Annotated in this window: 52 protein-coding genes and 2 pseudogenes (1 of these 54 running past the window's edge); 9 read left to right on the top strand and 45 right to left on the bottom strand. The window is 31.1% G+C overall.

Annotation, left to right across the window (positions count from 1 at the left end; translation table 11 throughout):
• Both TICRE_RS13800 and TICRE_RS12905 read right to left on the bottom strand, forming a co-directional pair.
• The coding region (locus TICRE_RS13800) for a flagellin N-terminal helical domain-containing protein (protein WP_269844009.1) at nucleotides 1-1,124 on the bottom strand (1,124 nt) is incomplete at its 3' end.
• A 268-nt stretch (nucleotides 1,125-1,392) separates the two neighbouring features.
• Nucleotides 1,393-2,097: a nucleotidyl transferase AbiEii/AbiGii toxin family protein gene (locus tag TICRE_RS12905; RefSeq protein WP_075728747.1), complete on the bottom strand. Its 705-nt coding sequence runs from the start codon at nucleotides 2,095-2,097 to the stop codon at nucleotides 1,393-1,395.
• Nucleotides 2,098-2,099: 2 nt separating this feature from the next.
• Between TICRE_RS12905 and TICRE_RS13005 the strand changes: the two are divergent.
• Nucleotides 2,100-2,605: pseudogene (locus tag TICRE_RS13005) on the top strand (IS66 family transposase).
• A gap of 105 nt (nucleotides 2,606-2,710) precedes the next feature.
• Here the strand turns inward: TICRE_RS13005 and TICRE_RS13545 are convergent.
• From TICRE_RS13545 to hepT, 4 genes are all read right to left on the bottom strand, one after another.
• Nucleotides 2,711-2,857 (bottom strand): hypothetical protein, encoded by a 147-nt coding sequence (locus tag TICRE_RS13545; protein WP_198927583.1) that lies wholly within the window; start codon nucleotides 2,855-2,857, stop codon nucleotides 2,711-2,713.
• 69 nt (nucleotides 2,858-2,926) lie between these two features.
• Nucleotides 2,927-3,166, bottom strand: coding sequence for a DUF4351 domain-containing protein (locus TICRE_RS12885; RefSeq protein WP_075728745.1), 240 nt, complete (start codon nucleotides 3,164-3,166; stop codon nucleotides 2,927-2,929).
• A 263-nt stretch (nucleotides 3,167-3,429) separates the two neighbouring features.
• Nucleotides 3,430-3,861 (bottom strand): type VII toxin-antitoxin system MntA family adenylyltransferase antitoxin, encoded by a 432-nt coding sequence (gene mntA, locus TICRE_RS12880; RefSeq protein ID WP_075728743.1) that lies wholly within the window; start codon nucleotides 3,859-3,861, stop codon nucleotides 3,430-3,432.
• Nucleotides 3,862-3,878: 17 nt separating this feature from the next.
• Nucleotides 3,879-4,313 carry a type VII toxin-antitoxin system HepT family RNase toxin gene (gene hepT, locus TICRE_RS12875; RefSeq protein ID WP_075728741.1) on the bottom strand — a complete coding sequence of 145 codons (435 nt, stop codon included), beginning with the start codon at nucleotides 4,311-4,313 and terminating at the stop codon, nucleotides 3,879-3,881.
• Between the two features lie 257 nt (nucleotides 4,314-4,570).
• On the opposite strand from hepT, the gene TICRE_RS12870 reads away from it, so the two are divergent.
• Nucleotides 4,571-5,326: a glucose 1-dehydrogenase gene (locus TICRE_RS12870; protein ID WP_075728739.1), complete on the top strand. Its 756-nt coding sequence runs from the start codon at nucleotides 4,571-4,573 to the stop codon at nucleotides 5,324-5,326.
• A 172-nt stretch (nucleotides 5,327-5,498) separates the two neighbouring features.
• Here TICRE_RS12870 and TICRE_RS12865 read toward each other — a convergent pair whose 3' ends face one another.
• On the bottom strand, nucleotides 5,499-6,512 hold the full coding sequence (locus tag TICRE_RS12865; protein WP_075728737.1) for an Rpn family recombination-promoting nuclease/putative transposase: 1,014 nt from the start codon (nucleotides 6,510-6,512) through the stop codon (nucleotides 5,499-5,501).
• Nucleotides 6,513-6,843: 331 nt separating this feature from the next.
• Between TICRE_RS12865 and TICRE_RS12860 the strand changes: the two genes are divergently transcribed.
• The 4 genes from TICRE_RS12860 to TICRE_RS12845 all read left to right on the top strand — a co-directional run bounded on the left by TICRE_RS12860 (nucleotide 6,844) and on the right by TICRE_RS12845 (nucleotide 10,315).
• On the top strand, nucleotides 6,844-7,620 hold the full coding sequence (locus tag TICRE_RS12860) for an ABC transporter permease (protein WP_233120212.1): 777 nt from the start codon (nucleotides 6,844-6,846) through the stop codon (nucleotides 7,618-7,620).
• Between the two features lie 74 nt (nucleotides 7,621-7,694).
• Nucleotides 7,695-8,672, top strand: coding sequence for an ABC transporter substrate-binding protein (locus tag TICRE_RS12855; protein ID WP_158016550.1), 978 nt, complete (start codon nucleotides 7,695-7,697; stop codon nucleotides 8,670-8,672).
• 45 nt (nucleotides 8,673-8,717) lie between these two features.
• Nucleotides 8,718-9,731 (top strand): ABC transporter ATP-binding protein, encoded by a 1,014-nt coding sequence (locus tag TICRE_RS12850; protein ID WP_075728766.1) that lies wholly within the window; start codon nucleotides 8,718-8,720, stop codon nucleotides 9,729-9,731.
• Nucleotides 9,716-10,315: a CD3072 family TudS-related putative desulfidase gene (locus tag TICRE_RS12845; RefSeq protein ID WP_233120214.1), complete on the top strand. Its 600-nt coding sequence runs from the start codon at nucleotides 9,716-9,718 to the stop codon at nucleotides 10,313-10,315. The genes TICRE_RS12850 and TICRE_RS12845 overlap by 16 nt, the downstream gene beginning before the upstream one ends.
• 199 nt (nucleotides 10,316-10,514) lie before the next feature.
• Here TICRE_RS12845 and TICRE_RS12840 read toward each other — a convergent pair whose 3' ends face one another.
• The 23 genes from TICRE_RS12840 to TICRE_RS12730 form a co-directional block, all read right to left on the bottom strand.
• Nucleotides 10,515-10,742: a DUF4351 domain-containing protein gene (locus TICRE_RS12840; protein WP_075728731.1), complete on the bottom strand. Its 228-nt coding sequence runs from the start codon at nucleotides 10,740-10,742 to the stop codon at nucleotides 10,515-10,517.
• Between the two features lie 119 nt (nucleotides 10,743-10,861).
• Nucleotides 10,862-11,200: a hypothetical protein gene (locus TICRE_RS12835; protein ID WP_084191976.1), complete on the bottom strand. Its 339-nt coding sequence runs from the start codon at nucleotides 11,198-11,200 to the stop codon at nucleotides 10,862-10,864.
• Between the two features lie 150 nt (nucleotides 11,201-11,350).
• Nucleotides 11,351-11,569, bottom strand: coding sequence for a carbon storage regulator CsrA (gene csrA, locus TICRE_RS12830; RefSeq protein ID WP_075728729.1), 219 nt, complete (start codon nucleotides 11,567-11,569; stop codon nucleotides 11,351-11,353).
• Nucleotide 11,570: 1 nt separating this feature from the next.
• Complete coding sequence (gene fliW, locus TICRE_RS12825) at nucleotides 11,571-12,008, bottom strand: flagellar assembly protein FliW (protein ID WP_075728727.1); 438 nt, start codon at nucleotides 12,006-12,008, stop codon at nucleotides 11,571-11,573.
• A gap of 9 nt (nucleotides 12,009-12,017) precedes the next feature.
• Nucleotides 12,018-12,932 (bottom strand): flagellar hook-associated protein FlgL, encoded by a 915-nt coding sequence (gene flgL / locus TICRE_RS12820; protein WP_075728725.1) that lies wholly within the window; start codon nucleotides 12,930-12,932, stop codon nucleotides 12,018-12,020.
• A gap of 3 nt (nucleotides 12,933-12,935) precedes the next feature.
• A complete protein-coding gene (flgK, locus tag TICRE_RS12815) occupies nucleotides 12,936-14,381 on the bottom strand; it encodes a flagellar hook-associated protein FlgK (protein WP_075728723.1) in 1,446 nt (481 codons plus the stop codon).
• Between the two features lie 10 nt (nucleotides 14,382-14,391).
• A complete protein-coding gene (locus TICRE_RS12810) occupies nucleotides 14,392-14,754 on the bottom strand; it encodes a hypothetical protein (protein WP_075728721.1) in 363 nt (120 codons plus the stop codon).
• Nucleotides 14,747-15,046 (bottom strand): flagellar biosynthesis anti-sigma factor FlgM, encoded by a 300-nt coding sequence (locus TICRE_RS12805; protein ID WP_075728719.1) that lies wholly within the window; start codon nucleotides 15,044-15,046, stop codon nucleotides 14,747-14,749. The genes TICRE_RS12810 and TICRE_RS12805 overlap by 8 nt, the downstream gene beginning before the upstream one ends.
• A gap of 59 nt (nucleotides 15,047-15,105) precedes the next feature.
• Entirely contained in the window at nucleotides 15,106-16,227 is a 1,122-nt protein-coding gene (gene fliY / locus TICRE_RS12800; protein WP_075728717.1) for a flagellar motor switch phosphatase FliY, read from the bottom strand.
• Nucleotides 16,220-17,218: a flagellar motor switch protein FliM gene (fliM, locus tag TICRE_RS12795; RefSeq protein WP_075728715.1), complete on the bottom strand. Its 999-nt coding sequence runs from the start codon at nucleotides 17,216-17,218 to the stop codon at nucleotides 16,220-16,222. Before fliM ends, fliY begins: the two co-directional genes overlap by 8 nt.
• A gap of 2 nt (nucleotides 17,219-17,220) precedes the next feature.
• Nucleotides 17,221-17,622 carry a chemotaxis protein CheW gene (locus TICRE_RS12790; RefSeq protein ID WP_075728713.1) on the bottom strand — a complete coding sequence of 134 codons (402 nt, stop codon included), beginning with the start codon at nucleotides 17,620-17,622 and terminating at the stop codon, nucleotides 17,221-17,223.
• An 11-nt stretch (nucleotides 17,623-17,633) separates the two neighbouring features.
• The gene (locus TICRE_RS12785) at nucleotides 17,634-17,996 is read right to left on the bottom strand and encodes a response regulator (RefSeq protein ID WP_075728711.1); all 363 of its coding nucleotides are present in this window, start codon (nucleotides 17,994-17,996) and stop codon (nucleotides 17,634-17,636) included.
• A 13-nt stretch (nucleotides 17,997-18,009) separates the two neighbouring features.
• Nucleotides 18,010-18,609 carry a chemotaxis protein CheC gene (locus TICRE_RS12780; protein ID WP_198927582.1) on the bottom strand — a complete coding sequence of 200 codons (600 nt, stop codon included), beginning with the start codon at nucleotides 18,607-18,609 and terminating at the stop codon, nucleotides 18,010-18,012.
• Between the two features lie 6 nt (nucleotides 18,610-18,615).
• Nucleotides 18,616-20,622 (bottom strand): chemotaxis protein CheA, encoded by a 2,007-nt coding sequence (locus tag TICRE_RS12775; protein WP_075728709.1) that lies wholly within the window; start codon nucleotides 20,620-20,622, stop codon nucleotides 18,616-18,618.
• A gap of 18 nt (nucleotides 20,623-20,640) precedes the next feature.
• Entirely contained in the window at nucleotides 20,641-21,414 is a 774-nt protein-coding gene (locus TICRE_RS12770) for a CheR family methyltransferase (protein ID WP_075728707.1), read from the bottom strand.
• On the bottom strand, nucleotides 21,414-22,418 hold the full coding sequence (locus TICRE_RS12765; RefSeq protein WP_198927581.1) for a protein-glutamate methylesterase/protein-glutamine glutaminase: 1,005 nt from the start codon (nucleotides 22,416-22,418) through the stop codon (nucleotides 21,414-21,416). Before TICRE_RS12765 ends, TICRE_RS12770 begins: the two co-directional genes overlap by 1 nt.
• Nucleotides 22,419-22,431: 13 nt before the next feature.
• Complete coding sequence (locus tag TICRE_RS12760; protein WP_075728703.1) at nucleotides 22,432-22,908, bottom strand: chemotaxis protein CheD; 477 nt, start codon at nucleotides 22,906-22,908, stop codon at nucleotides 22,432-22,434.
• Nucleotides 22,909-22,924: 16 nt separating this feature from the next.
• Nucleotides 22,925-23,380, bottom strand: coding sequence for a chemotaxis protein CheW (locus TICRE_RS12755; RefSeq protein ID WP_075728701.1), 456 nt, complete (start codon nucleotides 23,378-23,380; stop codon nucleotides 22,925-22,927).
• 215 nt (nucleotides 23,381-23,595) lie between these two features.
• Complete coding sequence (locus TICRE_RS12750; RefSeq protein WP_075728699.1) at nucleotides 23,596-24,273, bottom strand: uracil-DNA glycosylase; 678 nt, start codon at nucleotides 24,271-24,273, stop codon at nucleotides 23,596-23,598.
• 11 nt (nucleotides 24,274-24,284) lie between these two features.
• Nucleotides 24,285-25,733 carry a TrkH family potassium uptake protein gene (locus TICRE_RS12745; protein ID WP_075728697.1) on the bottom strand — a complete coding sequence of 483 codons (1,449 nt, stop codon included), beginning with the start codon at nucleotides 25,731-25,733 and terminating at the stop codon, nucleotides 24,285-24,287.
• Nucleotides 25,684-27,090: a Trk system potassium transporter TrkA gene (gene trkA, locus TICRE_RS12740; protein WP_075728695.1), complete on the bottom strand. Its 1,407-nt coding sequence runs from the start codon at nucleotides 27,088-27,090 to the stop codon at nucleotides 25,684-25,686. Before trkA ends, TICRE_RS12745 begins: the two co-directional genes overlap by 50 nt.
• Before the next feature lie 71 nt (nucleotides 27,091-27,161).
• Nucleotides 27,162-28,481 (bottom strand): glutathionylspermidine synthase family protein, encoded by a 1,320-nt coding sequence (locus tag TICRE_RS12735; RefSeq protein WP_075728693.1) that lies wholly within the window; start codon nucleotides 28,479-28,481, stop codon nucleotides 27,162-27,164.
• A complete protein-coding gene (locus tag TICRE_RS12730; RefSeq protein ID WP_075728691.1) occupies nucleotides 28,474-29,781 on the bottom strand; it encodes a glutamate--cysteine ligase in 1,308 nt (435 codons plus the stop codon). Before TICRE_RS12730 ends, TICRE_RS12735 begins: the two co-directional genes overlap by 8 nt.
• 195 nt (nucleotides 29,782-29,976) lie before the next feature.
• On the opposite strand from TICRE_RS12730, the pseudogene TICRE_RS13820 reads away from it, so the two are divergent.
• Nucleotides 29,977-30,168 (top strand): annotated as a pseudogene (locus tag TICRE_RS13820) (SelT/SelW/SelH family protein); the annotation flags it as partial.
• 35 nt (nucleotides 30,169-30,203) lie between these two features.
• Here TICRE_RS13820 and TICRE_RS12720 read toward each other — a convergent pair.
• The 12 genes from TICRE_RS12720 to TICRE_RS12665 form a co-directional block, all read right to left on the bottom strand.
• On the bottom strand, nucleotides 30,204-31,442 hold the full coding sequence (locus TICRE_RS12720; protein ID WP_075728689.1) for an ABC transporter permease: 1,239 nt from the start codon (nucleotides 31,440-31,442) through the stop codon (nucleotides 30,204-30,206).
• A complete protein-coding gene (locus TICRE_RS12715) occupies nucleotides 31,442-32,356 on the bottom strand; it encodes an ABC transporter ATP-binding protein (RefSeq protein ID WP_075728687.1) in 915 nt (304 codons plus the stop codon). Before TICRE_RS12715 ends, TICRE_RS12720 begins: the two co-directional genes overlap by 1 nt.
• Before the next feature lie 53 nt (nucleotides 32,357-32,409).
• A complete protein-coding gene (locus tag TICRE_RS12710) occupies nucleotides 32,410-32,673 on the bottom strand; it encodes a hypothetical protein (protein WP_075728685.1) in 264 nt (87 codons plus the stop codon).
• A 117-nt stretch (nucleotides 32,674-32,790) separates the two neighbouring features.
• Entirely contained in the window at nucleotides 32,791-34,443 is a 1,653-nt protein-coding gene (hcp, locus tag TICRE_RS12705; RefSeq protein WP_075728683.1) for a hydroxylamine reductase, read from the bottom strand.
• Nucleotides 34,444-34,572: 129 nt separating this feature from the next.
• Nucleotides 34,573-34,815, bottom strand: coding sequence for a hypothetical protein (locus tag TICRE_RS13685; protein ID WP_075728681.1), 243 nt, complete (start codon nucleotides 34,813-34,815; stop codon nucleotides 34,573-34,575).
• A gap of 310 nt (nucleotides 34,816-35,125) precedes the next feature.
• Nucleotides 35,126-36,124, bottom strand: a complete 999-nt coding sequence (locus tag TICRE_RS12695; RefSeq protein ID WP_075728679.1) for an ATP-binding cassette domain-containing protein — start codon at nucleotides 36,122-36,124, stop codon at nucleotides 35,126-35,128.
• Nucleotides 36,117-36,818: a GTP-binding protein gene (locus tag TICRE_RS12690; RefSeq protein ID WP_075728677.1), complete on the bottom strand. Its 702-nt coding sequence runs from the start codon at nucleotides 36,816-36,818 to the stop codon at nucleotides 36,117-36,119. The genes TICRE_RS12695 and TICRE_RS12690 overlap by 8 nt, the downstream gene beginning before the upstream one ends.
• 12 nt (nucleotides 36,819-36,830) lie before the next feature.
• Nucleotides 36,831-38,048, bottom strand: a complete 1,218-nt coding sequence (locus TICRE_RS12685; protein WP_075728675.1) for an ABC transporter substrate-binding protein — start codon at nucleotides 38,046-38,048, stop codon at nucleotides 36,831-36,833.
• 196 nt (nucleotides 38,049-38,244) lie between these two features.
• Nucleotides 38,245-39,624, bottom strand: coding sequence for a GntP family permease (locus TICRE_RS12680; RefSeq protein WP_075728673.1), 1,380 nt, complete (start codon nucleotides 39,622-39,624; stop codon nucleotides 38,245-38,247).
• A gap of 21 nt (nucleotides 39,625-39,645) precedes the next feature.
• Nucleotides 39,646-40,641 (bottom strand): 4-hydroxythreonine-4-phosphate dehydrogenase PdxA, encoded by a 996-nt coding sequence (gene pdxA / locus TICRE_RS12675; RefSeq protein ID WP_075728671.1) that lies wholly within the window; start codon nucleotides 40,639-40,641, stop codon nucleotides 39,646-39,648.
• Nucleotides 40,642-40,651: 10 nt separating this feature from the next.
• A complete protein-coding gene (locus TICRE_RS12670) occupies nucleotides 40,652-41,932 on the bottom strand; it encodes a four-carbon acid sugar kinase family protein (RefSeq protein ID WP_075728669.1) in 1,281 nt (426 codons plus the stop codon).
• Nucleotides 41,933-42,120: 188 nt separating this feature from the next.
• The gene (locus TICRE_RS12665; RefSeq protein ID WP_075728667.1) at nucleotides 42,121-43,281 is read right to left on the bottom strand and encodes a baeRF6 domain-containing protein; all 1,161 of its coding nucleotides are present in this window, start codon (nucleotides 43,279-43,281) and stop codon (nucleotides 42,121-42,123) included.
• A gap of 278 nt (nucleotides 43,282-43,559) precedes the next feature.
• Between TICRE_RS12665 and TICRE_RS12660 the strand changes: the two genes are divergently transcribed.
• The gene (locus TICRE_RS12660; protein WP_075728665.1) at nucleotides 43,560-44,933 is read left to right on the top strand and encodes an MATE family efflux transporter; all 1,374 of its coding nucleotides are present in this window, start codon (nucleotides 43,560-43,562) and stop codon (nucleotides 44,931-44,933) included.
• 102 nt (nucleotides 44,934-45,035) lie between these two features.
• Nucleotides 45,036-46,622 (top strand): ABC-F family ATP-binding cassette domain-containing protein, encoded by a 1,587-nt coding sequence (locus TICRE_RS12655; RefSeq protein WP_075728663.1) that lies wholly within the window; start codon nucleotides 45,036-45,038, stop codon nucleotides 46,620-46,622.
• A gap of 42 nt (nucleotides 46,623-46,664) precedes the next feature.
• Here TICRE_RS12655 and lpdA read toward each other — a convergent pair whose 3' ends face one another.
• The 3 genes in view from lpdA to TICRE_RS12640 are tightly spaced (at most 17 nt apart) and all read right to left on the bottom strand, a layout consistent with a single transcriptional unit that may run on beyond the window.
• Nucleotides 46,665-48,044: a dihydrolipoyl dehydrogenase gene (gene lpdA / locus TICRE_RS12650; RefSeq protein ID WP_075728661.1), complete on the bottom strand. Its 1,380-nt coding sequence runs from the start codon at nucleotides 48,042-48,044 to the stop codon at nucleotides 46,665-46,667.
• Between the two features lie 15 nt (nucleotides 48,045-48,059).
• A complete protein-coding gene (locus tag TICRE_RS12645; protein WP_075728659.1) occupies nucleotides 48,060-49,445 on the bottom strand; it encodes a dihydrolipoamide acetyltransferase family protein in 1,386 nt (461 codons plus the stop codon).
• A 17-nt stretch (nucleotides 49,446-49,462) separates the two neighbouring features.
• Nucleotides 49,463-49,519, bottom strand: partial view of an alpha-ketoacid dehydrogenase subunit beta gene (locus TICRE_RS12640; protein WP_075728657.1) — the 3' end only. The gene runs 924 nt beyond the window's last position; the window shows 57 of its 981 coding nt (coding positions 925-981); its start codon lies beyond the right edge, outside the window; the stop codon is at nucleotides 49,463-49,465.

The raw sequence follows: 49,519 nt of genomic DNA, 5'->3' as shown, positions 1-49,519 counted from the left end.
CCTTTGATAGCATTTTCCATTAAGCCAGCTGTTGTAGTATCACCAGATGCAAACGTAAGAGTTAATTCATCACCAGCACTGTTAAATTCTGCTCCTTCTGTTCCAGATGCAACTACTATTTTAATATCTTTTGCATACTCAGCATTCTCCGCACCTAAATCAATAGTTACTGTATGATTGCCTTGTACAAATGAAGCTGTCGTACCATTTTTAATAGCTGCTGCACTTGCTGCTCCAGCTGCTGTAAATACTCCTTCAGTTCCAGTATTAACTGCAACTTTTGTAATATCAAAAAGATCATTTGTTGCTCCTGCTTTATCCAACTTTATTGTAGATGTATCACCTTTAGATCCTGAAGTGATGCTAATTTTATTATCTGATGATACACTTACTCCAACTTTTGCTATATTGGTTTCATTCTTTGCATTATACTTATCGATAGCGTTATTTATATCTTCTTGCATTAGCTTAGCAACTTCTTTTCCATCAGCTGCTGCGCTTTTGTATTCATTTTTTCTGTTATCATCTATTGTAAATTCAATTTTTGCACCATCTACATAGATAGTGTTTGTATTAGATGTTAAGTTATCTAAAGCAGTAGTACCGAAAGTAACTGCTGCTCCTGTTACATTAGCCGCTGTTTCTTTTCCTACTGCACTTCCTATTACCGCAGCATTATCAGTTCCTGCTATTTTTTTTGATCCTAAAGAACCATCTATTAATCCCTTTGTGTTGAACTGTGTAGTGTTACCGATTCTGTCTATTTCTGATTTTAATTGTTCGATTTCTTTTTGAATATTGTTCCTATCTTCTGGTGTATTTGTATCACTTGAAGACTGTACTGCTAGTTCTCTCATTCTATTTAGGATTGAGTGAGTTTCGTTTAGTCCACCTTCTGCAGTTTGGATTAGTGAAATACCGTCTTGTGCATTTCTAGTAGCTTGCTTAAGTCCTCCTATTTGCCCTCTCATTTTTTCAGAGATAGCAAGACCCGCTGCATCGTCTCCTGCCTTATTTATTCTAAGACCTGATGACAGTTTTGCTAATGAACCTGCTTTTTTATTATTAGCATTTGTAAGTCTTGAATAAGTGTTCATTGCTGAAATGTTTTGATTAATTCTCATTGATAATTCCTCCTTGAATTTTTATTGGCTTCCTTGCCAGTTTTGTTTTTGAAGATACTTTATCTTCTTAAGAGTATTATCGGAGGGGGGGAGATAAGTTTAAGGGGAAGTTAAATATTTTTATAAAATATTCTAGATAAGCCAAACATATGTGACACAGACACCCCAAGCAGCTTAACACTATATACTTTTATTCTAATATTGATAAGTATCCATCTAGTTCTTCCTCTATATAATCAGATATCATTAAAATCATTTTACTTGAATCTTACTTCCCTAAAGCATCTTTTAATACATCCATAATATCTGAAAACTCAATGCCCTCTGCATAAGAATATTTTTCTTTATATGAATTCCAAATCTTTAGGATGTCCTTACTTTCATCAATGTCATTCAAATACTTTTCACATTGTTCTAAATAAATCAATGTATTTCTTTCTTCTGCTTTTTTCTTTAAAGCTTCCCTAAGACTATCCATATCTATATCGTACTTTCTCAATGTTAAGAGGATATAAACATCATAAAAATCTCTCGCCCTAGTATTAGAAACATTTCTTGCAATAATTGATTCAATTTTTTCAGCAAGAACTGTATTTAAGTTATATGCCTTGCCCTCTATTTTTCTATCTTCAAACATTAACCTAAACTCATAATCAACTTCTCTTGGGATAATAAGATCTCCTGTAGTTATATCCATTTTAATATTTACCTTAATTGTAAAAAATTGAGCTTCAATTGATACTCTAAAATCATCATAATCACTTACAGCATGGATGTTTTTAATTCCTTTTATCTTAAATATAACATTATGGTTAAGATCTTTTGATAGAATTTCATTAAATATCTTTTCAATAGTATCTTGATTAACCGGAATACCTTTAATAGTTGTATCCATATCCATGGTACTCTTCATATCAATTCCTACCATAGCTGCTATAAGAAAGCCTCCATAGTTCCCGTCTTTATTGTTCATATATATTATGCTTCATACTAACTAAAAAGACAATAGGTTTTATTATTAGAAAAAAACCAGTTCTAGAGGTCTTTTGGTCATGGGTAGAGAGCACAAATAAAAATGTACTTCCTAAATCTAATATTGGGAAGGCTCTTCAATATACTCTAAATCATAGAGAAGAATTGGAAATAATATAGCTGAAAACAGTATAAGGCCATTTACGGTAGGGAGAAAAAATTGGACTTTCTGTGGTAGCCCCGAAGGTGCTAATGCAAGTGCATGTGTATACTCACTAGTTGAAACAGCAAAAGCCAATGGGTTAAATCCCTACAAATATTTAGAATTTATACTATCAAGATTACCAGGATTCAATATTAAAACAAACCCCAAAGTTTTAGATTTAATGATGCCTTGGGATGAGTTAATTCAAAAAATATGTAAAATAGAACAAAATACTTTATGGGGAGATGATACAACATCTCCCCATAACTATCAATCCATCTTTCATTGTACGCTTACTTTATAAAAATAAATTCATATAAAAAACTAAAGAGATGGATTGAATCCATCTCTTTAGCATTATCTAAATAATTTAAGCATTCACACCTTAAATCGTTTAGACTTATTATTGCTACTTCTTATTATTTTGATTTACTTGTTTTTGACATTCTTTACAAATCCCATTGTGATAGTCTGATTTTGTTGAGTTATGAAAGAATTCATCTAGCTTTTTTGTTTGCTTACATTTTTGACAAATCTTTTCCAATGCTTTTGGCAAATTGATTCAACCCCTTACCCCACTTTATTTATAGGTGTGCTATATTTGATGAATACTCTTAATTTTAAACTATATAAATTTTTCAATATCATCTAAACTATTATACTCAAATATTCCATCTATTAAAACATCTAATGTTTCAATATCTAAGTTTTTTATTCTATCCTTAGTTTCACTTGGTAATATACCAAACTTTTTAGTTAATAGTTTTATTGCAATTACAACTTTACCTTCTTTTTTACCTTCTTTTTTACCTTCTTTTTTACCTTTTTCCATACCCTCTTTTATAAGCCTTTCAGCAGTAGTCACAATTAATCCACTCCCTTCTGGATATGCCTTTTCAACATTTTCTATTATGTCTTTTAGATCTTCTTCATCAAAACTCTTCCCTGAATAAAATACATATTTTAAAAATGTTTCAAAGTATTCTATTCCAGTTTGTTTATCTTCTAGTTCTCTAAGATATTTAGCTGCTATATTTATTTTTTGTGCTATTATAATTCCTTATTAGGTCTTCCATTTTAATTGGGACTATATATGACTGCGGTGGCTCAACTTTTGCATCTAATATTCTAACCCTTTTTCATTTGCTTTAGAAAGTTGTCATGACTATATTTATTTTGTGTATTTCTAAAATGTTCTTTATCCATATATTCTTTCATTACACTGGATTCAAATGTTACTTTAGTATATAGATTTTCCATATAAATTATCTTACCATATTTTATAACTTGAAATTTTAATATTTCATTTACATTATTTAAGATAACTAAGTCTATATCATCTCTATTGAGTATACCTACCAAGTCATATAAGATATCTAATTTGATAAGGTAGTTTGTTTCTCCTTCTATATAAACTGCTATATCTAAATCGCTATTTATCCTATTTGAACCTTTTGAGTAAGATCCAAAGATATACATAAGTTTGATATTATAGTCTTTTATTAACTTTCCCATATGCTTTTCTAATATATTTTGGACTTCCAAGATATCTTTTTGCATATTTTAACCCCACTTTATTAATAATTTTCTTTTACCCACTTATTTATATAACTTGTAAACCTTATAAAATCATTTAGTTTATTATTTAATACATCAAGTATAATTTCTTCATCAATATTTATATAATCATGAACAAGTATATTCCTAAATCCGACCATCTTAGCTAAATCTTTTGAAAAATTCTTAGGTATTATATCTAATTCTGATAATATTAATATAGTCTCTCTATAAGTGGAAGGTTTTTCAATTTCAGAGGAAGATATTAAAATATTGGCAATATCTATAACTGATTCTATACATATATGTATTCCACGTTCAATACCCCAATATCTTATTATGTCTTTTTTTAAGTTTTCCCTATTAATTTCAAAAGAAACATTTTTTAAAAATATTAAATTTTGTTCTAATTCTTTAAGTTTTTTATTAATCAAACTAATAATATCTTTTGTCATAAATCCACCTCCCGAAAATAGTGTATATTATAATAATATCATATAGTTACCCTTTTTTGTGTCCTTAAACTATACTTTTATCATCTATAAAGAAAAAGGATCATTTGATTTTAAAAAATCTTTCATATATTTCCTCTATTAATTCCTCTTCATACAAATTAGACAACTATCTAATCTATGTTTCTCATAAAATAATTTGGGTATTAATAAAATGTTAAGAATATTATAATAATATAATATATTTAGGGGGTAATTTTATGAGATTGGATGGAAAAGTTGTTTTACTTACTGGAGCTAGTTCTGGAATGGGAAGGGAAATGGCTCTATTGTTTGCTAAGGAAGGTGCGAAAGTTGTAGCGGTTGCTAGAAGAAAGGATCGATTAGAAGAATTATCTAAAGAAGCAGTGGAGTTAAACGGCGAAGTAACTACATTGGAAGGTGATGTTTCAAAGAATGAAGATATCGATAAGATGGTAGACTTTACTATGGATAAGTATGGAAAGATAGATGTACTTATAAACAATGCAGGTGTACTTGATAACTTTACACCGGTTGGAGAATTGACTGATGAGCTTTGGGATAAAGTGTTAAATATAAATTTAACAGCTCCTATGAAGCTTATGAGAAAAGTATTACCTATCATGGAAGAGCAGAAACAAGGAAATATAATAAATACTTCTTCTCTAGGTGGACTACATGGTGGTAGAGCAGGTGCTGCTTATAGTGCATCTAAATTTGGTCTTACTGGTATTACAAAGAATGTTGCCTATATGTATGCAGAAAAGGGAATTAGATGTAATGCTATTTGTCCTGGAGGGGTAGAAACTGAAATTATGAGCCAGTTCCAACCTAGTGAGTTTGGAATGGAGAGAATAATGAAGGGAACAACTAATAATATAAGATCTGGATCAGGAAAAGAGATAGCAAATATAGCACTATTTTTAGCTTCTGATGAATCAAGCTTTATAAGTGGAGATACAATAGTAGCAGATGCGGGATGGAGTGCATATTAAATTATTTTTATAAAATAAAAGCAGAGAAAGGATTAATACTTTTTCTGCTTTTTGACTTTTTACTGTCTATACCATATTGTAACTGCGTACTACCAACATTATGTCACTTTGGGAAATAACCATTTAATATTAAGAAGAGAGCCAATGCACATCTAGCTCTCTTCATCTTATACTATATAAATTTTTCAATATCACCTAAACTATTATACTCAAATATCCCATCTATTAAAACATCTAATGTTTCAATATCTAAGTTTTTTATTCTATCCTTAGTTTCACTTGGTAATATACCAAACTTTTTAGTTAATAGTTTTATTGCAATTACAACTTTGCCTTCTTTTTCACCTTTTTCCATACCTTTTTCCATGCCTTCTTCGATGCCTTTTTCCATTCCCTCTTTTATAAGCCTTTCAGCAGTAGTCACAATTAATCCACTCCCTTCTGGATATGCCTTTTCAACATTTTCTATTATGTCTTTTAGATCTTCTTCATCAAAACTCTTCCCTGAATAAAATACATATTTTAAAAATGTTTCAAAGTATTCTATTCCAGTTTGTTTATCTTCTAGTTCTCTAAGATATTTAGCTGCTATATTTATTGTTTCTTTTAATCCTTCTTTATCTTTTATAAATATATCTCTAAATATTGTAAGAACTATCCTGAGTTGAGCCATTCCTCTTATATCTTCATCTCTATATCTTGATATATCATATAAGATATACTTATAATTTGGAACAAATTCTTTTACATCCTTTGGTAATAATTCATAGCCTTCTATCATTTCTCCTAAAGTTTTTCTTATATCCCATTTTTCTTTTCCATGATATATAACTAGAGGAATTATTATTGGTAGTTTATTTGTTTGAAGGTTTTTTATTTTTAATTCCCATATCTGAATCATATATTTCAGGAGTTGAAAAGCTATGTTTTTACTAGTGTAACTTTTATGCTCAAATAAAAAGTAGATATATCCTTTATTATTATTTATATTTACCCCAAATAACATATCTGAAAATGTTTCGTTTAAGTTATTATCTATAAAACTATCTTTTTGATGTTCTAATGTTTCTATATCTATAATATCTACAATGCTTTTTGGTAAATAATTATTTATAAAGTCTTTGGTTACTTCTATATTGGAAAATGTTTCTTTAAACATTTTGTCATGAGGATTTTGTATTTTCATAATTATCACCTACCTACTTATATTATACAATATACTATCCTGCTATGCTAATAGATTTTATTATAAAAGTATATTTAAAATCATGATATACTTTTTTAAAAATTCATGATATACTTTAATGTGTGAAAGTGGACTTGTATGGTTGTAAAATAAGCTAGTGATTAAGAAATATAATATTAGACTAAATTTCAAATGTACAAGCCAGAGATATAATTATTTAAAACATCTATAAAGAAAAGTAACATTATAAATTATATCTATTGGTTTATTATAAAATTGGTTTATAGATTGGGGGGATGCTATGGAAAAGAAAAGATATTTCATAATCACTATGAGGTTATTGCTAATTGGAGTGTTCGTTATTTCTTGGGAATGGTCAGCTAGAAAACAAATTTATAATCCACTTTTCACCAGTTACCCAAGTGCAATTGTTAAAGATTTAGTTGAATTTTATACAAGTGGGGATTTAATAAAACATACATCTGTTACATTGCATGAGGCTCTTACCGGGTTATTATACGGCACAATAGTTGGAGTTATAGTTGGCTTAATATTGGGGCAATTTGAGATGCTTGGGAAAATTCTTTTGCCTATTATAACAGCAATCCATGGTATTCCTCAGCTAACATTAGCGCCAGTTTATATTTTATGGTTTGGTCTAGGTCTTACATCAAAAATATTTCTTGCAGGTCTTATGGTCTTTTTCAATGTGTTTTTTTCTACTTATGCTGGTGTCAGAAATGTAGAACCTAAACTTATTGAATCAGCCACTTTACTTGGGGCAACAAAGATACAAACTTTGTTTCACATAGTTCTGCCATCGAGTATGCCTTTTATATTATCAGGGATTCGTGTAGGAGTTGGTTCTAGCTTAGTAGGAGCCATTATAGGGGAATATATAGGTGCTTCAGCAGGCTTTGGATGGATGATAGCTTATGCTAGTTCATTTTTTAATATTGCCCGTGTTATGTCATGTATTTTAATATTACTTATTGTTGGCATCATCTTAAACTTTTCCCTTGATAAAATTGAAAATTATTTACTTCGCTGGAGATCGCCATCAAACTTATCTTTACAAAACAAGAAAAATCTAAAAGAAAGTTATTAAATACACTATTGAGAGGAGATAAATATATGAAAAAATATATGAAGATTATTTTATTAATTGGTTTAATTACCACTATGGTTGTAGGTTGTACAGCACAACCAGTAAATAAAGGTGAAAAAGATAGTAGCGGGAAAACAGAACAAAAGCTTGAAAAAATTACAATTTCGGAGATGCGTGGAGAATCATGGCTCCCTGTTTATGTGGCTGAAATGCTTGGATATTTTAAAGATGAAGGGTTAGAAACTGAATTCGTTGTTTACAAAGATGGACCTATCGCATTTCAAGGTATGCATGCAGGGGATTCTCAATTTTGTATGCTTTCTACTGAACCAGTTTTACGAGCATTTGAAGAAGGTTTAGAATCCACAATTATCCTCCCAACAGTTAAAAATAAACAATATATGTTTGCCACTAATTCAGAAATTACAAATATGGCTGATTTAAAAGGTAAGGCAATCTTTGGAGGTATGCCTGGTTCAGCTCCTTATTCTTTTGTTGCATCTGCTCTAGAAAAATCGGGATTAACTGTAAATGATGTAGAATGGATTAATATGGAATATGGGGCTGCTTTGGCTGCTCTTGAACAAGGTACTATTTCTGCTGCTTACTTTGATGGTATTTATATCAATCAATTAGAAGAAATAAATGCAAATATTTTAATTAATACTATGGATCCAGAACAACATAAAGCTATTTATGGTACAGAGTTTTATGAATCTCAAATGGTTACCGTTACTAAGAAGTTTGCTAAGGAAAACCCTGAAACTGTACAAAAATTTACAAATGCTGTTATGAAAGCTATTCAATGGCAGACAGAACATACGGATGAAGAGATTGCAAAGGTTGTAGCACCGATGTTTGACGGTAAAGATATGGTTGAAATTATAAGTATCCTAAGAAGTTCATTAACAACAGATGGTAATTATAGCAAAGAAGGATACGGAGCAATTGAATCATTTTGTTTAGAACAAGGAATTATAAAAAAACCTATTGGATTCGAAAATATAATCGATACGACATATGTAAACAATGCAAAAGAAAATCTAAATTAAATAAAAACTTCCTAATAATATTGGGAAGTGAATTTGAGGGATAATATGACATATATAGTTTTTCAAGATATAGAAAAATACTACGGTGACAATCATGTTTTAAAAAAGACCAATCTTTCAATTGAAAAAGGAGAATTTGTAACATTACTAGGTTCTTCTGGATGTGGCAAAAGTACATTATTACGATGTCTTGCAGGATTGGAACAAGTTACTAGGGGGAAAATTTTTCTTGATGGAATAGAAGTAACTCATATGAATCCAAGAGATAGAAATGTAGGAATGATTTTTCAACAGTATAGTCTTTTTCCTAATTTAAATGTATATAATAATATAGCCTTTGGCTTAAAAATGAAAAAAATGGACAAGGATAGTATAGACCAAAGTGTAAAGGAAGCAATTAAAATGGTTGATCTTACTAAAAAAGAAAAACAATATCCATCCCAACTTTCCGGAGGAGAACAACAGAGGGTAGCCCTGGCTCGATGTATTGTTACAAGGCCAAAGGTACTTCTTCTAGATGAACCATTAAGTGCAATTGATGCAAAACTTAGAAAATCTCTTCAATCTCAGATTAAAGAGATTCATAAAGAACTTGAGATGACTTCTATCTTTGTCACGCATGATCAGAATGAGGCTATGACGATGTCAGATACCATACATTTAATGAAAGATGGAGTAATAGAACAATCTGCTAACCCTTTTGAACTCTATAGCAAACCCATAAATAATTTTGCCGCTAGTTTTATAGGTAATTATAATATTATACCATGGAAAATCTTTTCCAAGTTAAGTAATCAGGAATATATGGGTGATAAGAATATAGTTATTCGACCAGAAATTATTGAAATTTCTAGGGTTGAATATATAAGAGATAATAACCATTATTATCTTTCTGGAAGTATCAAAGATATTCTTCCCCAAGGAAATATTATACGTTATACTGCTGATGTAAATAAAACCTTATTAGATATAGATGTCCTTAATGCAGAAGCTAAACTTTATGAGGTGGGAGAGTACGTTTATTTTAGAATGAAAAAAGGCTTTTGTATAAATTTATAGATGAAAAATTTTATAAAGGAAGTGGAAAATTGAAAAGAAGTAGAAAAATTATAATGGTATCTCATTGTATATTAAATTCTAATTCTAAGGTAGAAGGATTAAGCCAATATCAAGGAATTTTTAAAGAGCTAATAGATATGATTGATGAAAAGGAAATAGGAATTATTCAGCTTCCTTGTCCTGAGATGATAATATATGGTATTAAAAGATGGGGTCATGTAAAAGAGCAATTTGATACATTGTTTTACAGGAATAATTGTAGAAAAATGCTCGAATTCATAATAGGTCAAGTAAAAAGCTATATAGATACAGGTTATAAGATAGTAGGTGTTATAGGAATTGACGGCAGTCCAAGTTGCGGTGTAAATCTGACTTGTTCAGGAGACTGGGAAGGAGATTCTTCTTCCAAAGATAGTATAGACCATAAAATAAAAAATTTAAAGGAAATAAAGGCTCTTGGAATTTTCATGGAAGAATTAAAAAGATATCTAGAGGAATACAATATTGAAGTTCCATTTGTAGCTATAAATGAAAATGATGTATATAGCTCTTTAAATGATATAAGTGAATTTTTAAATAAATAACATAAAACGATTATAAACCCCATATATAATCACAGAATTATCTTATAATATAGATTTGAATCTGGTTAGAAGTTTAAATTAATATAAAAGAACTGTAATAAATTCCATAAAAATTTATTACAGTTCTTTTATATTTTATTCAACCATTTAATATTAAGAAGAGAGCTCATGAACATCTAGCTCTCTTCTTAATATTAAACTATATGAATTTTTCAATATCATCTAAACTATTATACTCAAATATCCCATCTATTAAAACATCTAAGGTCTCAATATCTAAGTTTTTTATTCTATCCTTAGTTTCACTTGGTAATATACCAAACTTTTTAGTTAATAGTTTTATTGCAATTACAACTTTACCTTCTTTTTCACCTTTTTCCATGCCTTTTTCTATTCCCTCTTTTATAAGCCTTTCAGCAGTAGTCACAATTAATCCACTCCCTTCTGGATATGCCTTTTCAACATTTTATATTATGTCTTTTAAATCTTCTTCAACAAAACTCTTTCCTGAATAAAAAGATTTGAAGTACAATTCTTCAAATCTTTTTATTTAGCCGCTTTAAGTCTAGCAATATCACTCCAGTTATCTGCTGTAGCTATTTCTATTCTTGATATATTTGAATTTATATCTTGTAATTCAGTTAGTACTTGTTGTTTAAATTCAGTTAAGTTAGCAGTTTGCTCAACTACGGCATCTAGCTTTTTATTAATGTTTTCAACTTCTTTTTTTAAAGATAGTTGACCTTCTTCTAAGCTAGTTTGCCTTTCTAATAAACTATTTTGACCTTTTTCTAGGCTAGATTGTCTTTTTTCTAAATTTTGTTGACCTTCTGTTAAATTATCTAATTTTTCAAGCACTAGTCTCTGAAATTCTTGATTATCCAATTGAAAGCCTCCTTTTTGAGTTTACGATTTATTGTTAAATTAATTATATATTATATAGAGCTTATAAGCAATAAAAATACTTCAAAAGTAGATGTTCTAATTCTAGTTAATTAGACAGTCTATTTTGGAAGTATTATATTAGTCTTAAATTTATAATTTTTTCAATATATCTAGTACATCTCCATCTATTTCTAGAGATTTTTTGTTTTCTTCTGTTATATCTATATATATTTCTTTTCTTAAAATATTTATATCCCTTGGTGCATCTATTCCTATCTTTACTCTTCCTTCTTCTATTTCCAAAATAGTTATTTCTATATCTTCTCCTACTATTATAGATTCTCCTATTTTTCTATTTAAGATAAGCATATTATTCACCCTCCTTAAATAGGGGGTGTTTTGTAGTGTAGGGGGAGTTGTTTAGTACAAACTGCTTTCCCTTTTTTTCTTTTAGGTTTATAACTACGGGGGCTAGGAGATTTGCTGTGCTCTTTTTAAACTCTTTGTTTAAAGTAACTATAGCATAGATTTCCATGAGATTTTCACCTTTTGGGTTTATATTTATGTTTTCTAAGCTACTATCTGGAAGTTCTATATCATAGTCTGGGAAAAACTCCCATGGATTTATGGTTAAAAAAGATATATTTGGATTTTCTATATCTTGTAAAAATTTAAAGTGAGGCATATCTTCCATGTTTATTGTTACAAAGTTTTGGCTATCTTTAAGTCCCAATAGTCCATTGGGAAATGATAGGATGCTTTCTTTATCTATATTTACTTTACCAAGGTATTTAGTGTTTATCTCCATATCATTCTCCTATCTTAGATAATCAAGTAAACTAGGCTGAAGTATCTTTGCTCCTACTGAAAGTGATGTTTGATAAGCTGTTGACATCATAGTATATTTCATATATTGTTCAGCTATATCTATATCTTCTTTACTTGATAGTACCGATGTAAGATTTATGTTTTCTGATTTATTTCTTTCTTGGGCAGCTTCTAGTCTGTTGTCTACAGCTCCTATACTGGATCTTACCCTTAGGATATTGTCTATAAATTTATCTGCTTTTGCTAGAAGATCATTAGATAGTTTATCAGTTTCACCTTTATCCATAGCTCCTACTACTTCTTGTAGAAAATCTCCTAGAGTTTGATCCTTATCAGGTGAAGGTTCACCCTTAATAGTTGTTATATCTCCACCGTTTGTTTTTAATTTTATAATAACACCTTGAGAGATTTCTCGTTCTATATCTTCATCACTTCCGACATATTGAAGTTTACCATCTACACCTTCCTCAAAGGGTGCAGTTCCCGTTTTTTGTCCACCAAAGATATATCTTCCATCAAAGTTTGTATTTAAGATCTCTTTTATTTCTCCAACTTTCATCTTTACTTCATCTGTTATGGCATCTCTATCCTTTTGTGCTAATGAACCATTTGCTCCGTAAACTATTAAATCTCTTATTCTATTCATAGTCTTTGTAACATCAGCTAGGGCTGTATCTTGGGTTTGTACCCAGCCTTGGCTTTCACTTATATTTGAATTGTATTGTTCGTTTTGTTTTATATTGTCCTTCATAGAGAGAATCTTTCCTACTAAGAGAGGATCATCTGATGGCTTTGATACTTTCTTTAAAGATGTAAGTTGTTCTTGAGCTTTTTGCATATTTTTTAAGTTTTTATTTAAATTGTTTATAAACGCATTATTCATTGTATTATTTGTTATTCTCAATTTTTACACCCCTGTTCTATTGATAAGGACATCTAACATTTCTGTAAGAGCTGATAGGACTTTAGCATTTGCTTCATATGCTTTTTGAAATTTTATTACATTTGTTATTTCATCGTTTATAGATACTCCAGAAACAGACTCTCTACGATTTTCTAATTGTTGTGTTAAAGCTTCTTGATTTTCTACCATATTATCTGAGTGTTGTTTGGAGATACCTATTTTTATTACTATATCTCTATAGCTTCCACCTATAGTGTTTCCCGATTGGTCTTCCTTTCCATCTTCACCAAGTTTTTTATTTCTAAGCCCTGCAAGTTCTAGTGCAAGGGATCCATCACCCTCGTTGCCATTTTTACCTGATTGTAAAAGGCTGTTGTCTGATACCAATGCTTTATTTATTTCTATATTCATAGCCGCATCCTCAGGGTTTTTTCCCTCTTTCACTGTAAATATAAAACCAGCTTCTACTAAATTACCATTTTGATCTTTAACTTCTAATTGTCCATGAACTCTATTTATAGCTTGAGCCATAGTACTTGCCATCTTATCTAAGTTCTTTTTAGAATTATCTATATCTCTCAAAGCATCCATATTACCTAATAAACTGCCATTTGTTACAGTTATAGTAGCCTCACTATTATCTTTGCTATTAACTAGTTTAACTTCTCTTGTTTTATTTGGATTATCCTTGTCGTATTTATCATATTTAAGCTCATTTTGCTCTCCTTCTTGAGTAAGTATCTTATTTCCACCCATCTCAATACCAACTCTACCATACTTATCAAAATCTATACTTACATCTGCTATAGCAGTTAAGTCTTTAAGCATCAAATCTCTCTGATCCAATAGATCATTTGGTATTTGTCCTTTTATTGATACATTGAATATTTGCTTGTTTAGTGTATTTAATCCGTCTACTTTTGAGTTGAAATCTAAGATGTTTTTATCTATTGATGCGTGGGTTTCACTTTCTAATGATTCTATTTGACCTGCCATATGGTTTAGTGTATCTGTCAATGTTTTAAGTTTTTCTACTACTAAAGTTTTGGAGTTTAAATTTTCTGGGTTTTTGCTCAGTTCTTGGAAAGCATCAAACATTTCGCCTATATTAAAGTTTAGCCCTGTATCAGATGGTTCGTTAAAGATTACTTCTAGCTGATTTATTACTTCAGATTTCTCTGCAAATCTGCTTAGTGTACTATTTTCTGCTCTTATTTGCTTGCTTACATGGTTATCTACCATTCTAACTATAGATTCCATCCTTACACCGGTTCCCAGCTGACCTATACCCCCATAGTTGTAGGCACGGTCTGCTTTCATATCTACTCTTTGTCTTGAAAATCCTTCTGTATTTATATTTGCTATATTGTGTCCTGTTGTATGAAGGGCTGTCTGTTGAGCCATAAGCCCTTTTGTTGCTGTATTCATTGAACTAAATATTCCTGACATATTAACCCTCCTATACTTCTTTTTCTATTATATTTATGTTTGTTTTTTTATCATAACTTCCAATATTGGAATATGTATTTGAATTTTTAGCTATCTTTGAAAGCGATTCTAAAAGATTATCTTGAAAGGAAAGTGCCTGTCTAGTTAAAAGGAGATTTAATTCTTGTAAAGAATCAATCTCCTCTATAAGACCCATTATTTTTTCATCTTCTAAATCTATTCCTCTAAATTTTTCTAAATCATTTATATATAAGGCTTTTTTTTCTATTATTGCTGTTAAAGCATCGCCTTTATTTTCTACTAAAATCTTTTTTTCTTCATTTAAAAGCTCTATTATAGATTCTAGATGCTTTACAAACTCTCTTTTACTCATCTATTCTTTCTCCCTCTTGAATGTAGATATTATCCATTATTTTTTTAGCTATAGTTTTATCATCTATTTCATATTTTCCTTTTAATATAGCTTTTCTAATGTTTTCTACTCTCTCACTTATACCTTTTTCTTTAACTTCCTTCATAGAATCTACTAGTTTTCTTGTAGAGTTTGAGATTTGGACATTTATATTTTTCTCTTTATTTGTTTTTGTTTCTTCTCTAGGGATATCTCTTTGTTGAGATGCTTTTATATATTTATTATAGTTATTATAGTTGTTATTGATTTTCATATAAACTCCTCCTCTTTATCTTATTCTTTATATCGGAAGTTTTTTTATAACTTTAAGTTTTATTTTAAATTTCTTACTCTTTGTTCTTTGCTTAATATGTTTGTAATTCTAACTCCAAAGTTTTCATTTATGATTACAACTTCTCCTTCAGCGATTAGTTTACCATTTACATATATCTCTAAAGGCTCATCTGCAAGTTTGTTTAATTCTATTACTGAACCATTGTTAAAGGATAAAACTTCTTTTATAGTTTTTTTACTCTTTCCAAGAACTACACTAAATTCAAGTGGTACATCCATTATTAGATCTAAGTTTCTAGGGGCTTTTCTCTTTTCTCCTTCTGGACTTAAATCTTGAAATACAGGTTTTTGTACTACAACCTTTTGTTGTGATTCTTCTTTTTTAGGAGTATCTCTTACCTCTTCTGGTTCTATTTCATCTTCTTCTATTTGTTGTTCTATTATCTCTTTAGATGGCTCTTCTTGTTTTATCGTTTCCGTTTCTTGGGTATCTCCCATCATTATAGTTGTTATCTTTTCTACGGTTTCCATAGTGTATATTTGCATTATCTCGCTTTGTATAAGTCCTTCTACTGTTAAATCAAATGCTATCTTACATATATTGCCATCTGAATCTTTTATTGGATGATTTACTGAATCTTCATCTTCCCAAACACTTACATCTGGTGGAAATATATCTATTGTTCTATTTAACATAGTTGCCATAGAAGTTGAAGCTGAACCTATCATCTGATTCATAGCTTCTGCTACTGCACTTATTTCAAGTTCAGTGAGTTCTTGATTTGCATTTGTTCCGTCTCCACCCATCATAAGGTCTGCTATTATAGCTGCATCACCTATGTCGACCATTAGGAAGTTATCTCCCTTTAGCCCTTCTTTAAATTCTATGTTTGCCACAACTTTTGGTATAGTACATTCTTGGATTACCTGTTTAAATGGCACTATGGATACTCTAGGAGTAGTTATAAGGACTCTATGATTTAGTATAGAAGAAAGGGTCGTTGCTGCTGTTGACATGGAAATATTTCCTACTTCTCCTATGATGTCTATTTGTATATTGTCTAGTTGATCTGTGGGTTCTGGTTCTGGTTCTGGTTCGCTACTATTGTTTTTATTTAATAGTGCATCTATTTCTTCTTGGGATAAAAAGTTATCACTCATCGATTTCACCTTCTTCTATGAATTGAAGTATCTCTACTCCTAGTTTTTCTTCAATTTTCCCTGGTTTTACAAGAAAATGAAGTTTATCTTCTATAAAAAGTTTTAGTGGGTCTTTTGATTTTACATCTAGCTGTATGATATCTCCAAGTTCTAGCTCTAAAAAGTCTTCAACTGTGATGTTTGAACTTCCAAGTACTACTTCAAGATCTACTGGAGCTGACATAAGACTGTTTGAGATTATATCTCTACTTTTATCGTTTACTTCTTTTTCAAAGTCAAACCAGTTTCTAAAGCTAAGTTTATCTAATATATTTTCAAATGAGATATATGGTATACATATGTTTATAAAGCTCTTTAATTTAAATATCTCAACTGTAAAGCTTGCAAGAATTACTGGTTCATTTGGAGACATACTTTGACCTAGCTGTGGGTTTGTCTCTAAGGAAAGAATTTTAGTCTTTGTCTCTATTATTTCGCTCCATGCTCTTTCAAATGATTTGAGTATGTTTTTTACTACTTCGTCAAGCATTCCTAGTTCTATATCAGTAAATCTATCCTTTTTTTCCCAGTTTTCCATGTTTATTGCAGCTCCTCCACCACATAAAAGGTCTATGGCTTGTATACAAAACTGAGGGTTTATTTCTAGCATCTGGGTTCCACTTAAGTTTGTAGCACTAAATAAGGTCAAGAGTGTAAACTTGGGAATAGAACGAATGAACTCATCATAGCTCATCTGTTCTACTGCTCCAACCGTTATATTTACACCATGCCTTAGTTGTGTTGTTAAAAAGTTAGATGCAACTTTAGAAAAGTTTTCAAATATCATATGAAGAGTATTTGTATACTCTTTTGATAGTTTTATAGGTCTTCTAAAGTCATAGGCTCTAACTTTTATCTCTTCTTCTTCTTTTAATTTTTCTGGATCTATTTCTCCAGTATTGAGTGCATTTAAAAGACTATCGATTTCTTGTTGTGATAGAACTTGGCTCACATTTATCCCTCATTTTTATACAATAATGAATGTATATCTACAATATTTATAATCCTATTATCTATTCTGTATATTCCAACTATCCCTGTGTTTTGAGTGTTGAAACTTTCCATTTTCTCTTCTTCTATATTTACTACTTCCATTACTTCTTTTACTAAGATTCCAATCTTTTCTTCTTCTATATTTACTATTATAATATTATTATAACATGAATCTTCATTTTGTAATAATAGTTTGCTCATATTTACAAGTGTTATAACATTTCCCCTTAAATTTATAAGTCCTTCTGTCCAGTCCTCGGAATTTGGTACTTGTGTAAGGGATATTGTCTTAGTAATTTCTTCTACAATCTCTGTATTTATTGCATAATATTTATCATTTAAGGTAAATATAATTATTTGCATACAAGCCCCTCCTATCTCATTACTCTTTCTAATGATTGAAGTACTCTATCTGTGTCAAATGGTTTTACTATAAAGTCAAGTGCTCCGGATTGAATTGCTTCCATTACCATTGACTGTTGACCCATAGCACTGCACATTATTATTTTTGCATCTTTATCTTGAGATTTTATCTCTTTTAAAGCTGCAACTCCATCCATTTCAGGCATTGTTATATCCATAGTTACAAGGTCTGGTTTTTCTTGTTTGAATTTTTCTACCGCTTCAACTCCATTTTGGGCTTCTGCTACTACCTGATAACCATTTTTTTCCAATATATCTCTTAACTTCATTCTCATAAAAACTGCATCATCTACTATTAAAACTCTTTTTGACATAATTTTCTTCCTCCTAGACTCCTAATGTTTTAAATAATTTTTCTAATACTCCTGGCCTTGGTACAAAGTAAAGCGAGGTTTCAATTCTATTTCCATTATATGAAAATTCATTTTTAATGATCATTATATTTTCATCAAAGTATTCTGTTTCCATATACACGCTACTAAGGACTGCACCAAACATATCTGTTATTTTAAAGGGAATAGATGTGATTAAATTTGCATCTATCATCTTGCTTATGGCATTTAGAAAAGATGATACTGTTATATTTACAAGTTCTACCAGTGCAGAGTTTTTTATTTCATCTGATACTTCTTCATCACTTTGCATCATCATCTTGGCTAAACTCTCTGTAGCATCCATTGAAGCTATAAATACAAATATACCTTCACCATCTCCCATCATATTCATTATAACAGAATTTACTACTTTATCTTCTGCCATTATACTTGTATAAACTTCTTCGTAGCTTAAAACCTCTATAATAGGAACTGTCATGTCTATACGCTTGTTTAAAAGCCTTGAAAGACTTGTAGCTGCATTTCCACCACCTATATTTACAACTTCTCTTAAACAATCTATTTGTAGATGTGTATATGTGTCTTCCATCATAACTTTCTATTCTCCTTCTTCTTTACATAAGTTTCCTACATCTAATATAAGAGTGATATCTCCATTTCCAAGTATTGTAGCACCTAGATATTCTTTCATATTTCCAAGGGTACCACTAAGTTTTTTAATAGCTATTTCTTGTTGACCTATTAGATCATCTACTAATAGGGCGTAGTATTTGTGGCCTAGTGTTATAAGAATTAGATGGTTGTTTTCTCTTGTGGATTCTATGCCTAGTTTTTCATTTATCCTTATAACTGGCACCATTTTTTCTCTATATACATAGATTTCTTTGTCGTGGGATAAAACTATTTCTTCTTTTTCTACTTTTACTATCTTTTCTATTATACCAAGTGGAAGTGCAAAAGTCTCTTCTCCAATGTTTACCATTAGGGCTTGTATAATAGATAGTGTAAGAGGAAGTTTTATTGTAAATGTAGAACCTTCATCTATCTTACTCTCTACATCTATAGTTCCTCCAAGGCTTGTTATCTTTTGTTTTACTACGTCCATTCCAACGCCTCTACCAGATACATTTGTAACATGTTCTACTGTAGAAAAACCTGGATGAAATATGAGATTTATCATATCTCTTTCACTTAATCCTTTTGTCTCTATCCCTTTTCTTGCTGCACTTTTTTCTATTATCTCTGGGTTTATTCCTCTTCCGTCATCTTTTACTATTAGGATTACTCTATTTCCCTCTTGATAGGCAGTAAGGTTTATAAGCCCTTTTTCAGCTTTTCCAAGTTCACGTCTTGCTTCTCTTGATTCTATACCGTGGTCTGCAGCGTTTCTTATTAGGTGAACTAAGGGTTCTGCAAGCTCACTTACAACTGTTCTATCGAGTTCTGTTTCTTCTCCTTCTATTAGCAATTCCAGATCTTTATCTAGTTCTTGAGAAAGGTCTCTTATCATCCTTGGGAATCTATTTAAGACTACTTTTACTGGCTGCATCCTGATCTTTAATACGAGGTCTTGAAGTTCAGAGGTGATTCTCTCTACATTTTCTAGGGGTTCGTATATTTCTGTGGCCTTATATTTTGTACTTAGATCTTCAAGTCTTGTTCTATAGATTACAAGTTCTGATACAAGGTTCATAAATCTATCTAGTCTACTTAAATCTACTCTTATAGACTGGTTCATCGCGTGATTACCTGATTTAGAAGAAGAGCTTTCTTTTGTATCGCTTTCTTCTTTTACAGATTCTCCATCTTTTACCTCTTCTGCGATTTCTTCTATCTTTGGAGTGAATTCCTGGGCTTTTGATAAATCTATTTCTTCTACTATTATATCTTCTATTTCTACATTGTCATTGATATTTTCTTTTACTTCATCTAAGCTTAGCTGACTTAAGAATATTATCCTAAATACTCTATCAAAATTTCCTTCTTCTAGTTTTTCCGCTGGAGGATCTAGATGAATTACATCTCCAATTTGTTCTAGTCGATTTATTATTAGATAAGATCTTGCCCCTTTTAGAGTACATTTTTCATCTAGTTTTACTGCTATATTGTATGCATCATATGATCTTTCTTTTCCGTTGTTTATTAGCATCCTTAGTGTATTATCTAAACTGTTTAAAGAAATGATACTAAAGCCATCGTCTGTTTCATTTTTTACATCTTTTTCACCAGAACTTAAGGCTTCTAGGCTTTTTAGTATTTCTGAGATGTCGTATTCTTTTTCAATATCTCCTCTTAAGTCTTCTACTATTTCTGCTAGTTTATCTAGACAAGAAAATATTAGAGTTATAGTTTCTGCTGTTATTTTAAGTGTACCATTTTTAAATAGCTCAAATACATTTTCCATACTGTGGGTAAGTTCAGTCATTGTCTTGTAACCCATAGTTGCCGCCATACCTTTAAGGGTGTGTGCTGATCTAAATATTTCATCTAAGAGTCCTTTTTCTTCTGGGTGTTCTTCTAGTTCTAGTATACATTCGTTTAGAGTTTGCAAATATTCATCGGTCTCTTCAAAGAAGAGATCTCGATATTTTGTAGTGTCATCCATTTTATTCGCTCCTTTTACCTATACTTTTTCATATATAAAAGTAGATAATTTTTTAAATCCTAATTTTTCAGGATTGTATATACTTTCTGTGGCACCAGTAAATAGTATACCGCCTTTTACTAGGGAATCATTAAACTTTTTATATATTTCATCTTTTACTTCATTTTTAAAATATATGGTTACATTTCTACATATTATTATATGAAAACCTGTTTCATATTGTCCAAGTATTAAATCATGTTTTTTAAAGTTTATCATGCTTTTTATTTTTTTGTCTATGGTATATTCTTCATTCTCTAATGTAAAATAATTTTTCAAATCCATACTATCTATATTTTTTATTTCTGATTCTTTATATTTTCCCTCTTTGGCTCTATTTAATATCTGTTCGTCTATATCTGTTGCTAGAATTTTATCTTTTATCCTAAGATTGTTTTTATCCATTATAATCCCTAGTGAATAGGGTTCACTTCCTATTGAACAAGCTGCACTCCATATCTTTAGAGCGCCAAATTTAGGATTTAATTTCTCTTTTACTATTTTTTCAAATCCTTCAAATATATCCTTGTTTCTAAAAAACTCTGTTACATTTATTGTTATATAGTCTAAGAACTTTTGCTTTATCTTTTCATCTTTTTCTATTAGCTTTGCGTACTCTTCTAAAGTCTTTGCCCCTGAACTGTTCATAACTGTTGTTATTCTTCTTTGAAGTTGCTTTTGTTTATATGCCCATAATTCTAAATTAAGTTTTTTCTTTGTGAAGTCATAAAATCCATCAAAGTTTAGTTCCATTATCTCATCCTTAATATATTATTTAAGGTTTTTGATATATCCTCTAAGCCCAAAACCTCATCTACTACACCTTTTGCAATAGCACTTCCTGGCATTCCAAATACTACACTGCTTGATTCATCTTGTGCTATTGTAAGGCCTCCAAAACGCTTTATTGATTCCATACCATTTGTTCCATCTTTTCCCATACCAGTAAGTATTACACCTACTAGTTTTTCTCTATAAATTTCTGATGCTGTTTGAAATAGATAATCTACCGCAGGTCTTACCCCGTGCATCTTATCTTCTTTTGTAAGTTTTATAAGTGAGCCTTCTAGCCTTAGATGAAAATCTCCTGGAGCTAGATAGATTTTTCCACTTTCTATTTTCATATTGTCTTTTGCCTCTACTACCTTTGCTGTGGTAAGTTTATCTAGTCTTTGTGCAAATGATAGTGTAAAGCCCTTTGGCATATGCTGTACTATAAAGATGGGTATATTGATTTTCTTTGGAAGGTTTTCTAATAAATATACTAGTGCTTTAGGTCCTCCAGTAGATGAACCTATAACTATAGCGTTTACACTTCCCACACCTTTATTTGAAGTTTGTGGTTTGTTTTCTTTTTTAATATGATTTTTAGAAAAAATTAGAGAGTTTATCTTTAATTCTAACTCCTGTTTAAATTCTTCTAGATTTTGATTTAAATTTTCAGGCTTTTCTATAAAGTCTATAGCTCCTAGTTCTAAAGCTTCAAATGTAACTTCGGTTTTTCTAATAGAACTTAGCATTATAACTGGCATTTTATATTTCTTTTTTATCGCTTTAAGTGTCTCTATACCGTTAAGTTTTGGCATTTCTATATCCAAAGTTATAACATCTGGCTTAATTATATCTATCTTTTCTAATGCATCTAAGCCATTTCTAGCGATTCCTGCTACTTCTATGCCCTTTATATCTTCTACGGAATCTGCTATTATCTTACGCATAAATGCAGAATCATCTACTATCATTAGCTTTATTGTCATATATACACCACCTTTATAATATGTTTATTTCTTTACTTCCGTTTTTTATGCTTATAGTAAAACTATTTAAATCTACTACCATAGTTCTCCCTATATTTCCTCCTGTATCTCTAGAGAGGATAGGTATTCTATATTCTTTTAAAACCGCCTCTACTGCCTCAACATTTCTTTGGCCTATATTGTTTGCATTGCTTGAAAAGCTAAACATGCTAGCGCCTCCAGCTATCTTTGCTATAAGATTTTTATTAAATCTTCCACTAGTTATTTCTCTTATCATGGTTGGAATAGCAAGATCTGCAAACTTTTCGACTTTTATATCACTTATAAATGAGCTACTATCTGGAAGCATTATATGACTTAATCCTCCTCTTTTGGTTGCCGGGTCGTATATTGCTATACCCACACAAGAACCAAGGCCTAATGTTATAAGTTTATCTGGAGAATTAGATACCTTATAATCTGCTATTCCTATTCTTATTTCTTTTGACATTTCTTTACCACCAATTCTAAATATTATGTGCTAATTCCTCATTTGATAATAACTCTTCATCTTCTTTTATAAATAACTTGTCTACATCCAGTACTATTATAATGTCTTCTGGAAGTTTTATAAAGCCTTCTACATACTCTTTAGATATTTCTAATTCTTTAGTTGGTGCTTCATATTCATTTTCGTAAGATTTTATACCAAGTATATCTTCTACTGCTAGTCCTACATGTTTTTCTTTCCAGTTTACTACTATTATCTTTGTATTTATGTTTTTAACTATTTCCCTGCCATAAAGCCTTTTGTTTAGGTCTATAACTGGTAATACTTTCCCATTATACTCTATAACTCCCATCATATAAGGTAGTGGTTCTGGGATCTTTTTACCTTCTTCAAATTCTATTATTTTTTCAATGCGTTCTATTGGGATTCCAAGGCTTTGAGAATTGGTTTTAAATATAATATATTGCTTCATAGTGAATTCTCCTTTATATTTTAATTTTTTATAATTTTTTATTGATTTTAAAATCTTCTATTACAATAATATGAATTTCATCTATGGATTGTGAACTTCTCTTTTAAAAAACATTTTTCATTATATATATCGGATAAAACCTTAATTTATTAAACAAAAAACCCCTCCTAGTAATAAGAGAGGTTTTTATCGTATTTTATTAAGGAAATTGAAATTTAAATGTTTTCAATTCTCCAGTCTATTTCTTCTTTTCCAATGCTCTTTAAAAAATCATTTGTCTTTGAATATGGTTTTGAGCCAAAAAATCCTCTTGAAGCTGAAAGTGGACTTGGATGTACTGCTTTTATTATATGATGATTCTTATTTGTTATATATTTTTCTTTGGACTTGGCATTGTTTCCCCAAAGAATGAATACTATAGGAGTTTCTCTTTCATTTAAAAGCTCAATTATCCTATCGGTAAAGATTTCCCAACCTATTTTACTGTGAGAATTAGCCTGTGCTTCTCTTACCGTTAGGGATGTATTAAGAAGTAAGACACCTTGTTTTGCCCACTTTTCTAGATACCCATTATTTGGAATAGGAAGGCCCAAATCTGTATTTAATTCTTTAAACATATTTCTAAGGCTTGGTGGAATCATAACTCCTTTTTTTACAGAAAATGCAAGTCCATGAGATTGACCCCTTCCATGATATGGATCTTGACCTAATATTACAACTTTGACATCTTTGTATGGAGTAGTTTTTAGGGCAGTAAAGATATCATTCATTTCTGGAAATATGATTTTTTCTCTATATTCTTCTATTAAAAAGCTTCTAAGTTTTTTATAATATTCCTTTTGAAATTCCCCTTCTAATAAATCATCCCAATCATTTCCTATTATCTTTTTCATATTTTCACCTCTTACATTTCACGTCTCCAATTCTTTGGAGCTAGTAGTGCTATTATGGTAAATAGTTCAAGTCTTCCAAGTAACATCAAAAATGATAGAAGCATCTTGGTTGCTCCACTATATAGTGCAAAGCTTCTAGTAGGACCTACCAAAGCAAGTCCTGGCCCTATATTGCTTAATGTTGCTATAACTGAAGTTGATGCAGTTACAAGGTCTACACCTTCAAGTGTGACTAAAAGTGTACTTAAGGAGAATATTACCATATATAATGCTATAAAACTATAAATACCAGCTATTACTTCATTAGAAAGCACACGACCGTCATTTCTTATAGGTATAATGGCTCTGGGGTGAAATATCTTTAAGATTTCTCTTTTTATAAGTTTAAACATTACAAGTATTCTTATTACCTTTATACCACCTGCTGTTGAACCTGCACTTGCTCCTATAAACATTAAAAGGACTAATATTCCTTTGCTAAAACTAGGCCATAAATCAAAATCTGCTGTCGAATATCCGGTAGTTGTCATAATAGAGGCAACCTGAAAAAAAGAATCCCTTAGAGAAAGAGAGATTTTACCATAGTTTGTCATATATAGATTTATTGCTATAAATAAGGTACTAGAGATTACTATACCTAAATAGAGTCCAAGCTCTTCATTTTTAATCACATCTCTTATCTTTTTTCTATATAAAGAATAGTAAAGAGAAAAACTTACTCCTGAAAGAACCATAAATACAGCTATAACTATATGAATATAACTGCTCTTATAATACCCTACACTCTCTGCCTTTATTCCAAAACCTCCAGTTCCTACAGTACCAAATGTATGAAGAAGGGCATCGAAAAGACTCATTTTACCGAATAAGAGTAATATTACTTGTAAAATAGTTATACTAAAATAAGTTATATAGAGAATCTTTGCGGTATCTTTTATTCTTGGTGCCATCTTTCCAGCAATAGGTCCTGGACTCTCTGCCTTATATATTTGGAACCCCCCTACTCCAAGAGCTGGTAGAAGTGCAATTGTAAATACCAATATACCCATCCCACCTATCCAGTGAGTAAATGATCTCCAAAATAGTATCCCCTTAGGAAGTATTTCAACATTTTCAATAACAGAAGACCCAGTTGTAGTAAAACCTGATACTATTTCAAAAAATGCATCTATGTAGGTTGGAGTAGATTTTGCTAAGAAAAGCGGCATTGCCCCAAGTATTGAAATACTAAGCCAACCAAGAGCTACTATGGCTAGTCCATCTTTAGCACTTATCAAGTTGTCTTTTCCCTTTTTTCTTGATAAAATTATCCCAACTATTAAAGTTATAATTATTGTAATTAAAAATGGATAAAAATCATGTTCTCCCTCATAAAGTGATATTAGCAAGGAAGGTGCCATTAGACTAGATTCAATTATCAGTAGTATTCCCAGTACCCTTAGCACGATTCCATAGTTCACTAATCATACCCCCCTTCCTAGGATTGAAAAACCTCTTAAGTGTCTCTAAATCTTCTCTCAATGAAAATATAACTATCCTATCTTTAGGTTCTAACGTAGCCCCACCTTTGGGTATGATAACTTTTCCACGTCTTACTATAGCCCCTATTATAACTCCTTTTGGAAGTTTTAACTCTTTAAGGCTCTTTTGTATAAATTGACTATCTTTTGATACTATTATCTCTGTAACTTCTGCCTCGCCACCAAGAAGAAGTGAAACTGAAATTACCTTTCCTCCCCTTAAAAACTTCAATATATTACTAGCTGTTATATCTATAGGGTTTAGAGCTGCATCTATATCAAGTCTATCGATTATCTTTGTATAGTTTTGTTTACTTACCTTTGCTATTGTTTTACTTACTCCAGCTTGTTTACACATCAGAGCCATAAGCAGGTTTTGTTCATCCATTCCAGTAGCTCCTACAAATGCATCCATATTACTTAACATTTCTTCTTCAAGCAAGTTTATATCCGTACCATCTCCATGTATTATGAGAGTATCTTCTAATACTCTAGAGAGAGCTTCTGCTTTTAATCTATCTTTTTCTATAATCTTTACTGATATATTTGACTTTGCTAAGTTTTTAGCTAAGTAATATGAAATATTACTTCCTCCAAGTATCATAACCTTTTTTACCGGTTTGTTTTTTATATTAAAGTCAAATCTTGCATTGAGTTTATCTATATCAGTACATTCTCCCATTATATAGATTGTATCATTTTCTAAAATTGAAGTATTCCCATGGGGAATTATGATTTCACCATCTCTAAGTATGGCAGTTATAAGTAGATTTTCAAATCCTTCTAATTCTTTAAGTTTTTTTCCTATAAATTCTTCATGATGAGCTATATGAAAATCTAACATATGTACTTTTCCACTTGCAAATTCATCTGTATGAAATACATAATTTTGAAGAATATACTTTTCTATGCTTCTTGCAATATCAAGATCTGGATTTACTATATGATCTATTCCCATCTCCTTTTTTATAAAGTCAAGCTGCATCATATATTCTGAATTTCTAATTCTAGCGATAGTTCTTTTACAACCTAATTTTTTTGCTAAAAGACAAACTACTGTATTGGTTTCATCACTATCAGTAGATGCTACTAGGAGATCATAAGTGTTTATTTCGATCTCCCTTAAAACATTTATATCAATTCCATTAGCTTCTATGGTCAATACATCTACATGCTCATTTATTCTCTCTAGCATTTTACTGTTATTGTCTATCAGAGTAACGTTTATTCCCTCATCTATCATAAGCTGTGCAAGCTTATAACCAAGCTTTCCAACTCCAACAATCAAAACTTTCATTTCAATTCACCTCTTATCTTACTATACCAAATTTTATAGAGAAATAGTATAGGCAATAAAAAGAAAATTTATTATTCAACAAAAATATTAGGAAGCGTAAAGTATCTTACAACTCCTGAGATTATGCTTTCTTGACCTATTCTACTATAAAAACCCTTTACCTTTTCATTGTAGATATAGAGTCCTATAGTAGTTTTAAAACTCTCTGATTTAAATCCATCCTCAGTTTTAAGCAAAAAATCTTTTTCAAATGGATCAAAGTACTCTTGGTAGATATAGTCTTTGTCAAATGAATCTCTTAGTCTTTTTTCCCATTCTTCATCTGAAAAGTCGCGTCCTACATAAACTCCTTGTGATGCATTTAGATCCATTGGTTTCATTATATATTTTTCCCTACCTTCTACTACTTTTTTAAACACTTCTTCACTACCACCAAATATTCCAGTGTATGGGATATGTCGTTTTACAAAGTCTCTTTCCTCTTGTGTTAGATATTCTAAAGTGTCCTGATCATGAAGGATTTTAAAAAATATCTTATTGTGGACTACTTGGGATCTCATTGAACCTATACATACAAATGCCCTGTCTCTATATGCATCTAAAAATTCTTTTATTTCTTCTTTTTTGTCTATGATTTCATAGCTAACCATTCTTCTATATACAATGTCTATTCTATAGTCCTCATGGTAAAGTGCTCCATCCCTATATTTTAAATCCCTTGGATCTGCTATTATACAGTTATAGCCCTCTTCTTTGTATGACTCTTGAAATTCTAAAAACTCCATATCAGTAGCACTTTCTTTAAAGTCTACTATGGCTACATTTGGTCTTTCTTTTGGATTTTTTGTTTTGTTGTAAATCGTTATACTCTCCCTTACCCACGAGTTAAAAAGTTCAAAAGAGGAGAGCTTCTTATCTTTAGAAAAATCCTCTAATGCCAGTGACTCTAACATTATATTGGAAAAAATATAGTCTTCATTCATAGCAGAAGAACCATCGGTATTTAGTTCACAAAATTTAAAGTTCTCTCCATCTTTAAAAAACAAATCATATCGGGCTATTGGTATATTTATATCGTATCCATTTTCTACTTCTATAAGTTCTTCTATAAACTTTGAAAAATGGAATTTCTTTCTAAACTCTTTATCCTCTATAAATCTATCTGTAAGTTTATTTGAGATATCCATCATAGATTTTCCTATCTTTTCAAGTTCTCTAACATCTTTGCGGGTTAGAAACATTGGATGATAAAGGGTTGGCATTGTCCTGCCTTTATATATCGCCTTAGAACCTTTTACCTTTTCCATAGTCTTCTCATAGTCCTTTATATATCGCTTTTCATCGGATTTTATCATATCTATATATTCTTTATTTATTTGATCGCTATTCATTTTTGTCCTCCAATAAATTATTTAGTATACACCAATTTAAAGATTCTTTTTTCCCTTTGCCTTCTAAACTTTTAGTTATCTCATATGGACTCTTACCACTATCTAACATTTCCTTTAAAGGTTCTAGATATCTTTTTTCTTCACCATCTAATCCTTTGTGGGAGAGTTCTACTAAAAACTTTCCTATTTCTAAGAGTGTTATACCATTAAATTCAGCCTTTAACCCTTCTTCCATCATCCTATGCTTTGCCTCTTCTACATCTTTAAGTGTGATGCATTTTACAAATTCTAAAAGCTTTTCTAAGTTTTCTTCATTATATAGTAGCCCCTTAAATAGAGCTATAGCAGAAAAGTTGAGTGGATATGGTACCGAGTCCATCATTCTTATCTCTATATATTTTTTTGTTCTAACATCTGGAAAAAACATTGTAAGATAGTGTTCTATCTCCTCTTTGGTAAAATCATATGGATCTAAAAGTTCTTTTATATCTTTTCCTTTTGCAGATACTTCCCTACCATCTTTATAAATAAATATTGGGCATCCTTCTAAGATATACTCAGCATATTTTCCATAATTATAATCACTATCTAGTGAACTAGGCATAACACCTGATCTATCTTTATCGCAGTTTTCCCATATAAATGATCTCATATTGTGAAAAGGAGCCTTTTCCCCTTCAAAATAATATGCATTTTCAAACATAGCATAAAAAACTGGAGTTAATGCATTTAGTATTTTAAACTTCTTAATATAATCCTCTTGGGATTCATAATCTATGGCTACTTGGAGTGCTGCTGTTCCTTTCATCATATTGTGTGCATGAGTTCCTTTAGTTTTAAAGTAATCATACATAAAATCATATCTCTTTTTAGGAAGAAGTTTTATTTCATCTATACGAGTTTCTGGATGATAACCTGTTGCTATTATAGCTTGATTCTTCTTATTTAATATAGGTATAATATCTTGTAAAAAATCTAAATATTCTTCTTCAAGTTCTTTTATACTTAAGCTCGCATCAATGCTTAATTCAAGTTGACTGCCTGGTTCTGTTGTTATATGCTTTTTATCCTTTTGAAGTCCTAATATATATTCACCTTCATATAGCGCTTCATACCCTAAGTTTTCTAAATCTTTTAGAGTTTCAGCAACCCCTGATTTACCATAATAAGAAATGGTTTTAAGTGTATCTTTATCTATTACAAAGTGTTCAAACTCTACTCCAAGTTTGAAATCCTCTCTCTTTTTCTCTCCATTTTTAAAATAATCTTTGAAAATATCTATTTGTTCTTTATATTTCAATTCTTCATCCCCTTTACTTTTAAACAATTTAAATAGTCTAATATTGTATACCCATTATATATTATTTTTAATTATTATATATATTATGAAACAATATGGGTATATATATCATGTTTAGAAAAACCTTAGGAGGAGTTAATTATGAAAAATATATTGAGAATTGAATACTGTACTTCTTGAGCCTATTTAGCTAGAGCAGTTGCTCTAAGTAGAACAGTATTAAAAGAACATGAAAATAAGATTTCAGAGCTTACTCTAGTACCTTCTCATGGGGGAGTATATGAAATAACTTTAAATGATGAATTGATCTTTTCTAAAAAAGAAACAAATAGATACCCTGAAAAAGAAGAAGTTGAAGATATTATCCGTGAAAAGTTAAATAGTTGAATTAAAGACTACTGCATTTTGCAGTAGCCTTTGATTTAATCTTCTTTTAAACTCTTTAGAGCATCTTTTAATTTTACAGGATTACCATATCTTAGTGTTCCCATTCTATAGATCTTAGATGCTAAGATTCCTATAAGTATGGTCGATATAAAGAGAATTCCCAGCGAAAGAATTACTTCCCAAAGTTTTACACTTCCCATAGATACTCTTACAAACATTGCCATAAATGAACTAAATGGTACAAATGATGCAACCTTTAAAAGGATACCTTCTGTATTTTGCATACCAGTCATTGCTATAAAAAATACTCCTATAAATATAATGGTGATAGGTGTTGCACTTGCACTTATATCTTCTGTACGAGATACAAGAGCACCAAGAGCACCATATATAAATGCATAGAACAAGTAACCAAGTATACCAAATAATGCAAAGTTTAATAGTATATCTGCTGGTATTTTAAATAAAAAGTCTAGACTATTATCCCAAGCTTCTCTATTGAGCTGATAAGTAATCATACCCAAAGCTATAATTGTAAAGAATTGGGCAAATCCAGCTAGTGCCCCGGCTATTACTTTACCAAATATAAGGTTTTTAGAATCTGTACTTGTAACCAAGACTTCCATAGCTCTATTACTTTTTTCGCTTGCTACACCCGATGCTATGAGCTGTCCATACATCAATATTACAAAATAGAGTCCAAATACTAATATATTAGTGTAGAGAAAGTTATTGGCACTATCTTTACCTAAAACCACAGTTTCTGACTGAATTTCTGGTCTTATTAAACCTTGTACTTCATTGTAGTTTATACCTAAGTTTTCAAATTCTTTTATTCTATAAGTTTCTATGATTGCATCTTCAAACATACCTTCCCCTGAACCCATCATTTCATTGTTTTTTATTATGTTTTTATACTTTAAAGTATCTTCCAATATAAATCCTGCCTCTATATTGCCTTTGTTTACTTCACTCTCTAAATCTTCTTTTGATGTAAATTCTTTTAATTTCCCTGCTGGGAAATTTTGTTTTAGAGTATTTATATCTATCTTTCCATCAGTAGAATCAATATACCCAAAAGTACCCAAATCTTCTTGTTCTTCTATAGCAGTTCCCTCTTTTGTTTTCTCAACACCAAAGAAGGCATTTTTAATAGTAGGAAATGAAAGGCCTATTATTATCATAGCCGCAAGGATAGCAGTTGATATAATAAATGCTTTATTTTTGAAAAAGTTAAGAAATTCAAATTTTAATACTACAAAAAACTCTCTCATTATTTATCACCTACTCTTTCTACAAAGATATCGCTTAGTTTAGGTTTATAGTTTGAAAACATATCTATATCTAAGTCTAGTTCTATTATCTTTTCTAGTAAGTCCTTTTTAGATTTGCCATCTAAAAGTTCTATAATTAAATAATCTTTTCTAGTTTCAACTATATGTGCTATATCTTTAAATTTCTCTATGAAAATATCTTTTAAGTCACGTGATTGAAGATCAACTATACTGATAGTTAGTCTATCTTTACCATATTCTTCTTTTATCCTATTTAAATCTCCGCTTAAAACTATATCCCCTTTATCTATAAGGGCTATTTCTTCGCAAAATTCTTCTACATAATTCATTTGATGACTTGAAAATATAAGTATTCTGTTGTCATTTATTATTTCAAATATGATGTCTTTTAAGATTTGTGAATTGATAGGGTCTAGTCCGCTAAATGGTTCATCCAATATAATGATTTCAGGACGACCTAAAAATACTGATGCAAGCTGAACTTTTTGTTGATTTCCTTTAGAAAGGGTTTCAAGTTTCTTATCTTTATACTCTTCTATACCAAGCCTTTTAAACCAATATAAAGCATCTTCTTTTACTTCCTTTTTATTAAATCCCCTAAGCTCACCAAGATAAATTAGTTGTTCTAATGTTTTTTTCTTGGGATAAAGCCCTCTCTCTTCTGGAAGATAGCCTATCTTATGATTCTTTGGAATAAACTTTTTCCCATCTAATAAGATTTCTCCGCTGTTTCCAGAAAATAAATCCATTATTATTCTAATGGTTGTAGTCTTTCCAGCTCCGTTTCTTCCAAGAAGTCCTAGAGGTCTCCCACTTTCTACATAAAGATTTATTCCATGAAGAACTTCAGTCTTGCCAAAACTTTTATATAAATCTTTTACTTCTAAATTCATAATTGCCCCCTTTAAGTTTTATAAAAAATATCTCTATTATTATATAGAGATATTTATCTAGCAGCTTTAAGCTTTGCTATGTCGTTCCAATTTTGCGATACTATTATTTCCAAAGTATTTATTTTATCTAACATTTCTTGCTGCTCTTGTTTGAATTCTGTTAGATTTGCAGTTTGCTCTATAACTGCCTTTAAATCCTTTTTCATTTCTTGTTGATCTTGTTTCATTTCTTGTTGCTCTTGTTTCATTTCATCTTGACCATTTTTTAATGATTTCAGTTCTTCTAATACTATTCTTTGAAATTCTTCAGTACTCATAAAAATCCCTCCTTAAATAAATTATTTAAGCTTCTATTATTATGTATATCCATTATATCAGTAAATCATTATAAATTAAACCCATAAATCTTATGATTTATGGGTTTAATAATTATATTATGCTTCTAAGAAAAGTTTCATATCCTCTTCTACTGTTCCTATTGGTGCTATTCCGAATGTTTCTACTAATACATTTGCTACATTTGGTGAAAGGAAAGCTGGAAGTGTTGGTCCTAAGTGGATGTTTTTTACTCCTAGTGAAAGAAGTGCTAACAACACTATAACTGCCTTTTGCTCGTACCAAGCTATATTGTAAGCTATAGGAAGCTCATTTATATCGTTAAGTTCAAATATTTCTTTAAGTTTCATAGCTATAACTGCTAGTGAATAAGAGTCATTGCATTGTCCTGCATCAAGTACTCTTGGAATCCCACCTATATCTCCTAAGTTTAACTTATTGTATCTATATTTAGCGCATCCCGCAGTTAAGATAACTGTATCTTTTGGAAGTGCTGCTGCAAAGTCTGTGTAGTAGTTTCTAGATTTCATTCTACCGTCACAACCTGCCATTACAAAGAACTTTTTAATAGCGCCTGTTTTAACTGCATCTACAACCTTATCTGCTAGGGCAAATACTTGTGCATGTGCAAATCCTCCAACTATCTTGCCTGTTTCTATTTCAGTTGGTGCTGGAAGAGTTTTAGCATGTGCTATTACCTCTGAGAAGTCTTTAGCCCCTCCATCTACTCTATCTGCAATATGTTTAAATCCTGGATATCCTGAACTGCCTGTAGTATATACTCTATCTGCATAAGATGCAAGAGGTGGTACTATACAGTTTGTAGTAAATAGAATAGCTCCATTAAACTTTTCAAATTCTTCTTTTTGATTCCACCATGCATTTCCGTAGTTTCCTACAAAGTGATCAAACTTTTTAAATGCTGGATAGTAATTTGCAGGTAGCATTTCACTATGAGTATATACATCTACTCCTGTACCTTCTGTTTGGATTAAAAGTTCTTCAAAGTCTTTTAAATCATGGCCTGAAACTAATATTGCAGGATTATTTCTAACTCCTATATTTACTTCTGTTATCTCAGGGTTTCCATAAGAACTAGTATTGGCTTTATCTAAAAGCGCCATAGTTTTTACACCGTATTCTCCTGTTTCAAGAGTTAATGCTACTAGTTCATCAGCTGTTAAAGAATCATCTAGCGTTGCTGCTAATGCTTTTCTAATGAATTTTCCTATTTCCTTATCTTCAAATCCTAAATTATCTGCATGCTCTGCATAAGCTGCCATTCCTTTTAAGCCATATGTAATAAGCTCACGTAGGGAACGAACATCTTCATTTTCTGTAGCAAGTACTCCAACTTCTTGACTGTTAGCTTTAAATACGATTTCATCATTTGAGTTTATAGTAAATGTAGCTGGATCTTTTAGTTCACCAAGTTCTACTCCTTTTGCTATTAAATCCTCTTTTAGTGAGTCTCTAAGTTTTAAAGCGTCTTTTATTTTTTCAAAAAATCTTTCTTTATCAAAGTTAGCATTTGTAATAGTCATAAACAGTCCTTCTATAATAAATCTGTCCATTCCTTGTGTTTCTAATTCTATTTCATCTGCTTTAAGTCCAAGTACAGATATACCTTTAAGAGCGTAAATCATAAGATCTTGAAGATTTGAAACATCTGCTGTCTTACCACATACTCCAACTTTTGTGCATCCTTTACCGCCTGCTGCTTCTTGACACTGGTAACAAAACATATTCATCTGCTTTCCCCCTAAATTTATTTTTATATTTTAGTTTTAAAATTTCTTTATTTCTCTATCTTATATACCCATTTTATCTTAGTTCTTAACAAACATCGGTAACGTATGTTACGATTTTGAGATTATTTTTTAATAATTTATCGCTGCTGCCTTTATTCTATCTGGATAATTAACAGAACAAGGGGTTACTCCATAAACCATATTGCAATGTGGACACTTTGATTCTAAATGAGTCATTTCGAAATCTTTACCACATTCTACACATTTTAGTGTAAGGGGCTGCGGCATTGGGTTGTTGTTAAAACCCATCATCCTTATCTTATCTACTACTGTTTTCCCTTCTTCAAAACTTCCATTACAACCTGCGTGCATATCAATCGCTCCTTTTTATTTTTTAGTTTTAGTTTAACTAGGTATTAAGAAATAAATATAAAAAACGTCTCTCCGCTTCCGGATTTTCCATAATAGTTGATTTGTTAAATCCTACAGAGTCGTTCCTTATTTTTATATTTATTTCTTGCACTTTACTTGTTTAATTAAATTTTACTTCTATAAGAATAAATTATAAAAATAAGAGCCGACTCTGTAGAACTTATCATATTAACTCTCATTATAAAGTTCGGAAGCGGAGGATCGTTTTTTATAATTTATTCTTGCCAGCTTAATTACAAGACCTTTAATTTTATTTCTTCAAGCTTAATTCCCGACCTTCTCTTAAATCTGTTCTTATTGATTGAATTATTGCATCCATTTTTTCTAGGTCTTTTAGGAGTTCTTTTTCTTTTTTTGAGGTTTTTATTATTTTTTCTATACCTCCGTTTTTGATTACTATTCTTCTATCTCCTATAAGAGCTAGTGTTGGATCATGGGTTGCCATTAGTACTATTTTCTCTTCCCCTATTAAAAGGTCTAGAGCTTTTCTTCTATCTATTCCTGCGTTTTCTATCTCATCTATTAAAACTATAGGAGATGAGCTTAGTATTGCTGTATCAGCTATCATAAGAGCTCTAGATTGTCCACCACTAAGAGAGGTAATTGGGGTCTCCATCTCAAACTTTTCTCCAGCTAGTTTGTTTGCTTCTTTTATAATTCTTGAAGTTACTCCCTCTATATCTTCTACTAGTCTACTTCCTGCGTGAAGTTCTAGAAATTCTCTTACAGTTAAATCCATTACAAAGTTCATATTTTGAGAAAGCTGTGCTACTAGTTTATTGTTTGAAGAAAATCTCCATTTCATATCAGGAACTTTTCCATCTACTAAGATACTTCTACCAGTAGGAGTATCCTTTTGAGCTGTCCACTCTATATCAGCTAAAAGTCTTGATTTACCAGAACCGGTAGGACCTACTATTGATATAATCTCAGATTTATGAAGTGTAAGAGTTTCAAAACCTTCTTTTTTTCTTGATTTATCAAATCCTGGCAAGATTGTAAGGCTCTCTACACCTTTTTCTTCTTTAATTCCTAAAAACTCTTTCATGTTTTGTATATATTCCTCTAAATTTTCTGTTAAAGATTCTTTATCTATTGCAAAGTCTTCTATTTCTTCTTCAGAAAAAGAATCTAGAAATTCTGTAAATGTTCTTTCTTCCTCTAGATTTATATCTAACTTGTTTCCTGAAAAATAGTCTGTTATAAAAGGATATTTTTCTATCAATTGTTTTAATTTCATATTATTCATCATCTTCACCTAAATCCATCTTTCTAACATTTCCCATCTGATAGGCTTCGCCTATCCTAGTTTCTCCAAGGCAATATGAGCAAAGAGCAGATGGCATTGGAAATCTTAGCTCCATTCCCTTAACTGTCTCGATTGTTTTTTCTTTTTCATAAAGAAGGGTACTGAGTTCAAAAGCACCTTGTCCTGTTAGCCCATTTACATGCATAGTCATAGCTTTAGGGTTTACCGAGTTTACACGGGATGCAAATACTTCTCTTTCAGCTTGGGAAACTATATCTCCCTTTGTTATAACTACTATATCTGAAGATTTTAGCATAGGACCTATCTTTTTAGGGGTATTTATTCCTGAAAGATTATCTATAACACAGATTCCCATTATTTCTTTTATATAAGGTGAACATCTATTGCAAAGTCCTGCTGATTCTGTGATGAGTAAATCCAGTCCCTTTTTTATCCCCCATTGAACTACTTCTTCTATATTTGATGCAAAATAGTGATCTGGGCAAAGTGCACCAGAAATTCCTTTCTTAACTGGTATTCCCATTTTTTCATAGAGAACATCATCATCTGTATAGAGACAATCAAACTTTACTACTCCTACAGATATGTCCCTCGATTTTAATGCATCTATTGTCTTTAATATTATACTGGTCTTTCCTGAAGAGGGGGGACCTGAAAATATAACCAAATTCATCTTTTTTTCCTCCTATATACTACTGTTGAAAATATCTTCACATCGCTTTATTAAACTTCCTATATCGTTATTGTTTATAAAGTCCCATCCTATCCACATAAATTTTTGGTTGTCCTCTAAACCATTTTCTACTTCTGGATTAGTAGAAGGAAACTTTCCGTTGTGAGATAGGATCTCTCCTACCTCTTTAGATGCAAAAAAGTCTACAAATGGCTTTAATTTTTCTTCCTTTTCCTTTTTACTTAGTAAAAAAATAGGGCTTATAACTGCTCCATCTTCTGGCCAAATTGGAACCATAGGTCCTTTTCCAGTTATCATCTTGGTAAAGAAGTATGGCATTATTGTAATAGTAGGTTTATCTTTCTTTTTATAAGATTTTACCATCTCTGATGGATGCATATTTTTCATAAAACTCTTTCCAAGACTTTTTAATCCGTCTTCTCCATAAGTTTTATATATATTTAAAAGTATTGCATTAAACAGGTCAAAGTCTCCTACTGGTAGTGAAACCTCACCTTCAAATTCCTCTTTAAAAAGATCTTTCCAAGTCCTTGGAAACTCTCTATCTCCTAGTTCTTCTTTATTTACTAAAAACACTGCAGAGACTACACCTATAATAGAATAGTTTCCATCAGGGTCTCTTAAATCTATATCTTCATTTTGAAAATCTTTATTCATTTGCTTTTTAGCAATTAAATCCTTGAAAATTCCTTTTTCTTTAAATCCACCCATTAGGTCTTTATCAAAGAAAAGGTCAAAACCTGCTGACAAAAATAAATCTGGAAGGTCTTCTTTCTTTGCACCCTTTATCTTATCTTTTATCCAGTCTACTCCACCACTTGCTACCTTTAAGTCATATTTTATATTAGAGCCTAGATCTTTATCTTCTAAAAATGATTCAAAACCTTCAAGAAGCGGAATCCTTACTGGACAAGGCAGTATACCATTTATAGTTATTTCTGTGTTTTGTATATCTTTATCATGGTATAGTTTACCATCTACATCAGTTCTAGTTTGTTCTATTATATCTATAAGCTTTTGTTCAAACAATTCTACATTTACTTTTTTACTCCTACAAGCCATCTCAACGCTTACAGTTTTACCCATTATTTTTCTCATAGCATCATTTTTAAGCTGATCAAAGCCTGTTTCAACAAACACATCTATAGTTTCAGGATATTTTTCTGTTATATCATATACTTTATCTTTTATATCAAAATATTTATTCATTTTTTTCCTCCTAAATACCGACTTCATTACTCATTGAGATTATTATATATGTAAAAACATATTAAATCGGTAACTTATGTTACGGGGAAAAAAATTTTAAATAAAAAATGAGTTCTGTAGTTTACAGAACTCATTTAAATTAGTTACTTATTATCCCTCTCTAGCTTACATTAGGCAAGGTATGTGATTATTAAGTCTATCCAAAAAAGGCATTTATTATCAATAATGATACAAATCCTACTGCCCAAGCTATAGTAGTTGGTATAGACCAAATTCTCATTTGTTCTTTAGGATTTGTTATTCCTATTGTTCTATTTACTACCCAGAAAAACGAGTCTGAGAAGTAGCTAAAAAACAATGATCCTATACAAGCTGAAAGTGTTGCAAATACTGGATCTACTGACAAGGATGACATTATTGGTGCAGTCATTGATGCAGATGTAAGCATTGCAACTGTTCCAGATCCCTGGATAAATCTTATAAGTGTTGATATTAAAAATGGTAAAAATAGTAACGGAATCTTTGAACCCGCTATATATCCTGCTATATATTCTCCTACTCCACTAGTTCTAAGGACTGATCCAAGTGCTCCCCCTCCACCAGTAACAAGGATTACTATACCTGCAGATGATATTCCTTTTTCCATTGTTTTTAATGTTTCTTCTCTGGAGATGCCTTTTGTCAAAGTAAGGATTGCAATGATAAGTCCAATAGCTACGGCGACTAATGGTGTACCTAAAAATGTTACAACTTTCCCAAATATGCCACCAAATTTTAATACTGCCCCAACTGTGTTTAACAATATTAATATTATTGGAACCATTATAGGTGCAAAAGATGTAAATGTTCCAGGTAAATCCGCTTCATTAAAACTTGATTCAAAATCTTTGGGTATTTGAACACTATCTGGTCTTATCCAACCATCACCATCTTCTTCTGGTATTTGATAAATTTCTTTTCCTAGTTTTTTTGCATAAGGCATTACTGCTAAAAGCATTGGAATTGCAATAACAATTCCCCAAAGAATTACTGAACCAACATTTGCTCCATAAATTCCTGCTGCTCCAACAGGTCCTGGTGTTGGCGGCACCATTGTATGAGTTATTACTAAGCCTGATGCTAAAGCGATTCCTAGTGTTACTATTGATTTTTTAGTTTGTTGCGAAAGTGCTCTAGCAAGTGGTGCAAGAATTATAAATCCTGAGTCACAAAATATCGGAATAGATACTAAAAATCCCGTTACTGCAAGAGCTGACTCTTCTTTATCTTTTCCAAAAAGTCTTAAGAACGTATAGGCCATTCTTTTTGCTGCTCCACTTTTTTCAAAGATTTCCCCCATCATTACGCCAAATCCGATAATGATACCTATACTACCTAAAGTTGAGCCAAACCCCGATGTTATTGCGGCAATAACATCTTCTACAGGCATTCCCCCAACTAGTCCTACCACTATAGCTGCGATTATAAGGGCCAAAAATGTATGAAACTTTGTCTTTAAAATCAGATAAACTAGAAGTACAATTCCAACAATCATACCTATAATCATCTGATTACCTGATATAGCCACATCTCCCATAAAGCTCCTCCTAAGTTAATTTTATTTATTAAAATTAGGTGCATATTTTGCAGCTAATTTTACAGCTTCTATCATACTTACAGCTGATGCTGTATTTTTTCCTGCACGTGTATATGCTGTTCCATGATCAACACTTGTTCTTAAAAATGGCATTGAGTTAGTTAATGAAATTGTTCTTTCAAAGTCATAAGTCTTTGTAGCGATATGTCCTTGGTCATGGTATAGACTTAAAACACATGCATACCTTCCCCTAAGCCCTATTGAAAATATTGAGTCTGCTCCAATTGGTCCTATTACATCATATCCTCTTTTTTGTGCTTCCTTAATAGCAGGTATAATTTCATCTACCTCTTCTGAGCCAAATAATCCATTTTCTCCAGAGTGAGGATTTAATCCTGCAACTGCCATCTGTCCTTTAATTCCAAGTCTTTCTAAAGCTTCAAAAGATCTTTCTATATAATCTAGGACTCTATCGTATTTAACAAGTTCAATTGCCTTTTTTAAAGATACATGTCTAGATAAGAAAAACACTCTTAATTTTTCTACTTCAAACATAGTAAGTGGGTCATGAACTCCTGAAATTTTTTCAAACATTTCAGTATGTCCGATAAATGGAACCCCTCCTGCTTTTAGAGATTCTTTATTTATTGGAGTAGTTGCTACAGCATCTACCTTATTATCCATTGCTAATTCTCCAGAAACTTTAATATATTCATAAGATGCCCTTCCACAATCCCCATTTACCTTTCCCCACTCGTAAGGCTTTGTAATGATTCCTAAATCTATCATATCTATAGTTCCTTCTTGAAACTTTGCATCTTCAACATCTTTAACTACATTTATTTCAAGTGGAAGTCCAGTAACTTCTAATGCTCTTTCTACAACATATCTATCTCCTATTAAAAATGGTCTTGATACTTCCCAAACACTTTTATCTGCCCAGGTATGCATAGCTATTTCTGGTCCTATACCTGCTGGATCTCCTAATGGTACTGCAATAATTGGTTTATTTTTCATTTTATCTCTCCTATTCTTTCTTAAGTTTTTCAAAACAGATTTTCATAGCATCTCTGTCTCCAACCATTCCACCTTTACTTATTATCCTATGGTCTGGTAGTAACCCACCTATCATTCTACCATACGCACTTAGAGGTATAACCTCTTCTCTAATTTCTATACCTTGAGATTCCATATAACGGGAAAATGCCACAGTTATATCTCCACCACTAATAAATGTACCTGCAAAAGAAAATTCACTTAAAATAGTATTTTTTGAAATCTCTGCCAATCCATCTGCTATTCTTATAGATATATCATCCATGTCCATATCTTCCTCTTTGGAAATCTTCATTAAGTCCAGACGTTTTTCTCCTTCTTTATAAGGGGTAGTTGTAATCAATAAATAATCATTTTCTTCAAGTTTTTTTAAAGCTTCTTTAGTGGCTCTTTTTATTTCTTCATCTCTTTTACTTTTTTGTGCTAAAAATTTAGCATCTACTCTTACTATGCTAAAGTCATAAGAGTTTAAAAGTTCTTTTATTTGTTTAATAGATGTATCTGTAACACTTCCTACAACCATCAAAACTTTATTTAATACTTCATCTCTTTCTAACATTTGATTTGCTACTTCTAAGGTAAATGGTCCTGGATCTGATGCAAAAAATTTTACACCAGATGCTAAAACAGCTAATGCAATAGTTTCTAAATGTTTATCTGCTAAACCATCAAAGACTAAAAGTCTTACACCTTCTTTTTTCTTTGTCTTAATAAGTTCTGATAGATAATCTACACCTTTTTCTATATCTTCAATACAGATCATATCAGAGTTATATTTTAGACCTTTTCTGAAAATATCTATCACATTTGAAGTAGATACTGGTGTTTTTGTATCTTTTCCTGCATCACTATTTAATAACAATTCTCCATTTACAAACATTATCCCATTGACAACTACTCTATTAGTTGCAGGATAAGATGGAACTGCTATACCCATATAGTCCTCACCTAGAGAATCAAAGAATGAATTTAACTCTACACCAATATTCCCCCTTAAAGTGGAATCAATTCTTTTAGAATAAAGCTCTACTTCGTTTGACTTTAGCTTGTCTAAAGCTTCTTTCACCTTTATATAAGCCTCTTGTGGCTCTATAGCTCTAGAGTTAGTGGTAAATGCTATTGCATTGTATTCCTGAGGAAGGTCTCTATCTAAATTAAAAATAGTTGCAGCATCTAATCCAATTTTTTTCATCAACGCACAATTAGCATTTGCTCCTGTTAAATCATCAGCTATCATCCTAAACTTTGTCATATTTCACCTCACGTTTATTTATATTTTAATATGTTATAGTATCATTATACCCAAAACAATAGCTTTTTCAATTAAAATATAATTATAACAAACAATGGAAACTTTCAACAATTTTAGTTATTATTTTTATACTATACAAACTACTTAAAAAAAGAGTGTCACTAAAGACACTCCTTCTCTACTAAACTTTAATATCTTAACACTGCTACTATCTCCTCATTATCTGGTATTTCTTCTTGTGGCAGGCTATAAACTGTTCCTCCTCTTGACTGAGTTAGATCTATCGCAACCCCAACTAAATCTTCTGCATCAAATTTTTCATCATTATATATCTGCACCTTATCTTTATCAGGTATAAATTTACCCCACTTTTCAAGATCCTCTGATATAAATAAAGTTTCTATTTGTCCTTTATACGCTTCTGGGAGTATTTTACTTATAGAGTTTGAAGCAAGACCATTTTTTTGACCTTTATATTGTAAATATTTTTCTTCTGCTAATTGTTGTATCTTTGCAAACTTTTCTTCTATAATCTTCCAAGATTCTTTGTGTAAATCTTTAGCATCTAGGATCTCTGGGTTTCCTCTTATATATTCATCTAATATATTTGGATATTTACTTTTCTCTCTAAATATAGGGATTAAATATTCTACACCTGCAAGTATAAGTGGTGTGTTTTTCTTTTTATATTTTTCTAAACATACATCTATTGCTCTAAAATATCTAGTCATTTCATTTCTATTAAAATCATTTTCATTTGCTTGACCTTGTGTCGTCATATTATACACTAAAGAGTTTCCGCCTTCTGGGTTTGAAGTTCTAATTGGGAGTTGTGATCTTGGATCATCATCTTGTTTCATAGACTCCACACTCTCTGGAGCGTTTTTCATTTCAACTTCTTCTATATGTTGCTTTGAAGCCTTAAAAAGCCTATTTTCGTTTTGACTTATTGCAAGTATAAAGTATTCTTCGTCACAACTAATCAGTGGTAGTAAGGGTTTGGTGTAAAATTTTTTCCCTAATACTGTCTTTTCTTTTACTTCAAAAGGAAGTTGAAAATATTCAATTTCCTTATCCGCTATAAAGACAGCTAGAGAATCATCTTGATTTTGCCAAAACTTTGTTTCATCCACAAGATTACTAGCTGGTTTTAATATAGCTTCTACTTCATCTTTTGTAAGTTCCATATTATATAATTTATCTTCAGCTTCTCGTATTCTTTGTTTAAATCTAATTGGATTTTGTTTTATATCTGCTCCAGTTCTAAATGTTGGGAAATAAATTGATATGCACATTTCACTTTCTGCATCTACCAATCTTTGATAGTCTTCTTTGTCTAATTTTTTCATCTAGTCCTCCTTTAAAGCTTTTTTACTTTTTCTATCTTTATTAATTTCTCCATTAAAATTATATCTATGTGATATTTAAAATGGAGAATATAGATAAAAAATGAAAATAAAAATATTTTTTATTTTAAATTACAATTTTTATCTTTTACAATCTATCTTATAATTGTAATATTCTCTATGATAAATATTAATTCTGCTTAATTATCCACATTTGGTGTATAATTATTATAAGGATATTTTTTATCTAGGAAGATTTTAACAATACTAGGAGTGATAAATTGAAAGATCAAACAAATGAAAATAGACTAGGCACAGAACCAATCTTGCCTCTTCTTATTAAGTTATCCATTCCATCTATATTTTCTATGACTATACAAGCACTCTATAATATAGTAGATAGCATTTATGTAGGTAGATATAGTGTAAATGGTCTCTCCGCTTTGTCTCTTGCATTTCCTTTAGAGATGTTTTTGATATCTATAGCTGTAGGTACAGGGGTAGGTGGTAGCTCGCTTATATCAAGACTACTTGGAAAAAGAAAAACAGAAAAAGCATCTAGGGTTGCAGAACACGTACTTTTATTATCAGTTCTTTATGGAATAATAGTCGCTATAATAGGTATATTCTTTTCTAGGGATTTAATTAGCTTGTTTACAGATGATCAGGCTCTTATACAGATGGCTACAGACTATGTAAGAATTATGTTTATAGGATCGACTTTTTTATTTGTTCCTATACTTTCAAGTGATATATTAAGGGGTGAAGGAAACACTCTTGTACCAATGGTTGCCATGCTTATAGGAGCAATTATAAATATAGTACTAGACCCATTTTTAATCTTTGGAAAAGGACCATTCCCAGAACTTGGAGCAGCAGGAGCTGCTTATGCTACACTCTTTAGTAGATTTGTAAGTGGTATATATATAATATATATGGTACTTAACAATGATAAAGATATTAAAGTAGATAGAAAAGAATTCAAGTTTAATTTTAAAATTATAAAAGACATCTATAAAGTTGGACTTCCTGCAATGATAATGCAGTTTCTAGGTTCCTTTATGGTGGCAGGCTTAAATTTAATAGTAGGATCATATAATAATGATGCAATAGCAGTAATAGGCATCTATTTTAAGTTGCAAAGCTTTGTATTTATGCCTATATTTGGACTAAACCAAGGATATATGCCTATTGTAGGATATAATTATGGTTTTAATAAACCTGATAGGATGAAGGAAGCTATAAAGTATGGACTTCTAACTGCTTTTGTCATAACGACCTTTGGTTTCCTATTGTTCCAGTTTATACCAGTAACTCTAGTTTCACTATTTAATGATGATCCAAAGCTTATAAAGCTTGGAGTACATGCCTTAAAGACTATAAGTTTAGCTTTTCCTATAATAGGTATTGCAATAGTAGCATCTACTACTTTTCAAGCAGTAGGTAGGGGCTTTATAAGCCTCATAATATCATTCTTAAGGCAAATAATAATCCTACTTCCAGCAGCATATGTGCTAGGTAAAGTAGGTGGACTAGATTATATATGGTATGCATTTCCTATTTCAGAGCTTATATCTGGAGTAGTTTTAGCAATACTCTTTATAACTGTATTTTCTAAAGTATTTCAAAATATGACGGAGAGAAACTCCCAATAAAATGTATTTTAATTAGTTAAATATTTTTATTAATTATCCTATCATTAGGCTCTTCTCTATGATATAATATCTTGATTATATAATAGAAAAGGAGTTTTTGCTTTGATTAGTGTAAACAATTTAAGTCTAAGATATGGTTCTCAAAAGCTTTTTGAGGATGTTAATTTAATATTTACTCCAGGAAACTGTTATGGGGTAATAGGTGCAAATGGTGCTGGAAAGAGTACATTTCTAAAGATACTCTCAGGAGAAATAGAAGCAAATACAGGTGATGTTTCAATACCTAAAGATGCACGTATGAGTGTACTTAAGCAGGACCACTTTGAATTTGATGAAGTAAAGGTTTTAGAAACAGTTATAATGGGGAATAAAAGATTATTTGAAATAATGCTTGAAAAAGATGCAATATATGCTAAAGAAGACTTTTCAGATGAAGATGGTATAAAAGCATCTGAACTTGAAGCTGAATTTGCTGAGATGGATGGTTGGAGTGCAGAATCTGAAGCATCTTCTCTTCTTCAAGGTCTTGGAATACCAGTATCTCTTCATGATAAGTATATGAAAGAACTTACTGGAAATGAAAAGATCAAAGTACTTTTAGCTCAGGCTCTTTTTGGAAAGCCCGAAATCCTTATACTTGACGAGCCTACTAACCACTTAGATGTAAAAAGTATAAGATGGTTACAAAACTTTTTAGGTGACTTTAATGGTACTGTGATAGTTGTATCCCACGATAGATATTTCCTAAATGAAGTATGTACTCATATGGTAGATATTGACTTTGGTAAGATAAAGATGTTTTCAGGAAACTATGACTTCTGGTATGAGTCAAGTCAACTGGCTCTTCAACTTATGAAAGATCAAAACAAGAAAAAGGAAGAAAAAGTAAAAGATTTACAAGCCTTTATAGCAAGATTCTCTGCTAATGCTTCTAAATCTAAACAAGCTACTAGTAGGAAAAAACTTCTTGAAAAGATTACTTTAGATGATATACAGCCTTCTACTAGAAGATATCCATTTGTAGGTTTTAATATGGAAAGAGAAGTAGGAAACGAGATACTTACTGTTGAAGGACTTTCCAAGTCAATAGATGGAGTAAAAGTATTAGATAATATTACCTTTAGAGTAAATAAAGGAGATAAGATAGCTTTTATAGGTGATGAAATAGCTATATCTGCTCTATTTGATATTCTTTATGGAGAAGATACTGCAGATAGTGGTGAATTTAAATGGGGCCAAACTATTACAAATTCTTATTTCCCAAAGGACAACTCTTCTCTGTTTAATGATGTTGATTTAAACCTTATAGATTGGTTAAGACAATTTTCAGAAGAACAATCTGAAATATATTTAAGGGGATTCCTAGGTAGAATGCTGTTTTCTGGAGAAGAAACACTAAAGAAAGTTAAAGTTTTATCTGGTGGGGAAAAAGTAAGATGTATGTTATCTCGCATGATGCTTAAAAGTGCAAATACTCTTATACTAGATCAACCTACAAACCACTTAGACCTTGAGAGTATAACTGCGGTAAATAACGGTCTTAAAGATTATAAAAGTAATATCTTGTTTACCTCTCACGACCATGAGTTTATAAACACTATAGCAAATAGAATAATAGAAATAGATGGAGATAAGTTTAGAGACCTTTCTGCTACTTATGAAGAGTTCTTAGATAAATATTATAGTTAAAAAACGACTTATACGATTGATCGTATAAGTCGTTTTTATTTTCTACATATGAATTGGTTTATCTATTGCTCCAAAGGCTGCTTCCATAAAGACTTCTGAAGTTGTAGGGTGGGGCAAGATTGTCTTTGCCATATCATAAACTGTCCCTTCAAGCTGCATTATGGAAACTGCACTTGAGATCATATTGTCTGCATTGTTTGACATGATATGAGTTCCTACTATCTCTCCATATTTATTCTCTGAGATAACCTTTATAAAACCTACTGTATCTCCTTCACTCATTGCCTTTCCATTTGCAGCTAGTGGGAATTTACTCACTGTAATATCTAGTCCCTTTTCCTTTGCAGCTTCTTCCGTAAGTCCTACACTTGCAAGCTCAGGACTTGTATAAATTAATAGTGGTACTTTGGTATAATCCATCTTACTCTTTTTCCCATTTATATTTTCTGCTGCTACTATGCCTTCAGCAGAAGCTACATGTGCTAGTGGATATTTACCATTTACATCTCCTATCGCATAGACTCCATCTATATTTGTTTTCATGGTTTCATCTGTTTCTATAAAGCCATTTTTACCCTTCTTTAAATTTAACGCTTCTAATCCTTTGATATTTGGTTTAATATCCCAAGATATAAGATATTTATCAGCCTTAAATGTCTTTTCTTTACCTTTTTGTTCTATAACTATTCCGTCTTCATTTATTGATTTAAAAGTGGCATCTGATACAAACTTTACTCCCTCTTTTTTAAGTTGTCGCTCTAGTGTCTTCGCCATTTCTTTTTCTACATAGGGAAGTATTCTATCTTCTTGATGAATTAATACTACATTTGAGCCAAGCAAATTAAATAAGTTGGCAAATTCTACACTATATTGATTTCCAGCTATTATAACAATACTTTCAGGTATTTCTTTTAAATCAAATGCAAGTTTGCTATAAATTATCTTTTCTTTTTCTTCCATTTGTTTAAGACCTTCTATTTCAGGATAGACTTCTTTGGCCCCTGTAGCTATTATAAGATTTTTAGTCTTATAAATCTTGCCATTTACCTCTATGGTTTCTTTATCTTTAACAGTTCCAAAACCTTCTATAAGTTCTACTTTATTTTTCTTAAAAAGCATTCTTATACCGTTTATAAGTTTATCTACAATTTTTTCTTTTCTATCTAAAAGTTTGTTCCAATCAACATCTACTTTATCTCCATCTATACCTTCTATACCAAATTCTTTTGCTCCAAGTATATCTTTATAAAGTTTAGCAGTTGTAAGCATTGTCTTAGTGGGGATACATCCCCAATTTAGACATACTCCCCCAAGATTTCCATCTTCTACTACTGCTACTTTAGACCCAAGTTGTGCTGCTTTTATAGCAGAGACGTACCCTCCTGGGCCGCCTCCTATTATTATTACATCATAATTATTCATTTTTAAAAGCTCCTTTTACGATTTTAGAAATAGCATATCAGGATCTATTAACAGTTCTTTTAATATATTTACAAATCTTGAACCACTGGCACCATCTATTATTCTGTGATCATATGATAATGATATTGGAAGCATTTTTCCTACAACGATATTGTCATTTTCATCTACTATAGGTTTTTTAATTATTCTTCCAAGACCTAGTATCGCTGATTCTGGATGATTTATTATAGGAATGCCAAAGTGTCCTCCGATAGATCCATAGTTTGTGATTGTAAATGTCCCGCCTTGTAGTTCACTTAATTCTAATTTATTGTCCTTAGCCCTGGTACTTAGATCTACAATTTCTTTTGCTATTTCTACTATGCTCTTTTTATCCGCATCACGGATTACAGGAACCATAAGTCCTCTTTGGGTATCTGTTGCTATTCCTATATTATAAAAGTTTTTATAGACCATCTCTTCATTTACTTCATCTAGGGATGAATTGAATTCTCTAAGTTCTTTTATAGCTGTTATGCTTGCCTTTATTATAAATGGAAGATAAGTTAAGTTTACACCTTCTTCTCTTAGTATATCTTTATATTTTTTTCTAAACTTATCAAGTTCTGTAACATTTATTTCATCCATAACTGTTGTATGAGGTATGGTAAATTTTGATTCTGACATCTTTTGAGCTATAGTTTTTCTTATACGAGTTAAAGGAACTCTTTCATAAAGTCCTTCCCCTTCACTTGCCTCATCAAGTTGTAAAGGCTTAGCTTCTCTCTTAATTTCTGGTTTTTCTTGAATCTTTTCTTGTGATTTTTCTTTAGAACTATCTTTTGCCTTTTGAATATCTTCTTTCATTACTCTTCCACCAGGTCCAGTTCCTTCTACAGAGTTTATATCTAATCCCAAATCTTTTGCCATAGCTCTAGCTACCGGTGTTGCTAATGCCTTTTTACTTAACTTTTCTTCTGTAGATTTCCTACTTATAACGCCCTCATCACTTGGAGGTATTTCTTCAGAAGATACTACTACCTCTCCCACAACTCCAGCTGTTTCTTCTTCTATTACTTCTTCTTTTTCATCCAATTTCTTTTCTTTGTCCGCTTCATCAAACGAATCTTTCGTTCCGCCTCCTGCAGCTGATAGGTTTTCTACATCTTCACTTGAAGCTTCTCCTTCTATATCTAAAACTACAAATACATTTCCAACGTGAATTATTTCACCTTCATCACCTAAAAGTTCTAGTACTTTCCCACTTTTAGGTGATGGAATATCTGTAGTAACTTTATCTGTTTCAACTTCTATAAGAGAGTCTCCTTCTTTGATTTCTTCTCCCTTTTCTACTAACCATTTAACTATAGTCCCTTCGTGGATACCCTCTCCAACGTCTGGGAATTTAAATTCAAATCTCATCTCTTCTCCTCCTTAATCTAGTACTTTACTACTTTTTCAATAGTTTGAGCTATTCTCTCTGGAGTTGGTATATA

Source organism: Tissierella creatinophila DSM 6911 (assembly GCF_001940565.1).
Lineage (GTDB): Bacteria > Bacillota > Clostridia > Tissierellales > Tissierellaceae > Tissierella_A > Tissierella_A creatinophila.
This window is presented reverse-complemented; position numbering and strand designations above follow the sequence as displayed.

Coding starts and splice junctions, on each gene's coding strand:
- TICRE_RS12905 (WP_075728747.1), bottom strand. CDS start 2,097: ATGAACAATAAAGACGGGAACTATGGAGGCTTTCTTATAGCAGCTATG.
- mntA (WP_075728743.1), bottom strand. CDS start 3,861: ATGCAAAAAGATATCTTGGAAGTCCAAAATATATTAGAAAAGCATATG.
- hepT (WP_075728741.1), bottom strand. CDS start 4,313: ATGACAAAAGATATTATTAGTTTGATTAATAAAAAACTTAAAGAATTA.
- TICRE_RS12870 (WP_075728739.1), top strand. CDS start 4,571: ATGAGATTGGATGGAAAAGTTGTTTTACTTACTGGAGCTAGTTCTGGA.
- TICRE_RS12865 (WP_075728737.1), bottom strand. CDS start 6,512: ATGAAAATACAAAATCCTCATGACAAAATGTTTAAAGAAACATTTTCC.
- TICRE_RS12860 (WP_233120212.1), top strand. CDS start 6,844: ATGAGGTTATTGCTAATTGGAGTGTTCGTTATTTCTTGGGAATGGTCA.
- TICRE_RS12855 (WP_158016550.1), top strand. CDS start 7,695: ATGGTTGTAGGTTGTACAGCACAACCAGTAAATAAAGGTGAAAAAGAT.
- TICRE_RS12850 (WP_075728766.1), top strand. CDS start 8,718: ATGACATATATAGTTTTTCAAGATATAGAAAAATACTACGGTGACAAT.
- csrA (WP_075728729.1), bottom strand. CDS start 11,569: ATGCTTATCTTAAATAGAAAAATAGGAGAATCTATAATAGTAGGAGAA.
- fliW (WP_075728727.1), bottom strand. CDS start 12,008: ATGGAGATAAACACTAAATACCTTGGTAAAGTAAATATAGATAAAGAA.
- flgK (WP_075728723.1), bottom strand. CDS start 14,381: ATGTCAGGAATATTTAGTTCAATGAATACAGCAACAAAAGGGCTTATG.
- TICRE_RS12810 (WP_075728721.1), bottom strand. CDS start 14,754: ATGAGTAAAAGAGAGTTTGTAAAGCATCTAGAATCTATAATAGAGCTT.
- TICRE_RS12805 (WP_075728719.1), bottom strand. CDS start 15,046: ATGAAAATCAATAACAACTATAATAACTATAATAAATATATAAAAGCA.
- fliY (WP_075728717.1), bottom strand. CDS start 16,227: ATGAGTGATAACTTTTTATCCCAAGAAGAAATAGATGCACTATTAAAT.
- TICRE_RS12790 (WP_075728713.1), bottom strand. CDS start 17,622: ATGCAAATAATTATATTTACCTTAAATGATAAATATTATGCAATAAAT.
- TICRE_RS12785 (WP_075728711.1), bottom strand. CDS start 17,996: ATGTCAAAAAGAGTTTTAATAGTAGATGATGCAGTTTTTATGAGAATG.
- TICRE_RS12780 (WP_198927582.1), bottom strand. CDS start 18,609: ATGATGGAAGACACATATACACATCTACAAATAGATTGTTTAAGAGAA.
- TICRE_RS12775 (WP_075728709.1), bottom strand. CDS start 20,622: ATGGATGACACTACAAAATATCGAGATCTCTTCTTTGAAGAGACCGAT.
- TICRE_RS12770 (WP_075728707.1), bottom strand. CDS start 21,414: ATGGAACTAAACTTTGATGGATTTTATGACTTCACAAAGAAAAAACTT.
- TICRE_RS12765 (WP_198927581.1), bottom strand. CDS start 22,418: ATGACAATAAAGCTAATGATAGTAGATGATTCTGCATTTATGCGTAAG.
- TICRE_RS12760 (WP_075728703.1), bottom strand. CDS start 22,908: ATGTCAAAAGAAATAAGAATAGGAATAGCAGATTATAAGGTATCTAAT.
- TICRE_RS12755 (WP_075728701.1), bottom strand. CDS start 23,380: ATGAAGCAATATATTATATTTAAAACCAATTCTCAAAGCCTTGGAATC.
- TICRE_RS12750 (WP_075728699.1), bottom strand. CDS start 24,273: ATGAAAAAGATAATAGGAAATGATTGGGATGATTTATTAGAAGGGGAA.
- trkA (WP_075728695.1), bottom strand. CDS start 27,090: ATGAAAGTTTTGATTGTTGGAGTTGGAAAGCTTGGTTATAAGCTTGCA.
- TICRE_RS12735 (WP_075728693.1), bottom strand. CDS start 28,481: ATGAATAGCGATCAAATAAATAAAGAATATATAGATATGATAAAATCC.
- TICRE_RS12720 (WP_075728689.1), bottom strand. CDS start 31,442: ATGAGAGAGTTTTTTGTAGTATTAAAATTTGAATTTCTTAACTTTTTC.
- TICRE_RS12715 (WP_075728687.1), bottom strand. CDS start 32,356: ATGAATTTAGAAGTAAAAGATTTATATAAAAGTTTTGGCAAGACTGAA.
- TICRE_RS12710 (WP_075728685.1), bottom strand. CDS start 32,673: ATGAGTACTGAAGAATTTCAAAGAATAGTATTAGAAGAACTGAAATCA.
- hcp (WP_075728683.1), bottom strand. CDS start 34,443: ATGAATATGTTTTGTTACCAGTGTCAAGAAGCAGCAGGCGGTAAAGGA.
- TICRE_RS13685 (WP_075728681.1), bottom strand. CDS start 34,815: ATGCACGCAGGTTGTAATGGAAGTTTTGAAGAAGGGAAAACAGTAGTA.
- TICRE_RS12695 (WP_075728679.1), bottom strand. CDS start 36,124: ATGAATAATATGAAATTAAAACAATTGATAGAAAAATATCCTTTTATA.
- TICRE_RS12690 (WP_075728677.1), bottom strand. CDS start 36,818: ATGAATTTGGTTATATTTTCAGGTCCCCCCTCTTCAGGAAAGACCAGT.
- TICRE_RS12685 (WP_075728675.1), bottom strand. CDS start 38,048: ATGAATAAATATTTTGATATAAAAGATAAAGTATATGATATAACAGAA.
- TICRE_RS12680 (WP_075728673.1), bottom strand. CDS start 39,624: ATGGGAGATGTGGCTATATCAGGTAATCAGATGATTATAGGTATGATT.
- pdxA (WP_075728671.1), bottom strand. CDS start 40,641: ATGAAAAATAAACCAATTATTGCAGTACCATTAGGAGATCCAGCAGGT.
- TICRE_RS12670 (WP_075728669.1), bottom strand. CDS start 41,932: ATGACAAAGTTTAGGATGATAGCTGATGATTTAACAGGAGCAAATGCT.
- TICRE_RS12665 (WP_075728667.1), bottom strand. CDS start 43,281: ATGAAAAAATTAGACAAAGAAGACTATCAAAGATTGGTAGATGCAGAA.
- lpdA (WP_075728661.1), bottom strand. CDS start 48,044: ATGAATAATTATGATGTAATAATAATAGGAGGCGGCCCAGGAGGGTAC.
- TICRE_RS12645 (WP_075728659.1), bottom strand. CDS start 49,445: ATGAGATTTGAATTTAAATTCCCAGACGTTGGAGAGGGTATCCACGAA.